This window comes from Blautia sp. OM07-19 (assembly GCF_003481595.1).
GTDB classification, from domain to species: domain Bacteria; phylum Bacillota; class Clostridia; order Lachnospirales; family Lachnospiraceae; genus Blautia_A; species Blautia_A intestinihominis.
This window is the reverse complement of sequence record NZ_QULA01000015.1, coordinates 1-57671: the sequence shown is the minus strand read 5'-3', so window position 1 is coordinate 57671 and position 57671 is coordinate 1. Positions and strand designations below refer to the sequence as shown.

Here is a 57671-nt window from a genome sequence, read left to right as displayed (position 1 = left end):
TTACAGAAGAAGGTAGTGTAACTGCTGCAGATTATGGGGATTATCTTCTCCAAACAAAACAGATAAGTAAAGAAGAATACGATAAAAAACAGAACGAAGCAAAAGAACTACTAAAAGGATTGAAGTAATGAACGAGTTAGTTTCAATAATAATGCCCTCATATAATACTGCGAAATTTATTAGTAAGACAATAGAATCTGTATTAGAGCAAACATACAAAAATTGGGAACTGTTGATAGTTGATGATTGTTCAACTGATAATACAGATGAGATTGTATCGAAGTATGATGATGACCGAATTATTTATTTAAAAAACAAAAAAAATTCTGGTGCTGCTGTATCAAGAAATAAAGCATTAAAAAATGCAAAGGGTAAGTGGATTGCATTTTTGGACAGTGATGATTTATGGTATCCGACTAAGCTGGAAGAACAAATAAAGTATATGAAAAAAAATAAATACTCTTTTTCATATACTAGTTATGAAGAAATTGATGAAAATAATGTGACGAATGGAGTGAAAGTAACCGGACCTAAGAAGATTACGAAAATGGGAATGTATCGTTATTGTTGGCCGGGGTGTTTGACCGTAATGTATGATGCGGAGAAGATTGGCAAAATACAGATTGCAGATATTAAAAAGAATAACGATTATGCCATGTGGCTGAAAGTAATCAAAAAGGCAAACTGTTATCATTATGATAAAGTGCTGGCACAGTATAGAAAACGGTCAGGATCAATATCTAATCATGGCTATTTAAAATTAGTAAAGTGGCACTATAAGTTATTCAAGGAAGCAGATAATAAGAATAGTATTGCATCGTTATTTTTGACTTTACAAAATTTAATTTATGGATGCTGGAAAAAGGTGCGGTACGTTAAAAAGGTGAGTTAATTATGGGTTTGAATGATATGCTGCGTAAAATGGCTGTTCTTTTGGAAAGAAGGCAAGACGCATTATTCTCATATGATGTCAGTAAACAAAAAAAATACATTGCTAAATTAGGAAATCCACGAGATGAGATTGAAAGATCGTATTTTCAGTATAAGTGTCAGATGCAGTTTAATGGAAAAGGAATCACTTTTTTGTTAAATCTGGTTTCATTTCCAGTGGCGATTCTCTACTGGTTCAAATATGGAAAAAAGGTTCAGGTGAATCGGCTAGAGCATAAAAACTTGGTATTTTTTAGAGATGGTAAACCGGAAAACATTTTGCCAAAGTCTTTGAAAAAAAGGTATAAAGCAATTGAAAGTAATCCGGTAGAAGGAACTTTATTAACTGCAAAAGATAAAAAGTTTATAAAAGGAATAATATGTAGATATCCATTTTCTTGGCAGTTTATTTTAAAATGTTTGATTAAAATTGGAAGATATAGTTTTGCCATTGAAGAATATTCACCTGAAGCAATAGCGGTTTGTGCGGAATACTCTTTTACGTCTTCAGTACTGACAGCTTACTGTAAACAAAGAAATATCAAGCATATAGATGTCATGCATGGAGAAAAAATGTACTATATGAGAGATTCGTTCTTTAAATTTGATGAATGCTATATTTGGGATGAATACTATGGAAAAATATTAGCTTCTATGAAGGCAGATAAAAATCAGTTTGTTGTTGAAGTTCCGGCTTCTTTGAAATTCGATGGAGAGCTGATCAGAACACAGAAATATGATTATACATATTATTTAGGTGCAGAATCGGAAGAGGTATTAAAGGAAATATCAAAAATATTGGAACAGTTATATAAGAGTGGAAATAAAATTTCAATACGTCCACATCCGAGATATTCTAATATGGATATTGTTAAAAAGATATTTACTTTTGCAGATGTAGAGGATACAACCCAAACTTCGATAGAGCAATCTTTATTACAATCTGGTGCTGCAATTTCGCTTTATTCAACGGTATTGAATCAGGCATTATGCAATTCAATTCCAATAATAATAGATAATATGAGTAATCCTGAAAATTTTAACAAATTGAAAGAATTGGGATATGTTTGTCTTTATAAGGAACATAGACTTTTATCAGAAGTATTGGAGAAAAGCGTATGATAGGAAAAATTATAAAAAAAATACGAACAGGTTTTTATACAAATCTATGTAAAAAAACAGCCAAGCAATATGGAAAGGGATTACATATAAACCATTGGAGTAAATTTACATCTAAGACTTATATCGGAGATAATTGTCATTTTAATGGGATGAAAGTTACAGGAAATGGAAATGTTACTATTGGAAATAATTTTCATTCAGGAGGAGGAATATTGATATTAACCTCTAATCATAACTATGAGGGAAAATCTATTCCTTATGACGAAACGACTATAGACGGTGATGTCGTGATAGAAGATAATGTTTGGCTTGGGCAAAATGTTACAATTTTACAAGGGGTTAAAATTGGTGAAGGGGCTATTATTCAAGCTGGAAGCGTTGTTGTATCGGATATTCCATCATGTTCAATTGCAGGAGGACATCCGGCGAAAGTATTTAAAATGAGAAACGAACAACATTATTATGAATTGAAATCAGAAAACAAATTTTTTTAGGTGACGATATAAATGAAAGTAATGATTATTGCTCCGTATATATATGATGACAATATAATTGAATTTACTAAAAATAAGACTGGATTTGGAATAATGGTTCAAAATATAGTAAGTTCAGTGGCTGAATTAGAAAATGTTGTTTTATTAACACGAGTTATTACAAAGGGAAAAAATGAAAAGAATTTTAAAATCCTTTCTCATACATGGGGACAGTTCTTTTCTAATGCAAAATTAAAGGATTGGTTAATAGGAATAAAAGCATTTTTTGCGAATGGTGTTACAGTAAAAGATAAAGCCAGACATGTTTTTTATGAAGTGGATGGCGGATATGTTAGAAAACAAATTCAAAAGGAAAAACCGGACATAGTTCATATACATGGTATAGGAACTATTACAGAAAGCTATATTAGAATTTGTGAGGAAATGAAAGTAAGGTATACAGTTACTTTACATGGTTTAATTGGTTTGAATGATTCAGTTTCTGCACCGGCATACGAAAAGCAGATAGAACGTGATTTTTTAATAAAAGCAGAAAAAAATAATATACCAATTAGTGTGATTAGTAGTGGTATGAAAGCCAGAATAGAAGAAAAGTATTTAGGAAAAAAAGCAAATAATATCACTGTTATCACGAATGGAACGAAAAAAAGCGACGAAAATGATACAAAGTTTATTCGAGAAGAAGGCACTTTAACGCAAGAAAAGTTTCAAGAATATTATAGCGATTGTTTGAAGCAGAATGATTTATATCCAAAGTTGAGTGATACATATGCTTATTTGCAGTATAGCAAAAAAAATGGTAAGAAAATTCTCTTTTTCGTGGGAAATATAACCAAAAACAAAAATCAAATGCAAGCAGTAGAAATATTAAAAAATACAAAAGTATTTGAAAATATCCTGTTGGTGCTTTGGGGAAGAGAAGTAGATAATGGAGAAGTCCGAAAAAAAATTGCGGAATATCAATTACATAAAAATGTTATTTTAGGCGGATTTAATGATCGAATGGATATTTTTTGGAAATTCTGTGATGTAAATTTATTTTTGAGTTTAAATGATGGATTTGGCTTGCCTATTGTTGAGGGATATATGCATGGAGTACCATGCGTTACCTTTGAGGATTTAGATGCAACACAGGATTTATATTATCCGGAGGCAATGTTAAAAGTAAAGGATAGAAGTAATGAATCAGTTACAGATACATTAAAGATAGCATTGGATAAAAATTGGAAATATGAAGAGATTATTGAAATCGGTAATATGTTTTCGATTGATATTATGTCTGAAAAATATGTGAATTGGTACAAAGAGGTCATGGCGTAGTCAAAGCCTTAGAAAGATTATTGATGTGAGGGAAAATAATGAATGAAGGAATAAATAATAGACGAAAAAAGAAGATAAGTTTGATGGAAATTTTTATCCCATTGTTTTGCCTGATCAATCAGTATGAAATTGCAGGTCTTCATTTAGGGTTAATTTGTGTAATTGCTGTTGTAGCTATTTATTTTATAAAGTATAGAGAATTTTATTTATATAAACCTTTATTTATCTTCTTCTTATTTATGATAGTGCATGATTTTTTCAGGATGTTTATAACTGGATTTAATACAGGACTCTGGGTAGAGAGAGTTTTATACTTATTAATATTATCGTGTATATATAAAAAAGTTGATGAGGAAAATTTATTTAGGGTCTGGGAAATTATAGGAATCATTGTTATGGCTGGAATTTTTTACCAATCTTTCCAGGTATATATATTGGGACAATCAGTGTCTACAATTAATATATTTCCATTTTTGCAGTCAAATAGCGAAAATTATTTATTGGGTTATGATAGACCACATTCTTTCTTTTTAGAACCGGCAGCATACTGTACATGGATATTACCGCTTTTATGTATGTGTATGAAAAGAAAAAAGCATATTTGGATGGTATTTATTTCGATAAGCATTTTATTATCGACATCTTCAACGGGAATATTAATGACCGGAGTAATATGGCTGTTTTATTCGTTTGTAAGTGCCAGAAGCGAAGGGAAATATTTTAATTCGTTAATGATAGTAGGTGTTTTGATAATAGGTATAGGAGCATTTTCAAACTTGAGTATTTTTTCAACGGCATTAAATAAGTTGATGAATATTTCGGTTACAAATACATCTAATTCAGTTAGGCTTGTGTTGGGATTTCAATTGTTTTGGGCTGCGCCTTTGATCTATAAAGTATTAGGAATACCATATATGAATGTAGAGAATTATATGCGTTCTGGAGAAGTGGCATTAAGTAAATATAAATTAAGTCTTAATCTTTCATATTTGGGCTTTGTTAATGCTATTGGAAATTGTATGTTAATTTACGGTGTATTTGGATTGCTTTTATATTTGAAACTTTTTTGGAATATATGGAAAGAATCAGATTTATATAGTAAATGTTATGTTTTAACATGTATCATTTCAATATTTGGTCAATCGGTATTTTGGAATAGTCTTTTCGTAACGCAATTTGCGGTGATGTTATGCTCAGTAGAAAGGACATCATTTATTAGAGTGACGTTGGGTCAAGGAGTAACGAGCAATTCATATGAATAAGAAATATAAATATTTATCGAAAAATTTTATTTTATTTGGGATAAGTAGTTTTGGTCCTAAGATAATAGCATTCCTTATGGTTCCTTTATATACTAATTGTTTATCTACAGCAGACTATGGAATCGGGGACATAGTAAGTACTTCTGCCAATTTGGTATTACCAATCGTTATCCTTTGCATCGAAAGTGCAATATTAAGATTTTGCTTTGATAAAGAGTATGAATCCGATGAAGTAATATCAAGCGGGTTATTTGTTTGCCTGAAAGGAATGGTATTATGTGCTATTTGTACAATTATAATAGGAATACTTCCTTTCTTTAAAATTAATACATCATATTTAGTCGCATTTTATTTAATGGTATTGTCTACAGGGCTGTATAATGTACTGACTAATTATGCCAGAGGTATTGATAAAGTACAATATATGGTTGAAATGAGTTTGATTACCACAATAGCATCATGTGTATTAAATGTTGTTTTGTTGGTTGTGCTGAAGTGTGGGTTAAATGGATATTTAATAGCTAATTACCTGGGAACCTTTATGGCTGTAGCTTGGGGATCTGTACGACTGAAAATACATAAACACATTAAGTTTAATAAAGTAAATAAAACTACAGTTAAGGAATTGCAAAAATTTGGGTTTCCGTTAATTTTTAATAAAATTGGTTGGTGGATTAATAGTTCATCGGATAGATATATTGTTACATGGATTTTAGGTGCAACTGCGAATGGAATTTATACGGTATCATATAAAATACCGACTATGCTGACTGCATGTAGTGATATATTTACGCAGGCATGGCAGTTATCAGCCATAAAAGATTTTGATCCAGAAGATAGTGATCATTTTGTTGCTGATATGTATGAGGCATATAATGGTTTTTTAGTTTTGTGTTGTTCAATGTTAATTATATTAACTATTCCATTTGCACATATTTTATATGCAAAGAGCTTTTTTGTAGCATGGAAATATGTTCCTCCATTGATGATTTCTTTCGTCTTTGGTGGTTTGGCTGGCTTTTTAGGGAGCATTTTTACAGCAGTAAAAGATACTAAAATATTCTCATATTCAACTATGATAGGTGCAGTCGTAAATACCATATTAAATTTTGTATTAGTGTCTTATATTGGTGTAATGGGTGCTGCAGTTGCAACACTTGTGTCTAACATTGTTATTTGGCTAGTTAGATTACAAAGAAGTAAAAGGTATATACATATACGAGTGAATTTTCTAAAACATACAATAATGTATATCTTGTTAGTTGTACAATTCATAGTCTGTTTAGGTGGATTTACTATAGTGCCTGTAATAATACAATTAATCATTCTTGTTGCTTTGATTGCTGCTAATAGAAAATTGATAATTAATATAATGAGAAAAGGAAAAATAATGTTAGCAAAATATTTACATCGTTAGGAGAAATAAATTATGAAAACAATAGGAATAATTACATATCATCATTATTATAATTACGGTACAATGCTGCAGGCTCTTGCCTTGCAGGAAAAGGTAGAACAACTAGGCTATCAGGCAGAGTTAATAGATTTTAAACAAGATAATTCTCTATCAAGATATGAAATGCTTAAATTAAGAATAAAAAGAATGCCAGTGTATATTAAAGAAAGAAAAAAATATCGAGCGTTGGCTGATTCGAGAGAAAAAATAAAGGAAAAGAATGAATTATTTGAACAGTTTTATAAAACATATTTGCATGTAGGAAAAAAGAAATATACAACTACACAGCAGTTAATGGAAAATCCACCAGTATATGATGGATATGTAGTAGGTAGTGACCAGACTTGGAATCCTTTTGTTGCGAACTCGCCGGAAGCATTTTTTTTGCCATTTGTTGAAAACAAATCGAAAAAAGGCAGTTATGGTCCGAGCTTAGCGGTAAAATCATTATCTGACGAGAAAGAAAAGGAATATAGAAAAAAATTATCTAATTTTTCCTTTTTATCATGCAGAGAGCAGGATGGAGCGCAATTGTTAAGCCGTATTACACAAAAAGAAGTTAAATGTGTATTAGATCCAACATTGTTATTATCTGCTAAAGAGTGGGGAAAATATTGCGAGTTTGAGATACCTAAAGAGCCATATATTTTGGTTTATTTTTTGGGAGAAAAATCAGAACATAGAAGGGCTGTAGAAAAGATACAAAAATTAACAAATTGGAAAATAATAAGTCTTCCGGCAGCATATTTAGAAATGGAAAATAATGATTATAAAAAAGTATGGGGAGGTCCTAAAGAATTTTTATCATTGATAAGAGGGGCTGCTTTAATTTGTACAGATTCATTTCATGGAACTATGTTTTCGATAAATTTCCAAAGAAATTTTTTCTCTTTTTGTAAAAGCAGTGATTCAGAGGAATCATCTGAAAATTCCAGATTATATAGTGCTTTAAATATCTTTGGATTATCAAATAGAATAATTCATAATATGGATAATTTGACTGCAGAAGATATTTCTATAGATTACAAAAATGTGATTCCGATTTTGGAGGAACAGAGAAGGGATTCGATTGAGTATTTAGAAAACATGTTATTCGAGATGACGAAAGGATAAAAAATGAAAGTTGCTATTCGGGATGATGATACATCATATTTTACAAAACCTAAAGATTTACAAAGAGCATATGATTTTTTAAATGAGGATGATTGTGTATCTCTTTCAGTTGTGCCGTATACGGTTCCAGTTCATAGAGATGATGTGTTTCCATATGGAAAAGAAATTGGAATGGGATATTATGATATAGCTGAAAATACAGAATTATTAGAATATTTAAAGGAAAAATATAAACAGGGAAAAGTTGATATATTGTTACATGGCTATTCACATGAATATCAGCTAAGTGAAAACAAATGGCTTGCTGAAATGAAATGGAAAAGTAGTAGTCAATTAAAAGAGGAAATACCGAAAGGAAAAAAACATTTAGAGAAATTGTTAGGTATGAATATATCAGTATTTGTTGCACCTAATAATAGTATTGATAAAAAAGCTATTTCAGTATTAGAAGATCTTCAAATGAATTACTCTGGCATTATTGGGGTGAGAGATAGAAAAGTAAATTTAAGATATATATATAATTTTATAATTCGTTGGGGATTTAGGATAGTAAAAAAAGTACAGTATCCAGGTATTATGAACTATGGAAAGCATAAAGAACTGAATGCATACACAATAGATAATTATGAACGGCTGATTTATGAGTACCATATTTGCAAAGCAAGAAAAGTGCCATTTGTTATATATACTCATTATTGGCAATTAAATACAGATGAAAAAGCGAAAAAGTTAATTAAACAAATATATAATTATGTAATTAAAGATGGTGCAGAAATAGTTCCTTTAAGTGAGTGTTTTAAATAATATGATAAATTTTGATTTTAAAGAAAAATGTTACTCTTGTTCAGCATGTGCAGAAGCTTGTCCAACCAAAGCAATATCATTTGATGAAAACATACATCCAGAAATTGATTTGCAAAAGTGTATTAATTGCAATAGATGTGAAAGAGTATGTATTGAATTGAATAAACCTGAAGATATAGAAGAACTGAATTGTATTGAGGGATATATAGTTAAAAACAAAAACAATGAAATCAGAAAAGTAAGTTCGTCAGGCGGTGTTTTTTTTCAAATAGCACAAAAAGTATTAGAAATGGACGGATATGTTTGTGGTTGTATATATGATGACGAGTTTATGCCCAAACATATTGTTTCTAATGAGATAGAAATTTGCAAAAAAATGATGGGATCAAAATATGTGAAAAGTGATTTAAATGATTGCATAGTGAAAATCAAGCAGATTGTAGAAAAGGGAAAAATAGTACTTTTTTCAGGAGTCCCATGTCAAGTTGCAGCAGTAAAAAAGTGTGTTAAAAGTGATAAATTAATTACGCTGGCAGTTGTATGTCATGGATCTATAGAACGTAAAATATGGAAAAAATATTTAGCTGAAGAAGAAAGAATGAGTGAAAGTTCAATTATTAAAGTGTCTATGAGAGATAAAACAAAAGGATGCTTAAATTATGGATTGAAGTTTCAATTTAAGAATGGAACTGAACATATAACGTTTAGAAAAAATGATGGTTACTTTTTGAAATGCTTTACAGATGGTTTGTTTGAAAGAAATAGATGTTTGAGTTGCGAATATAAGGGACAGAATATTATGAGTGATCTATTGATAGGAGATGCGTGGGGAATGGAAAAAGTATGTCCCGAATTTACAGATAGTCTTGGGTGTTCGGCAGTATTAGTGTTGACTGAAAAAGGAAAAAAAATTTTTAATGAAGTAGAAAAATACTTTTTAATTAGAAATGTAGATAGCCAAGAAATAATTCGTAATAATCCAAGAATTATATTACCAGCGCCACGAAATACTTTTCAGAAGAGTTTTGAAAAGAAGTTAGAAAAGTCAAATGCGAATATTCATTTCTGGACAGAAAAGTATGCAAAACCAACTATTTTGAATCGTATAAAATGGAAAGTATTGGGAGGAGAAAATTAAAATGTTTAGTATAAAAAAGATGTTGGTAGATTTATATGATAGTAGAACGGCTCAGTCATGTAGTGCTTCTATTGGAGATATAATGAATTTAAGAAGAAATGTAGAACATAATCAGTTTCTAGCTACTACGAGGTATTTGGATATAAAGGATTATGTAGAATATAATAAACAAACATTTGTATGGCAAAATACGGTTAGTAGGGCAGCATATGGTAATAAACATCGGGAGGAAGATGGGAACATGGCTTTCTCAAAATTAATTACATCATATCAAAGCAAAGGATATGATCCGAATTCTTTATTTATAGTAGATAAGGATATGAGGCTTCTCGATGGTAATCATAGAATGGGGATGAATTTATATACAGATCAACATAAAATAAATGTTCGAGTTTTGAAGAGAAAAAGCAAAAATCCAGGTAATTTGGATTGGTATTTACAAAAGAAAATATCGGCAGATTTTTTGAAAAAAGTCTATAATGCATATTTACAAATACAAGAATGGTTAATTGAAACGGGAGATACTTTTTGTTGTATTGTGCCTGAAATTGAAAAATTATCCGAATTGGATTTAATGGTTAATATAAAAAGTGTACACAGATATAGATTACAGAGTCCATTATTCGTGGGGGGGGGCATAAAGCTTAATCAAGCAGGAAAACTTATACAGTTTACGTTAGATGAACCAGAATACATGATTGAGGATAGTAAAGCTGTATCAAAAAGGATAAGAGATATAAAAAATATTTTGGAAATGAGATATGGTATGGAATTTGTTTCACAAATTTATTTTTCACAATCTTGTCTTGAGGGTAAGGAAATTTTTGATAAAATAAAGAACGATTTTATAGAATAAAAGTGAGTGGATTAAATGGAAAAGTTTATATTGATAGCCACATGTACATATGTAAAAAATGAATAAAAGAATAGTGTCATCATTTGTTAAAATAGGTATAAAAAATTGGAATAAACTGAGAGAGTATCTTAGAAAATAGATTTGAGGTGATTTTAGATGAAAAAACTGATTTTAATAGGAGCTGGTGGACATGCAAAGTCAGTTGCAGATTCAATTAATAAATCAGAATATGAATTATGTGGATTCATAGATAGCAACAAAAAAGGTATGCATATGGGATTACCAATCTTGGGTACGGGACTTGAAGATATTCCAAATTGTGAAAAATATAGTTATTTTGTTTCTATTGGAGATGTTGGATACCGTAAGTTATGGTTTGACAGAATTAGAGAACGAAGATTGAACATAATCAATATTATTGATTCTTCAGCAATTATATCGGCCAGTGCAAAAATGGGAATAGGGAATTTTGTAGGTAAAATGGCAGTAATAAATGCTGATGCAGAGATAGGAAATAATAATGTTATAAATACAAAGGCTTTGATTGAACACGAATGTAAAGTGGGTGATCACAATCATTTATCAACAAATTCTGTCATAAATGGAAATGTAATTGTAGGAAATAGTGTTTTTTTGGGCAGTTCATCTGTGTGTAACGGTCAATTGAAAATCGGTTCCAATGCAATTATTGGTTCAGGTAGTGTGATTATTAAAGATATACCGGAGAAAGTAACTGTAGTAGGTGTACCTGCTAGAGTTATAAAGAGGAGAGATTAGAAATGAGTGATATTCAAATTGTTGCAGAGATTGGCTGCAATCATAATGGAAGTGTTGAATTGGCAAAAAAAATGATGAAAAAAGCGAAAGAAGCTGGAGCAGATGCAGTTAAATTCCAAAGTTTTGTGCCAGAAAATCTTGTTTCAAGATATGCCCCTAAAGCCGAATATCAGAAAAAAAATGATGGAAATGGTTCACAGCTAGATATGTTAAAAAAATTGGCATTAACGGAAACTGAATACTTGGAATTGGTACAGTATGCTTCTACTTTAGATATTCAGATTTTTTCTACGCCATTTGATTTTGAATCTTTTTCATTTTTGCAAAAAATCGGTCAGAATATATGGAAAGTACCATCAGGAGAGATTACAAATCTTCCTTATTTACAGAGGGTAGCAGCAATTGAATGTCAAAATAAACAAGTAATTCTATCGACAGGAATGTCTACAATTGATGAAGTTAAATATGCAATAAATGTTTTGCAACAAAGTAAAGACACAAGTTTTACGGTATTACATTGTAATACACAATATCCAACAGAGCCGGAAGATATGAATTTGCTTGCCATGAATAAGCTTCAAGAATTAGCACCAGATTGGAAAATCGGACTTTCAGATCATTCAGAAGGAATTGTTGCTTCTCTTGTGGCTGTTGGATTGGGAGCTAAATTTATCGAAAAACATTTTACTTTAGATAAAGCTATGCCAGGACCTGATCATAAAGCGTCTATTACACCAGAAGAACTAAAAGAATTGTGTGTAGGTGTGCATAAAGCTGAAATTATGCTTGGAAATGAAACGAAAGAAGTGACTGAATCTGAACGAAGCAATATATTCGTTGCAAGAAAATCTATTGTAGCAAAAAGAAAAATCATGAGAGGCGAAATGTTTTCCGAAGAGAATATCACTTGTAAAAGACCAGGAAATGGAATTTCTCCGATTCATTGGTATGAGGTGTTGGGGAAAGAAGCTGAAAAAGATTTTGAAATAGATGAATTGATTTCTTGTAAAGGAGTGAATAGAGAAGATGAATAATTTAGCAATAATACCTGCAAGAAGCGGTTCGAAAGGCTTGAAAGATAAAAATATAAAATTATTAAATGGAAAACCGTTAATTGCATATAGCATAGAAGCAGCGAAGAAATCAGAGATTTATTCACACATATTGGTTTCTACGGATTCTGAAAGATATGGCGAGATTGCAATACAATATGGAGCAGAAGTACCTTTTTACCGATCAGAAGAAAATGCATCAGATGTAGCGTCATCATGGGATGTTGTAAAAGAAGTATTGAAAAAATATCAGGAGATGGGAATTGTATTTGATACATTTACGCTTTTACAGCCAACATCTCCATTGCGAAAGTACGAAGATATAAAAAAAGCTTATGAATTATTTAAAGAGAAAGATGCAATAGCGGTTGTATCAGTTTGTGAAATGGAGCATTCGCCATTGTGGAGTAATACTTTACCAGAAAATAATTCGTTATCCGGATTTTTGCGGGCAGACAGTAATAAACAAAGACAGAAATTAGAAACGTTTTATAGGATAAATGGGGCAATTTATATGGCAGATGTGAAGGCTTTTTTGGAAAATACAAATCTGTATAGAGAAGATTGTTACGCATATAAAATGCCGGCAGAGCGCAGTATAGATATAGATACAGAACTTGATTTTAAAATTGCCGAAACTATTATAAATCAGTAAAAGAAGGTTAGTATGGGAAAGTATAGAGTAGCGTATGCGACTGGTTCAAGAGCAGATTATGGAATAGTAAAAAATTTTTTAAGATTATTAGATAATGACAAAGATATTGAGTTTTCAGTATTGGTTACAGGCTCACATTTAGAAGATAAGTTTGGTCACTCTGTAGATATAATACGACAGGATGGATTTAAAATCGATTTGGAGATTCCGCTAAATATAGAGAATGACAGTAATGCGAATGTGATGCATTGCATGGCAACAGCTTTAGATTGTTTTGGAAATTATTTTGAAAATAATAAATTTGATTTATTAATTATACTTGGAGATAGATATGAAATGATGGCGGTTGCGATTGCAGCAGCTATGCAAAGAATCCCAATTTTGCATTTACATGGTGGGGAAGTTACATATGGCAATTATGATGAATTTATACGTCATTCTATTACCAAAATGAGTCAGTATCATTTTACCAGTACAGAAGAATATAGAAAACGTGTAATACAGTTGGGAGAAGATCCTAAAAGAGTATTTTATCTTGGGGCATTAGGGGCAGAAAATTGTTGCAAGATAGATGAAGAGAAAGTAATTGAAAAAGTAAAAGAACTTATTCCACAAAAATATTGGGTTGTAGCTTTTCATCCCGAAACACTAACTGATGTGAAAATGGAAGATCAGGTGAAAGAAGTATTGACTGCATTGCAGGAAAATATGAATGGAATGAGTGTTATTTTTATGGGGACGAATGCAGATACAAAATCTGATATCATACGTTCTTCATGGCTCAATTATGTGGATGAACATGAAAATGCGTATTATTATGAAAACTTGAATGTAGATTCGTTTTTATATTTAGTAAAAAATTCTGTGGCATTAATAGGAAATTCGTCATCTGGAATTATTGAAACACCGTCATTAGGAAGGTATACAATTAATATTGGAGATAGACAAAGAGGACGAGTACATGGTAACAGTGTTATTGATGTCACTTGCGACAGTAGTATGATCGGTCAGGCAATGAAAGAGATTACCGGGAAAAATGAAAAAATAATTAATCCGTATTATGTAGAAAATACTGCAGAAAATTATTATAAAAAGACAAAAGAAATTTTAGAAAATGGAACGTCCATTTTAAAGGAATTTTATGATATAGTCTAAAATTCAGTAGAAACAGAAGTGTAAAGCAGGAGGTATGCGAATATGAAAATTGCAGTTGCAGGAACTGGATATGTGGGATTATCCATAGCTACTTTGTTATCGCAACACCATGAAGTGATGGCAGTAGATATTATTCCAGAAAAAGTAGAATTAATAAACCAAAAAAAATCTCCAATTCAGGATGAATATATTGAAAAATATCTGTCAGAGAAGAAATTGCATCTAACGGCAACATTAGATGCAAAATCAGCGTATAAAGATGCGGACTTTGTAGTTATTGCTGCTCCCACAAATTATGACAGTAAGAAAAATTTCTTTGATACATCAGCAGTAGAAGCTGTGATCAAGTTGGTTATTGAATATAATCCAGATGCGATTATGGTTATAAAATCGACAATTCCAGTAGGATATACAGCAAGTATTAGAGAAAAATTTCATTGTGACAATATTATTTTTAGCCCTGAGTTTTTGCGTGAATCTAAGGCATTGTACGATAATCTATATCCGTCAAGAATTATTGTGGGAACGGATATTCAAAATGCTAGACTTGTAAAGGCTGCGAATACATTTGCCGGATTATTACAGGAAGGTGCTATTAAAGAGAATATTGATACTTTGATTATGGGATTTACAGAAGCGGAAGCAGTGAAGTTATTTGCTAATACATATCTGGCTCTCAGAGTATCATATTTTAATGAGCTTGACACATATGCCGAAATGAAAGGGTTGAACACACAGCAGATCATTAACGGTGTGTGTCTTGATCCAAGAATTGGATCACATTATAATAATCCGTCATTTGGATATGGTGGTTATTGCTTACCAAAGGATACTAAACAGCTTTTGGCTAATTATGAAGATGTTCCACAGAATATGATGTCTGCTATTGTTGAATCAAATAGAACCAGGAAAGATTTCATAGCAGATCGTGTTTTACAGAAAGCAGGGTATTATGCTTATGATGATGAAAATACTTATGATGCTTCTATGGAAAAAGAGGTTGTGATTGGTGTATATCGTCTTACTATGAAATCAAATTCAGATAATTTCCGCCAGTCTTCTATACAGGGAGTTATGAAGAGAATCAAGGCTAAAGGAGCATCTGTTATTATTTATGAGCCAACATTGGAAGATGGAAGCACTTTCTTTGGAAGTAAGGTTGTGAATGATTTGGATAAATTTAAGGAGCAGAGTCAGGCAATCATTGCAAATAGATATAATGACTGTTTAGATGATGTGAAAGATAAAGTATATACAAGGGATTTATATAGACGGGATTGATACTATTTTGCATGGAGGAAGTAAATAATGAACATAGAAATGAATGAAACATACGCAAGAGATACTTCAACCGTATGGGAACATGAGATAATTAGTTCTGCATCGGATTTGAAAGAATGGATTAAATATGAAGGTGCGAAATATCCAAAGAGAACATTAGTGGGGGGGGGTATTTCCGCTAACGGAAAACGATGCTATTTTTAAGTATCAAAAAAGACTTAGAAAAACGGAATATTACCTTAATACTGGAAAAAAATGGATGTACTATTTGAGCTTGGTCAAATTAAATAGATTAAGATTTAAATATGGTATGAAAGTTAGATTGAACAGTTGTGGAAAGGGGTTATGTATAGTCCACTTAGGCTCTATTATAACTAATGGAGATGTTGGTGAAGATGCAAGGCTATTTGTAAATTCTGCAATTGTATCAAATGGTGGTGGCGAAAGAGAACCAAGACTTGGAAATCATGTTACATTATTTACAAATGCAGTAGTATGTGGAGATGTCAAAATAGGAAACAACAATATTATAGGGGCTAATTCTGTTGTGACAAAAAATTTTGAAGAGTCCAATATTATTATTGCAGGAACACCTGCAAAAAAAATAAAGAATAGATTGTTAGAATAATAGAGAATACAATGATAAGAATGGGGAGATTGAAATGTGTGGAATAGTTGGTTTTACTGGAACACAGCAGGCAGCACCTATTTTATTAAATGGTCTGTCTAAATTAGAGTACCGAGGGTACGATTCGGCTGGAATCGCTGTGCGAGATGGGGAGCGTTTGGCACAGGTGGTTAAAGCCAAGGGAAGATTAGGCAATCTGATTGAAAAAACAGATGAAGGAAAAGCACTGATAGGAACATGTGGAATCGGACATACACGTTGGGCAACACATGGAGAGCCAAGTCAGATTAATGCACATCCGCATGTATCTGGAAATTGTACAAGATCAGGTTCTGGAGAAGTAGAATCAGAAGTAGTTGGCGTACACAATGGTATTATTGAAAATTATACAGAACTTAAAGAAAAATTATTAAAGCATGGTTATACTTTTTACAGTCAGACTGACACAGAGGTAGTAATTAAATTAGTGGACTATTATTATAAGAAGTATAATCTCGGACCGATTGATGCGATTGCTAAAACGATGGTTCGTGTGCGTGGTTCATATGCCCTGGAACTTATGTTCAAAGATTATCCGGGAGAAATTTGGGTAGCAAGAAAAGACAGTCCAATGATTATTGGAGTGACAGACGGCGAAACCTATGTAGCTTCTGATGTTCCGGCTATTCTGAAATATACAAGAAATGTTTATTATATTGGTAATCTGGAGTTTGCCAGATTGACACCTGGAGAAGCTCATTTCTTTAATCTTGATGGGGATGAGATTGAAAAGCAGACAACAGAAATTAAGTGGGATGCTGAGGCAGCAGAAAAAGCAGGATTTGAACATTTTATGATGAAAGAGATCCATGAACAGCCGAAGGCCGTCAAGGATACTTTAGGATCTGTAATAAAAGATAATGCTATTGATTTATCTTCTGTTGAACTTACAGAAGATGAAATTCGGGGATTTGATCAGATTTATATTGTTGCATGTGGTTCTGCATGGCATGTTGGAATGGCTGCACAATATGTAATAGAAGATTTGTCAGATATTCCGGTAAGAGTGGAACTTGCTTCGGAGTTCAGATATAGAAGAATGTCATTAAATAAAAACTCTCTGGTTATAGTGATCAGTCAGTCCGGGGAGACTGCAGATACGTTGGCGGCGTTACGTCTGGCAAAGGAAAAAGGAATCACAACGTTGGCAGTCGTAAATGTTGTTGGCAGCAGTATTGCACGTGAAGCAGATAAAGTATTCTATACACTTGCCGGGCCGGAAATATCGGTAGCAACAACAAAAGCTTATAGTGCTCAGCTTGCGGCAATGTACTGTCTGGCTGTTCAGTTTGCAAAAGTCAGAAATATGATTACAGAAGAACAGTACAACAATTATCTTTCTGAGCTATTGACAATTCCGGAGAAGATCCAGAAGATATTGCAGGATAAGGAAAGACTTCAATGGTTTGCTGCAAAATATGCAAATGCACATGATGTATTCTTTGTTGGCAGAGGAATTGATTATGCGATTTCTCTGGAAGGAAGTTTGAAATTAAAGGAAATTTCATACATTCATTCGGAAGCATATGCAGCAGGAGAGTTAAAACATGGTACGATCAGCCTGGTAGAACCAGGAACTTTGGTAATTGGTGTATTAACGCAAAGTGACCTTTATGAGAAAACGATTAGTAACATGTTGGAATGCAAAAGTCGTGGAGCATACTTGATGGGATTAACAACATATGGAAAATATGAGATAGAAGATCAGGTAAACTTTGCAGTATACGTTCCAAAGATTGATGAGCATTTCGTAGGAAGTCTTGCAGTGATTCCGTTACAGTTAATGGGATATTATGTTAGTGTAGCCAAAGGTCTGGATGTAGACAAGCCAAGAAATCTGGCAAAGAGTGTGACTGTGGAATAAAAATATTTGAAATTAGTACTCTGGGTTGGCATAGAGATGGATGTCAGCCTAGAGTATTGGCACAATTTGATTGAAGTGACCATTGGTGTCAGATACCAATGTGGTCAACCTAATGTCAACTTAAGACAAGTGCCTGCTCAGGGTAATGAATAACGGTGCGAAATCGAGAAAAGCGGAAGGTAGATTTGAAAAGAAGACACACTTTAATAGAGCTTCACAGAAAAAGCCCTATTAACAGCTATTGATTTTAGAATGCAACTTTTTTATTGTTAAAATGTGTTCTGCCTATTGCTTTGTTCTTCTTCCGCCGGAATGTTCTTCCAGGCATAATCTGAGATCTGCATCGGAGAGATTCCTTATATAGTCTATCAATTGCAGATAAATCGAAAAGATTACACAGGATTTTGGGAACTATTGTTTTGATACGTCCGATAATAAATGCTCGGTTTGCTTGGTATCGATATTTATTCGTACTTTTAGCGGTAATCTGAATTTCTTCATCAACTTGATTTTTAATAAGAGATGACAGGTTTGAAAGAAGTACGTTGATATAAAATTCTTGAAGCACTGAAGTAGTTGTTGCACCGGAAAATTCTTCAATAGCAAGGCGGCTTTTCAATTCCTTATATTTTGTTTCGACTGGCCAGCGATAGAAGTAAAGTTCGCGGAACATCTGTTGAGAAATATGTGAATCAAAAAGATTGGTGGCAAGATACTCTTTCGTTCCATCATTGAGAATGACTTCGATGACTCTTATATTGGTATCCTCAGTCCCGTCTTTTTCGTTGCCGGGAAGAACCGTGATTATGTCTCCAGAGCATTTCTTAGCAATGTTATAATTCTGTTTTAAGCGCATAAGACAAAGGTGCTGATGCTTGACACAGTAACGAAACATATCTTCAGAATAATAGCCACGATCAAAGATTACAACGCTGTTTTGATAGATATTTAAATCTTCTAAATTATGCAAATGCTCTAAAGCAGCAGAACGTTCAGAAGCAAGATACCGTTGAAAAGAAGCATGGACAATATAATCATCAAGAACATCATAAACAATGGAACCAAGTCCCATAGTAAAACGGCGGTTTGGATCAGGATATCCAAACATTTCACCAAAGAACTCGAAATTCGATTTCGAATTAGGCAATTCTATTTTGGAACCATCAATGGCAAATAAATGATATCCATTCCAAAGCTTACGAGATGGGAGCTGCTTATAGAATAAATTAACTGATAAATAGTAGAGCTCTTTAAATAAGGCAGGGTTAATAAATTGGCGAGCCTTTGACAGAGCCTGTTTTGAAATGTCAGGGAAATTAAGGTTTTCAAGATCTTCCCGAATACGGGAAAGGTTTTGAAACATGGAGGCTTTTGAAGTGTAAAGCAGATACATAATTACTTGAAAAAGAGAAAGTTTTCGTTTACGAACAAAATGATTTTTCGCACGATGAGGTTCCAGTTTTTCTGGGGTTGTGATATACTCCTTAATGGATTGGATGATATTTTTGCAGATGTCAATTCGATTCATATGACATACCTCCTAAAGTGTAATTAAGGTTCGTGGCGAGACGAACAATTCCTTAATTAATAGGTCGCGAAGCGACCTCACTTTTAGGAGGTTTTGTCAAGTGCTTTTTTGTAAAAGAAGAAAAGAATTCCTTCAAATGCCGATGAAATCAGGGCTGAAGGAATTCTGAAATTTTTCTAAAATACTTAAGTTGACCACAGTGGTGTCAGATACTATTAAATTTTTATGAGGTGAGTAATGGCTTGCGTAATATCACCAATAATTAAAGTAACGGAAATGTGCAATTTTGACTGTGTTTTCTGCAGATATTCGAATCATAAACAAAATACTGGAATCATGAATGTTGACATAGTAAAAAAAATATTAGAAGAATCAGCGGAAATTAATGCGGAAACAAACCAAAAAGTAAAAGTGCTTTTTCATGGTGGCGAACCGCTGTTATGGGGAATTGAGCGTTTTTATGAGATTTATGAATATGAGAAAGAACTTTCAGATAAGACAGGTGTTAAGTTTACTAACAGTATCCAGACAAATGCATCACTGATAGATGATGAATGGATCAGATTTTTTAAAACGTCCCATATTGGCATTGGGATAAGTTTGGATGGACCGATTGGTGTAAACGCACATTTTTCTCAGGATGAAAGTCTGTCGTTTAAAAGAACGATTTCTATATTGGATAAACTGAAAAATCAAAAAGTGTCATTTGGAATATTAAGTGTTATTACAAATAAGCATATTGTGAATGGGGCTGAAAGTTTTTATGATTTTCTAGTGGAAAATAGTATTAAAAACTGTGGACTATGTTACTGTTATAACCCAGATGACAAATGTTCTGTAGATTCAGAAAAACTTGGTTATTACTTATCTGATCTTTTTGATTTATATTTTGATGGCGAAGCAAGAGTGAATATCAGGGAATTTAATAATGCTATTTCAGCAATATTGACAGGAAAACACAGATGTTGTAGCCATCATCAAAGGGAACGGTGTGGATATTATCTAACATTTTTGCCTTCAGGAGATGCTTTCTTTTGTGACCCATATAATTTGCGAAAAGAAAATTGTTTAGGTAATATCTCGGAACGTAGTATTTCAGACATGGTATCATGCAGTAAACATCAGGAGCTGTTTAATATGATACAAAAACAGGTTAGGGATTATTGCAACAAGTGTTCTGTAAAAGATATTTGCGGATATGGGTGTCCGAGGACAGACAGGGATAATGAAATAAACTATTTCTGTTCGGCAAATCAAATATTATATTCACATATTATAAATACAATAAAAGACAGGAGGAAATCTATATGAGTAACGGGATGAAAATCATTGCAGAAATTCTGGATGAATATCCACATGATCACAGCCATGACAGGTCAGGGGATTCTTACAATGATTGTGATTGGAATGATGACTGGAATGATGACTGGAACGATGACTGGAATGATGATTGGAACGATTACTAATTGTTGATGTAAAAATAAGGTGCCTGACACTGTGAAATTCGAGGAATGTCTATTATATTGTTAATCTGGAATTTGCCAGATTAACAATGGGAGAAGCTCATTTCTATAATCTTGACGGAGATGAAATCGAAAAACAGACGACAGAAATTAAGTGGAATGCCGAAGCTGCTGAAAAAGCAGGATTTGAACATTTTATGATGAAAGAAATCCATGAACAGCCGAAAGCAGTCAAGGACACTTTAGGTTCTGTAATAAAAGATAATTGTATTGATTTATCTTCGGTTGAGCTTACAGAAGATGAAATCCTAGGATTTGATCAGATTTATATTGTTGCCTTGCAGTGATTCCGTTACAGTTAATGGGATATTATGTCAGTGTGGCGAAAGGACTGGATGTAGACAAGCCAAGAAATCTGGCAAAGAGTGTGACTGTGGAATAAAAATACTTGAAATTGTACTCTGGGTTGGCATAGAGCCGAGAGGGATGTCCGCCCAGAGTATTAGTACAATTTGATTGGATTGACACGAAAATGGGAAGACCAAAAAAGAAACCAGGATATGATTCGGAAAAGATAATGGAGCAGTTTACGAACTGTATTGTTGAAGCATATATGTCTGGAGCAGGCGGTGGATCAGTAAATTCATTACGGCAAATATCAGAACAGTTCGGCATTACCTTAATGAAAACACGCAAAATATTAATTACGGTGGGGGTGTATCATACTGAGATTAGTGAGCAGGTTATTTCGTTATGGGAAAATGGAAAAAATATTTCAGAGATTATGCAGGAGACTGGCTTGAGCAGATCTTCGGTTCATTCCTATTTGCCGTATACAAAAATGATATACAATGCAGATGAATTAAGCCTGTATGCAGAGAGGTGTAGATTGTACCGGAAAAGAAAGCAGGAAATTGAAAAATTGCATTGCTGCATGGATAAATCATTGGAATTACTGGAAAATCATTTGTGGGAGACGTTAAAATTGTTTTCAGGATATTCTTTTACGACTGTAAAGGGATTAAGATTTCATTATACGGTCAATGGAAATGAAATTCTGATTGACCGGAAAAAGAAATCAATAACCAGAAGCAGTGTAAATATTGCTCTGAAAGAAACGATGGAGATGAAGGGAAATGTAAACGGACCGAAGAAATTAAAGGTATTTGGAGCGAGCTATCTATATGCGATATTTTGTCGGTTTGGTCTGATTAAAACAGAAGGGTAGTAGAATGGATATTTACCAGATATGGACAACGTATAATAAAAAGTGGTCTAAATATGAGATATTGGCATTTAGTGTATTGCTGCTTTTGACAGTTATTGTGGTAGCAGGATGTGTATGTAGAAAAAAGATTAATATAATACAGGCAATGGCTATTGTGACGATGGTAATATTTCTTGGAATTGTGTTTGGCTCTACGGTATTTACCAGAACAAGTACTATTCGCCAGTATGAATTGATACCATTCTGGTCATGGAAGGCAATTTTTAAATACAAAGACTGGGAATTGCTAAAAGAAAATTTATTGAATTGTATATTGCTGCTTCCGGCCGGAGCATTATTACCGATAATTGCAAACCATAAAGTGAAATGGTATCGGACATTATTGTTTGGAGTTCTGGTATCAGCAGTAATAGAAACCAGTCAGTTGGTATTTATGCGTGGATTATTCGAATGGGATGATATGATTCATAATGGGCTTGGTTGTATGATCGGAAGCATGATAATCAATTTGTTTATGAAAAATAAAATTAGGGATTGACGAACGTATGTTCTGATAGTATAATCATAAATGTCAGAAGGAAACAGGAGGTCAGCACTGATCCTTTGGATAGAATCTATATGGTAAGCAACAGTCAAGCACTGTTTCGGGATGGCTTATCAGAAACTCATCAGCGGTTTTCTTTCCCTTATCCGTTTGAGTGATATTATATTGCTTGGAGGACTGGAGATGAGATCAGATTTGAAAAAGATTGGCGAACAAAAGAGTACATATTTAGTGGGACAGACAGAGAGAGCATTATACTTGCTGGATGTAATCAGTACGATTACAGACCGGGGAAATAATGCAGAAGTGAGACGCAAGAAAGACGGAACTTTAACTGTATATGAAGTAAAAAAGAATATTGTGACCGTTTGATAAATTGGTATTAAGCGAAGGACTAATAGGAGTCAGAAACATTTACACAGAGAAGTGAATGTTCCTGGCTCCTTTTTTGTTATTCTGTTTCTGAAGGAGTCGCTGGTGTAGTTGGTGTTGCAAGGCAACCCTTTAAAATACATGACAGTTCCCGGTCATCTTCGTTTAAGATATGGAAGGTCTTTTCCAAATTTGATTCATTACATAATTTGGCAAGTTCCTTTACTGAGGTAGAAAGAGGAATGTCTTCCTTTAATGTATTTTTTGGCAGTGCATAGTACTCAGTAGCAATATTTAAGTAATTTTCAAGATTTCGTCGAAAGTCTGGATCAAAATTATCGTGCAGAAGAAGCTCTTTTAAAGTTTCCTTTTTTATCCAGATATGTTTTTCTTGGATTCGAAGAAGCCCCTCGATGAGTGTACGAGTATTGGAATCAATTTCTGGATATTGCTGCATATTACACAAACAGAAGCGGTGTATCGCAGGATGACGATAACGACCAGATGAGGCAGTTGCAGCACAGCCAATAACGCAGGCAAGTTCTTTGTTATTGAGATTGCCATGGTTAAAAACCATGAACCACATATCGCCATATTTGCTACAAACAAGTCGGCAGAACATTTGGCTATTAGATGAGTAAACTAAAGTTCCTTCATAGTGCTTGGAAAATGGGGTACCTTCATTTGTAAAATCACCAGAATCAATGTCAAGTATAGCGGAGCATTCATGCATAGAATTGAAATCTCCCAGACGAAGTGTTCCATGAACCAAGGTTTGACCCGAATGATCTTCTGGATAAACAGAGGTTGGAAGAAAGAATACATGGTAATTTCCGGTGTAGCCATTGTAAGCTGGATGATCGATGTCGAAGATGAAACGCTGCTGTCCATTTTCTGCTGATGTTTTTGCAATTTCAATGGAATGGAATACAGCATTAAGGTTTAAATCTAATCCATCACAGACCTTTAACAAAGTAGATAAAGTTGTAGAGGAAGGGGTTCTAAACATGTTGTCGATAGTTCTTGGAGACATTTTCCCGGTTTTCTTGGCACAAATATCGGCCAGATCACGAGAGGTTAAAGATTTTTCTTTCATAACATTCTCAATGTAATTGACGATTTTGCGGAGAATTTCTTGATTGTTCATAAGGCAGGACTCCTTTCTGAGAAAACGACATTTACTGGTTAAATATATGATACCATATGTGTCTGGAAAAGAAAATAATAAAATCGCAAAATATTGCACAAAAAAATAATGTAAAAGAAATGATATGCTCTGTTAATAAATAAACATGTAAAATAATGCAATTTGCACAAAAAAAGACACTATAACGCATTAGTTATAGTGCATATTGACAATAAATGGTAGCAATGCTATAATGTAAAAGACCTACTCCCTTGGCACGAGAGTAGATCTAAAAAACGCTTAGACAGACAAAATCGACATCATCCTACTGGTCTATATCCAATTGGCACTTGGAAATAACAGGATTGGTGTCGGCTTTTATCAGTACTATATCATGTTGTATATAACATTAGTTGTGGCTCACATACGAATGCCCTTCTAATAAGTAACTTTAGATCTGAACCTTCAACCCAGATTTTCTTTTCCTTTTTTAGAGGAACATATAGAAAAAGTTGTTAAATACAACATGCATTAGTATATCATACGTAGAAAAACCGGTCAAGGTTTTTTTGCAATAGATATATTAAATTTGTATGAAAAATATGTAAAATAAGAACAATTTCCAGTGAGTATAGTGGCTGGAGAGACGAAAAGAATGCGAGAAATTACTATGGATAAAAATACGATAAGAGAAACGGTGCGTATGATAGCAAGTGACCAGAGTGTTATCAGCGTTGTAGGAGTAACTGTTTCAAGAAAAGATACACTTGAAAATTATATAGCGGTAAACAACGAAATGATAACGGTAGTTGGGGGAAAAGTCTCTGCTGATAGAGTACTTGGCAGGAGGCTGTTACGTGTTGACGATAAACGCAGGAAAATTATTTTGCGAAGGTATTACAGGATAAAAGTCTGAAAACGTAAGCACTACTTTTTTCTGGAACGGATTTTATGTATGAGATAGCCGGAATAGAAATGTCAATCATTTCGTCCGGCTATAATTGTCTTCATTTATATGGCGGTAATACAAAAAACGGTTCAGAAAGGAGGTAGCTCGTCTTGGGGTCGGCAGGGAAAAAACTAAGAACACGTATGGATATTGGAAAAGATATACAAAACTGTTTGGATGGTTTGAATAATATGACACATGCCAAACTTGCAGAGCTACTCAACCTTTCTGAAAAAACAGTTGACAGAATGGTTGCTGGAAAGGGGCCTATTACTAAATATGCTTCTGATTTAGCTAAAATTACAGGTAAGCCAGAGTCATGGTTTAAGGAAAATATTACATGGGAAGAGTGCGGAAAAGAAGAGGTTACGTCTGTTCATTTTGAAGCTAAAAATGTGACAGAAGAAGATAAGGAATTTGTGGAAAAAGCGTTGGCATTTTTTGAAAGACTTTATAATATTCCGGACAAGAATCTTAGAAATAAACTGATGGAAAATGCTGAAAAGAATTTTGAGGGTAGTATGGAATTAATAGAATTGATGAATGGAAAAGTAAGTTGGTGACGATCATTACAGGATAATCTGGATGGTCGTTTTTTTACGCTCAAAATTCGGACAGTTTTGTCCGTTGTTTCAGCTTAATTCGGACAGTACTGGGCTGGTTGTTTGAGGGGAGAATTGATACCATTAATACATCGAACAGAGAGGAGGCAAACAGAAATGAGTAAGGATGAATATTTAGAATTTATCACACATCAGCCCTATGACGCAATGGGAGATTTTAGTTTCCTTTTAGATGAAAAGTCTGATAAGGCTGAAAACACTACAATAGAAAATGACAATATGAACACTGATTAATCTGCGTGCAGGGAGTGCCCTGTATAGCTGATTGATACATAAAGCAGCAAGGAGAGGCTTCGCAAGTCGCTCGGTATAAAAAAAACCGGGCAGATCGGAGTCTTTTTTTGCTGCTTTTTTTGTCTGCTGACAGCCCGGAGCCGAAAGGCAGAAAGGTGGTTGTCATGCTGACACTTAGAAAACTGAAAGAAATGGTGGAATCTCCAAAGAAAGGCGAAAAGAAACCGAGCTGTAAAAGTTTACGGGAGGGGAAATACCCGGTTGTTGCTCAGAAGATTATTAAGAACGAGGTAGGCGTAGTCACGATCACTGTTTATAAGAACGGATATGTGGTCTATCAGGCACAGAATCGAGTAACAGTATTTCCTATCGAAGATATTTCCGGTTATCGCTACTCTTCTGTGGCTGGAAATGGATATGGATGTAATCTGACGGAATCTTACTTTGAAGAGGCTGAGTGGTATCTGCGTTTTGTTCTTCGAGGAGAAGATCGCCTGAGCATCAATCTGGATAGCTGCAATCAGAAACGCTGTATTTCCTTATCTTCTGCTATGGAAGAAATGCAGCTTGGAGAGAGTGTGGCACCGGACATGGAGGAAATGATTGTTCAGCAGATGGTGACAGAAAACATGATGGATATGCTGACGGATAAGCAGAAAGAACTTATTTATGCTCTTTATTTTGAGAAACAGACTTATCAGGAATATGCCGATATTCATGGAATCAGTTCAGCAGCAGTCAACAACATGAGAAATAAGGCAGTTGCCAAGCTGAGAGCCAGTTTAGAAGAACTCGCAGAGAGTAATGAGAAAAAGAAACTGAGAAAAAAATAAAAAAGTTTGCAAAAGGGGTTGGTAAACACCCTCTGCCGAGCTTTATAGGTGAAGGGTTAATTCTTCAAAAAGAAAAAGCCCGGACTTGTACCTTGACAATTTCATATAGATAGCAAGAGGGGATACCCGAAAACTCAGCTACGCATAATAACCAGCGGCCAGGATTCGGAGAGAACGTGAAAGGGAAACGGATGAAAGGCACTTTTACAAGGAACGGCCTCTTGCGGCTTAAATGCTTGATCCTTATTAAAACTGTTATTTCCATTTGATGGAGATGACAGCAGATACCATGTGGCGGTGCTTCGCTTCGTGCAGGTGCCGCTATATGCATGTGCTGTTATCTTTTCAGAAATGTACAGGTATCAGTAACAAAAACATCGGGAGGTGGTTCCAATGATTGAATAGTGCAGGTATAGACCTGCTGAAAAGAAAAACGATGATAAGTGAAGAAAGAGAGGATTAAGTCAAAATGAAAATGAAGTTCAAAAGATTCTTATCAGGAGTCATGGCAGTTGCCACATTAGCGTCTGTAATCGTTCAGCCAGTAGCTGTTTCTGCATCGGAATTAGAACCGGAAGAAATACCGTTTGAGCAGCAGTATCCGGAATTAAAAGAGGTACAGGATTCGCTTGATCCAGATGAAATTGTAACAACAAATGACATTGAACTTGTCTATGGACAGGAATTTGAAGTGGAAGTAGATCTGTCCGGTATTGACGGAGTGGATGAGAGTAAAATAAAAATCATGTTCCATGAAGCAAAAAATGAATCCGGAGCTGATTTCGATACACATACACCGGACACCTACAAGGCAGTATATGCGGTAGAGCCGGTAAGTGGTCATCCATCTTACAGAATCAGCAGAAATATCACTGTAAAAGAACCTGAAACAGAAATGCAGTCAGAGAGTTCTTCTGAAATTACAGTGGACGATGATAGTGGCACTGGAGATACAGAGCAGAGTGATGACGATTCAGAGTCGCACCAGGAAAACACAGTTGATACGGAAACTGAACTTACGGTGCCTGAAGTGCTGGAACAGGCAGAAACAAATGGAATTGATCTGTATGCAATGGATGCAGGAGAAACCGTAACCTTTATGGCTTCTGCAGGAAATGTAAGAAGTTCACAGCAGGTTTCTGTTACAAGGGGAACCATGTATCGTTACGCAGATTATGGATATGGTAGTTACCTTACTTATCAGTATACTGTGAAATTTGGTAATGTATCTGCCACAGCATACTGTGTACAGCCATCTAAGCCGGGACCAGGAAGTGGAACTTATACAATCAATAAGGTGGGAGATGGAAAAGCACTTGCTAAGGTATGTTATTATGGCATAAAAGCTTCTGGAGATGATGGATTTTTCACAGAAGAGAATGGATACGGCAATTTAAGTGCTGGAGCCAGATTTATTCTGGTACACCTTGCAGCATCTTATGCAAATGGTAGTGGGGACGCTTTTTCAGGTGCAAACAGCACTGCACAGAATCTTGCAAAGAAACTTTATAATTATTGCGTTTCTCAACCGGATATTCCATCAGTGGCAATGTCTTTTTCAGATGCAAACGTAAAAGCCTATGTAGAGGGTAACAGTCAGAGAACAAAGGATATAACATTTAAGGCAGATGCATTACAGACAATTACTATGAAACTCCCTGCAGGTGTAAAACTTCATAACCTGTCAACAGGAAAAACAAGCAAAGCTGGAGCAAATGTTGAAATCTGCGGTGGTACGAAGTTTTATCTATCAGCACCACTGACACAGGTAAGTGATGTGGCAGAGAGTTGGTCTACAACAATGAAAGGAAGCATTACTAAAGATTATTCAGCTTATAAGATTTCTACAGGATCTGGAAATCAGGATCTGGCATTGGTGTTTGGTGAAGGCGTGGATGATGAAAAATACGTGGATTTTAAAGTATCCTGGATTGAACTTGCAACTGTAGAAGTTATGAAGAAAGATTCAGCAGCAGATGTAAACCTTGCAGGAGCCGTATTTGGTATTTACAGTGATGCAGATTGCAAAAATCTGATTACTACAATGCCGGAAACAGACAGCAATGGCAAATCTTCTGCAACGATTGTAAAAACACAGGATACGGTATATCTGAAAGAAATCACAGCACCGAAAGGTTATGTGGTAAATACAACCGCTTACAATGTGAAGCTGGTAGCAAGTAAGACCACGACAACAACGGTACCGGATAAAGAGCAGCTTGGCGAACTGACTGTATATAAAGAAGGACAGGTTCTTGCAGGGGCAGATGTCAGCGAGAATGGTACAGTATTCCAGTATGAAAACAGACGTCAGAAAGGTGCTGTTTATAATGTATATGCAGGAGAAGATATTATCTCTGCCTATGGTGCGAAGATTTACAGCAAAGGCGATCTTGTGAAAGAAAACCTTTCGACAGACGAAAACGGTGCTTGTATCCTGAAAAATCTGCATCTTGGAACTTATGTTGTCAAAGAAATGCAGGCACCGGAGAACTTTTATAATGCTGGAGAGGAAAAGACAGTTACACTTTCCTATGCTGGACAGAATGTGGAAGTAGTCTTTTCTGATGTGATATTCACAAATGACAGACAGAAGGCAGATGTGAGTGTTGTAAAGAAAGACAAGGATACCGAAAATCCGTTATCTGGAGGTGTGTTTGCCCTGTATGCTGGCAGTGATATTGCCAACGCAGACGGAAATGTAGTAGTGAAGAAAGGCACATTGATTGAAAAATTAACGACAGGAGCAGATGGAAAAGCGGCATTTAACGCAGATCTTCCGATTGGATTTTCTTATGTAGTCAAAGAGGAACAGGCACCACAGGGATATTTGAGAAATTCTAAAGATGTTTATACATTTAAGTTCTCATATACCAGTGACAGTGAGCCGAAAGTTTCATTCACTCATACATTTGTAAATGAGAGAGTCAAAGCAAAGATTTCTCTGGAAAAGAGAGATGCGGAAACAAAACAGGCGGTTGCACAGGGAGATGCGACACTGGAAAAAGCAGTTTATGGACTGTACGCTCGTAATGATATTGTTCATCCGGACGGTATTACCGGTGTGATCTATAAAGCCGGGGAGCAGGTTGCTACTCTTACAACAGATAAGAATGGACAGGCTTCTGTAGATGGCTTGTATCTTGGAGATTACTATGTGAAAGAGATTAGTCCGTCAGTGGGTTATCTGGCAGACGAAACAGAACATGATCTGGTCTGCAATTATGAAGGCGATCTGGTAGCAGAGGTTAAACGTGACTGCACTTCACTGGAGCAGGTAATGAAACAGCCGTTCCAGATCATCAAAGCAGCCAATAATGGAAAAACAGACGCTGATCTGCTGAAAGGTGCCGGATTTACGGCATATCTGGAATCTTCCCTGACAAAGAAAGCAGACGGAAACTATGAGTTTGCTTCTGCAACACCAGTTGTGATCGGGGAAAATGGTGCAACAGAAATGTTCACAGACGAAAAGGGTTATGCTTGCAGTATCGCACTTCCATATGGAACTTATATTGTGCGTGAAACTACAACTCCTCACAATTATACTCCGGTAGATGATTTTACAGTGCGTATCACAGAGAATAATCCGAACCAGCCACAGACGTGGAGAGTACTTCTGGATGATGAGTTTGAAGCAAAGCTGAAAATCATCAAACAGGATGATGAAACTAAGAAACCAGTATTACAGAAAAATACAGAGTTTAAGATTTATGACCTGGATCATAAGAAGTATGTGGAGCAGGTTACAACCTATCCGACAACGGTTAAGCACAAATCTTATTTTACAGATGAGCAGGGATATTTGATTCTTCCGCAGAATCTGAAAATCGGAAATTACCGTATTGAGGAAGTGAATGCCCCGTTCGGTTACACATTGAATAAAAATTATTATGAGGTAACAGTTGATTCTAATACTGCATATCAGATGGATGGAACTTCCGGGGATGTGATCATTGAAGCAATTTATGAGAACCATCCAGTTAAGGGAGAACTGACTATCGTGAAAAAGGGCGAAGTTCTGGACGGATTCAAGGATGATTTTACATATCAGACAGAAAATCTGGAAGGAGCAGAGTTTGCCATTTATGCTGCGGAGGATATTTATACCGCTGATTTCCAGAAAGATGACAATGGAAACCGTATTCTGGAATATGCAGCCGGAACACTTGTAAAAACTGTTACAACCGATAAAGAGGGAAAAGCGGTCCTGAAGAATCTTCCACTTGGAAGTTATAAGATTGTGGAAACGTCTGCGCCAACAGGATTTGTTTTAAACAGCGAAGCACAGACAGTCACTTTTACTTACAAAGATCAGGAAACACCTGTCATTGAGCAGACAGCTACTTTTGAGAATGAACGCCAGAAGGTAGAAATTTCGGTGGAAAAACAGGATGCTGATACAGAAAAAGCAGTTGCAGGGGCAGAATTTGGACTTTATGCGAAGAATGACATAGAAGCTCATGGAACTGTGATTGTGAAAGCAGGCTCACTTCTTGGAAAAGCTGTTTCCGGAGAAGATGGAAAGGCTGTATTTACACAGGATCTGCCATTTGGAGAGTATTATATCAAAGAACTGGCAGCACCGAATGGCTATGTATTTTCAGATGAAGTTCTGGAAGTAAAGGCAGAGTACCAGGGACAGGAGGTTAAGGTCGTGCAGTTATCTTCTGTACTTAAAAATCAGCCTACAAAAGTTGTGGTTTCCAAGTCTGACCTGACTACTGGCGTGGAATTATCTGGTGCGACTCTTACGGTACTGGACAAAGATGGAAATGTAGTTGATACATGGAAGTCTGTAAAAGGTGAGCAGCATATGATTGAACGGCTTACTGTAGGGGAAACCTATACTCTCAGGGAAGAAATAGCTCCTTATGGATACCTCAAGGCAGAAGAGGTCACTTTTACGATTGAGGATACTGGGGAAATCCAGAAAGTGGAAATGAAAGATGATGTGCCGACAGGAACGATCATCATCAATAAAAATGGAGAGTTTCTGGATAAAGTAACGGCATTGGATTCTGTTGGAGGATGGATCAGCCATTTATTCCAGTATGTAACAGGCAGTCTGAAAGATGTTACCTTTGAAGTATTTGCTTTAGAGGACGTGAAATCTGCTGACGGGGAAAGTGAAGATTATTATAAAAAAGATGAACTGGTAGCAACCATTACAACGGATGATACCGGCATTGCAAAGTTATCCGGACTTCCTCTTGGCAAATATTATGTCAAAGAAAAAGCTACAGTGGATGGTTTTGTACTGGATAATGAGGCAAGAGAGATTGACCTGACATATCGTGATCAGGATACTGCAGAAGTCACTTACTCTGCTGACTGGCAGAACAATCGCCAGAAAGCGGAAGTGGAAGTTGTGAAAAAAGAGAAAGATTCGGATCGTGTACTGGAAGGTGCAGTATTTGCCCTTTGTGCCAAGAATGATATTACAGGAGCAGACGGAAAAGTTATTCTGGAAGCGGATACTGTGATTGAAGAACTGGCAACGGATAAAGAAGGAAAACTGACTTTTACAGCAGATTTACCGATTGGTTTTGAGTATTATATCAAGGAAACTTCCCCGGCACCTGGATTTGCAACGACAGATGAAACACAGGAGTTTACATTTGAGTACGAAGGTGCGGAAAAGGAAAAAGTATTTTATTCATTTACTTTTGAGGATGAACCGACAGTAATTGAGATTACCAAGACTTCCCTGACAGATGGAAAAGAGCTGGAAGGTGCCAAGTTACAGGTAACTGATGAAAGTGGTAAGGTTGTAGATTCCTGGATTTCCGGTAAAGAAGCTCATATCATCAAAGAACTGGTAGTCGGACAGAAGTATACCCTGACAGAAACAAAACCAGCAGATGGTTTTGTGACAGCGGAAAGCATTACATTTACCGTTGAAGATACCGTAGAAGCACAGAAAATCGAGATGAAAGACGATGTTACCAAGGTAGAGATCTCCAAGACGGATATTTCCGGTAAGGAACTGCCGGGCGCAAAACTGACAATTCTCGACAAAGACGGTAAAACGGTAGAGAGTTGGACTTCTGAGGAGAAACCGCATTACATTGAAATGCTTCCGATTGGGGAGTATACACTTCGGGAAGAATCTGCCCCTAATGGTTATCTGATAGCTGAGGACGTGAAGTTCACAGTGGAAGATACCGGGGAGATTCAGAAAGTTGTGATGAAAGATGAGGTAAAACCGGAAGAAACATCAACACCGGAAACACCATCTACACAGGTAACAGATACACCGAAAACCGGAGATGATACACATATGCTGCTTTGGATTCTGCTTGCAGTAGCAGGTATGGCAGGTGTAGTGTCAGCGGTATGGGTGGCAAGAAAGAAGAAATAAAAATCAGTTAGTTAAGAGGGCATTTATGGACGAAAAAGATTCATAAATGCTCTCTTTCTGGTTAATACTAGGAAAAATGAAGGGAGAATGTATTATGAAACAGGTATTAATTATAGCGGTTGTAGCAATTATTGCAGCAGTTAATTTTGTGATGTATTGCTGTCTGAGAGTAGCATCACAGGAAGATCAGATGTTGGAAAAACTGAGCAGGAGAAAGGAGTCAGAAAGCGATGGCGATTAGATATGCAGAGGACAAGCCGAAATCCTGTGAATATTGTTATTTCTGGAATGAAAAGAAAAAGGAATGCAGGCAGATGAGATGCTTTTATCAGCTCCCTGAAAAGCCACCTGATCCAGATCCGGCACACAGGTTTTGGGTTCCATGCAAAGGCTGTCCGTATGGAAGAAATCCCTGTATTGGCTATTGCATGGCTAAAATTCTAAAAGAGCAGAGGAAAAAACAATCTGGATAAGGATACATACATATTCCCGTATCACTACGGGGAGGAAGCAGAACAGTATACGTTCTATCGGATTCCCAAGATTCTCTTTACCAGTCCGGTATTTGGAAAACTGACCTGTGAAGCTAAGTTGTTGTATGGTCTATTGCTAGACCGGATGCAGTTATCTGTGAAGAATCAGTGGATGGATTCGGAGGGAAAAGTGTATATATATTTTTCGCAGGAGCAGATAGCAGGGCTTATGGGATGTGGAGTAAAAAAAGTCCGGTGCTTGTTAAAGGAACTGGATGACCGGAAAGGAATCGGATTGATTACGAGAGTCAGACAGGGATTGGGAAATCCCGATAGAATCTATGTAAAAAAATGCGTATCACCAGAACGGTTCAAAGAGAACTTCCAGACAGGTCAAAATGACTTCTCAGGAAAGGTACAAATGACCGATGCAGACAGGTGTAAACTGCCAGGTAATGATATAGAGGATAGTAATACTGAGAATAACGATACAGAGTATCTTTCTTTCTATTCAGATGCCAGTGAAGTGAAAAGGAAAGAAGCTGAAAGGAATGCTTATCAGCAGATTATCCTTGAACACATTGGATATGACTATATCGTAGATGATTTCAACCGGCATATGTTGGATGAGATTGTGGGGTTAATGGTAGATGTGGTGTGTTCGGAACAGGAGTTTATACGGATTGGAGGGGACAGAAAACCTTTATCCGTAGTAAAAAGCCAGTTTTTAAAACTGGATGCAGAGCATATTCGGTTCGTATTGCATTGCATGAAAGAAAATACCAGTAAAGTAGTAAATATGCGTCAGTATTTGTTGGCAGTATTATATAATGCACCGCTGACCATCAGCAATTATTACTCATCTTTGGTGCAGCATGATATGTACGAAGGGAATATATGAATTTTAGATTTTCAGGAAGGGAGTGATTCTATTGCAGGAAGAAGTAAATGAGAAAACCGTATCGTTATGTATCACTGGTGGAAAAGTGACAGTCCGTTTATTGAAACAGGCAATGATGCGTTTTCTGGCGGCAGTGGAGAAAGAAAAAGCAGAGAAAGCAAGAAAACAGCAGACAAAGGCACCTCCGGATAAAGAATATCATGGAAAGCAGAGTTTAAAGAAGCTGACACAGCAGAATATTCAACTTTCCAACATTGAGATTACAGATAATAACATTAAGGCTTTTGAAAAGGTTGCAAAAAAATATGGTATTGATTTCAGCCTAAAACGTGATAAGTCTGTAGATCCACCAAGATATTTTGTTTTCTTTAAGGCGAGAGATGTGGAGGTGATGACAGCAGCATTTCGGGAGTTTACCGGAAAGACACTGAATAAAACCAAGAAACCATCTGTCCGTAAGAAATTACAGCAGGCAATCACAGCCCGTAACCAGGACAAACAGAGAGAACGGGAGAAATCAAAAGAGAAGCAGAAGGAGCCAACATTATGAGTGGGATAAAAAATATAAAGAAAAAACTGAAAGGTTTTCAGGTGCGTCCCCCGAATGTGGAAGTAATAAAAAAGGTTCTGCTACATATACCGTATGTGGTTGTGTTTTATGTGGTAAATAAATGTACCTGGCTTTATCAGTATTGCAGGGGCAGTACAGTAGTAGACAGGCTGATGATTCTTCTTATGAATTATCCATTAGCTTTTAAGAAGCTGTTGCCAAGCATGAAGCTGAAAAGTCTGGTTGCGGGAACAATCGCAGCAGTTGGCATATGGGCAGTGGTATATTTCAAGGGAAAGAATGGAAAGAAGTTTCGCCAGGGGGAGGAATATGGTTCTGCCAGGTGGGGAAATGAAAAGGATATAGCACCTTTTATTGATCCGGTTTTTGAGAATAATATTCTGCTGACACAAACGGAACGTCTGACCATGAACAGTAGACCAAAGAAACCGAAGTACGCCAGAAACAAGAATATTATAGTGATAGGTGGATCTGGAAGCGGTAAGACTCGATTTTATGTAAAACCGCAGCTTATGCAGATGCCGGACAATGTAAGTTTTGTGGTCACCGATCCAAAGGGAACGATTATCGTGGAATGTGGTAAAATGTTAGCAAGAGGGACACCGAAGAAAGATAAAAACGGAAAAATTTTGCGTGATAAAAATGGCAGGGTGGTAATGGCTCCTTACAAAATCAAGGTGCTGAATACCATCAATTTTTCCAAGAGTATGCATTATAATCCATTTCATTACATTCGTTCTGAAAAAGATATTCTGAAACTGGTAAATACAATCATGGTAAATACCAAGGGCGAGGGAGAAAAATCTTCCGAGGATTTCTGGACGAAAGCGGAACGTCTGCTGTATTGTGCTTTGATTGGTTATATCTATTATGAAGCACCAGAAGAAGAACAGAATTTCTCAACCCTGCTGGAATTTATCAATGCCAGTGAAACCAGGGAAGAAGATGAAGAGTTTAAAAATGCTGTGGATCTGTTATTTGAGGAGTTGGAAAGGGACGAGCCGAACCACTTTGCAGTAAGGCAGTATAAAAAATACAAACTGGCTGCAGGAAAAACGGCAAAGTCGATTTTGATCAGCTGTGGTGCCAGACTTGCTCCGTTTGATATTGCGGAACTTAGGGAACTGACTTCTTATGATGAAATGGAACTGGATATGATTGGAGATCAGAGAACGGCACTGTTTATTGTAATTTCGGATACAGACGATACTTTTAACTTTGTGGTTGCTATGATGTACAGTCAGCTTTTCAATCTGTTATGCGACAGAGCCGATGATGTTCATCATGGAAGACTGCCTTATCATGTGAGAATCCTTTGTGACGAGTTCGCAAATATTGGTCAGATTCCGAAGTTTGACAAGCTGATTGCAACGATCCGAAGCAGGGAAATTTCTGCTTCCATTATACTCCAGTCCCAGTCGCAGCTCAAGACAATTTACAAGGATGCAGCCGAAACCATTACGGGAAATTGTGACACAATGTTGTTCCTGGGAGGTAAGGAAAGTACCACTCTGAAAGAAATTTCAGAAACACTGGGTAAGGAAACCATTGACTTATATAACACTTCTGATACAAGAGGACAGAGCAGATCTTACGGTTTGAACTATCAGAAAACAGGAAAAGAATTGATGAGTCGGGATGAACTGGCAGTCATGGACGGTAACAAGTGTATTTTACAGCTTCGTGGTGTCCGTCCGTTTTACAGTGATAAATTTGACATTACAAAACATAAACGGTATAAGCAGTTATCCGATTATGATAAAAAGAATGAGTTCCATGTGGAAGAATACATGAAACATCAGATGGAAGTCCGGTTAGATCCGGAAGAACAGTTTGACCTTTATATGTATGAAGGCAGTGAACTGGAAGAACAATCAAATAATGAAAATGAAGGCACAGGGCATGTAACGTAAAACATACATAGCTCTTTTTTTATGCCCTTTTGGGAGGTAGCGATATGCATAAGCATGAAAGACCGCCCATCAGGGCGGAACCCTCCGAGTAGTAACCAGTAAAAAATCACAATGAAAAACAGGAGTTACGAAAGGAGAACATAGATTATGGCGTTTTTTACATCAGCAATTAATATTTTACAGACACTCGTTGTCGCAATCGGAGCAGGACTTGCAGTTTGGGGAGTTATCAATCTTCTGGAAGGTTATGGTAATGATAATCCGGGTGCGAAGTCACAGGGAATCAAGCAGCTTATGGCAGGTGGAGGTGTCGTTCTGATCGGTACACAGCTTGTACCATTACTGGCGAATTTGTTTTAGCCGGGGCAGTAGGAAAGGAGAACACGCATGGATAAGATTTTTGAGTCCATAGAAGAATGGATGCGTAACCTCCTTACAGGCATGGTCAGCTCAAACCTGACGAACATGTTTACCGATGTAAATGAAAAAACCGGTGATATTGCAAGTCAGGTTGGGCAAACGCCCCAGGGATGGAATGGCAGTATATTTAGTCTGATTCAGAATCTGTCAGATTCTGTGATCGTGCCGATTGCCGGGATGATTATAACCTTTGTGTTGTGTTATGAGCTGATTTCCATGCTCACAGAGAAGAACAACATGCATGACATTGATACATGGATGTTCTTCAAATATTTTTTTAAAATGTGGGTTGCAGTCTGGTTCGTAAGTAATGCATTCACAATTACTATGGCGATTTTTGATGTGGGACAGAATGTAGTGAACCGGGCATCAGGAGTGATCAATCATCAGACAGCAATTAATATTGATTCGGTGGTCACTTCAATGGAAACGGCAATGGAATCAATGGAAGTAGGGGAACTGGTTATACTGGCACTGGAAACATTTCTGGCAAGCCTGTGTTTAAAGGTTATTTCCGTTTTTATAACGGTCATTTTATATGGACGTATGATTGAAATTTACTTATATTCGTCAATCGGTGCAATTCCGTTCGCAACGATGAGCAACCGGGAATGGGGACAGATTGGCAGTAACTATTTAAGAGGATTGTTCGCATTGGCATTCCAAGGATTTTTTATCATGGTGTGTGTGGGAATCTATTCTGTATTGGTTGCTAATATACAGATATCAGATAACGTGCATACAGCATTGCTCAGTGTGATGGCATATACGGTTGTACTGTGCTTCAGTCTTATGAAAACGGCTAATTTCTCAAAGAGTGTGTTTAACACACATTAAATATAAAAAAGGAGATGATAGAAAATGGCTTTTGTATCAGTACCCAAAGATCTGACGAAAGTTAAAAATAAGATTATTCTGAACCTCACAAAACGTCAGCTTATTTGTCTTGGCATTGCAACTGCAGTAGGGCTTCCGTTTTATTTCCTGGCAAGAGGATTGATTGGTTCAAGTAATGCGGCAACCGGAATGTGTTTGTTGATGCTTCCGGCTTTTTTGTTTGCCATGTATGAGAAAGACGGACTTCCTTTAGAAAAAGTCCTGAAAAATATGATTACAGTAAAATTTATCCGTCCTCCGTTGCGGAAGTATGAGGTGGAAAATATGTATGAGAAAAGAAAAATTATAACAAAATCGAAGGGAGGTACAGTTCGTGGAAAGAAGAGAAAATGATAAATTGCTGCCCGAACATGCCAAAGATGCTTCTTATCCAGAGGACTGGTGGTTAGATGAAGCAGATTCTGCTGATGGTTTACCAGTGTTTGCCATGGATGAAGCAGAAGATTTTGTCAAGGACAGACAGCGTTTGAAGGGAGTACCTATGGTTACAGGGTATGAAGCACTGGAGCGACATCGGGGTATCCGCAGACCAAGACGTAAATTAAGCAGACGAGAGCAGCGAGCCTGGGAAAAAGCACAGAAGTATGAAGCGAAACTTCATAAGGCACAGGAAAAGGAAGATAAAAAACGTGCAAAACAGGAAGCAAAGCTGGCTGCTCGTGAAGAAAAAGCAGCACAGAAGCAGGCGAAAAAAGAGAAAAAGTATAAAAAGAAAACGAAACCGACAGCTTCCTCTTACGCAAAATCCAGTGGGAAAAAGTGTGCTGCAAAAAAAGTGAGCAGCAATAAGAAGGGTGGAAATAAGGAAAAGAAGATTACCGCACAGCAGTCTATCCCATACAGAGAAATGGGAAAAGATGGTATCTGTCGTGTGGAAGATGGTTACTATTCCAAAACAATCCGTTTTTATGATATTAACTACCAGTTAGCACAGAATGAGGATAAAAATGCGATTTTTGAAAACTGGTGTGATTTTCTGAACTATTTTGACAGTACGATTCATTTCCAGTTGTCCTTTATCAATCATCACAGCAATATGGCAGAATATGAAGATGTGATTCGCATTAAGAAGCAGAATGACAGTTTTGATGATCTGCGTATGGAGTTTGCTCAGATGCTCAGAAACCAGTTGGCAAAGGGAAATAATGGTCTTGTCAGAACAAAGTATCTTACATTTGGAATCGAAGCAGACAATATCCGGGAAGCAAAACCGAAACTGGAGCGTATCGAAACGGATATTCTCAATAACTTTAAGGTATTAGGGGTGTCTGCTTATCCGTTGAATGGCGTGGAGCGTTTGCAGATTATGTATGAAACGTTCAACCAGGATAATAAAGTTCCGTTCCGGTTCAACTATGAAGATGTGTTGCGTACCGGACTGAATACCAAGGACTATATTGCACCATCCAGTTTTGTATTTAAAAATGGAAAAGATTTTCAGATGGGAGATACTATCGGGGCAGTATCCTACCTGCAGATTCTGGCACCGGAGCTGACTGATAAAATGCTTGCGGAATTTCTGGAAATGGACTGCAATCTGCTTGTGAATCTTCATATCCAGTCCATCGACCAGATGAAAGCGATTAAGCTGGTAAAAGCAAAGGTTACAGATATTAACAGGATGAAAATCGAGGAGCAGAAAAAAGCAGTTCGTTCCGGATATGATATGGATATTATCCCGTCTGATTTGAATACTTACGGAGGGGAAGCAAAGAGGCTTCTGGAAGATTTGCAATCCAGGAATGAGAGAATGTTTCTTGTGACGGTGGTGTTTTTAAATACTGCAAAAAATAAACAGGAACTGGAAAATGTGGTATTTCAGACCGCAGGTATTGCACAGAAATATAATTGTGCATTAAAGAGGCTTGATTATCAGCAGGAACCGGGACTTATGAGCAGTCTGCCACTTGGAAAAAACTGGATTCCTATTAAAAGAGCATTAACGACAACTTCAACAGCGATTTTTGTTCCGTTCACGACACAGGAATTATTTATGGGTGGAGAATCCATTTACTACGGTCTGAATGCCTTGTCTAACAACCTGATTATGGCTGACAGGAAGAAACTGAAAAACCCGAATGGCTTGATCGTGGGTACTCCGGGAGCTGGTAAGTCCTTTGCGGCAAAACGTGAAATTACCAATGTTTTTATCGTGACAAAGGACGATATTATTATCTGTGATCCAGAAGGCGAGTATTTTCCCATAGTCCGGGCATTCAATGGACAGGTTGTTCGTATTTCGCCAACTAGTCATGATTATATCAATCCGATGGATATTAACACCAATTATGCGGATGATGACGATCCGTTATCTTTGAAATCAGATTTTATTCTTTCACTTTGTGAACTGGTAGTAGGTGGGAAGAATGGCTTGGAGCCAGTAGAAAAGACGATTATTGACCGTTGTGTCCGCTTGGTATATCAGGACTATCTTGCAGATCCGGTTCCAGAGAAGATGCCGATACTGGAGGATTTATACAATCTGCTTCGCAAGCAGGAAGAACCAGAGGCACAGCGTCTGGCAACGGCACTGGAAATCTATGTTAATGGTTCTCTTAAAGTATTCAACCATCGCACGAATGTTGAGTTGAATAACCGTCTGGTATGTTTCGACATTAAAGACCTTGGTAAGCAACTTAAAAAACTTGGTATGCTGATTGTTCAGGATCAGGTCTGGAACAGGGTAACAGTCAATCGTGCTGCACATAAATCTACCAGATATTACATTGATGAGTTTCACTTGCTGCTGAAAGAAGAACAGACAGCAGCATATAGCGTGGAAATCTGGAAGAGGTTCCGTAAGTGGGGCGGTATTCCGACTGGTATCACACAGAATGTAAAAGACCTGCTTGCTTCAAGAGAAATCGAGAACATCTTTGAAAACTCTGATTTTATTCTGATGCTTAACCAGGCATCCGGGGACAGACAGATTCTTGCCAAACAGCTTAACATCTCTCCGCATCAGCTTTCCTATGTGACAAACAGTGGAGCAGGAGAAGGCTTGATTTTTTATGGAAATACAATTATTCCGTTTAAGGACAGATTTGATAATTCTCTTATGCTGTATGCGTTAATGTCATCGAAACCGGAAGATGTGGAAAAACGTGAAAAACTTGGCATCAAAGACAGGGACGATTAACAGGAGGAGTGGCAGAGTGAGGCGGTTTATAGCAGGAATATTGATGATTGTTTCGATTATTTTGCTTACTATCAGTATTTACTTTCTGATGGGAATGTTCATACAGGAAAGACAGGACAATCAGTTACAGCAAGAGTTGCAGGAACTTATGCAGGAGAAAGAGGACGAGCCGGGAGAAAATTCTTCCGGCGATTCTTTTATAGAAGTAGATGCTGGAATACTGGCATTGCATGAGGAAAATCCAGATTGTATTGGGTGGCTTACGATTGAGGGAACAAAGATAGACTACCCAGTTATGTACAGGCCCGGAGATAAGAATTATTATCTGCATCGGGATTTTAATGGGGACTACTCAGCAAATGGCTGTCTGTTTCTTGCTGAGGAATGTGTGCCGGGAGATTCAGACAACCTGATTATCTATGGGCATCATATGAACAGTGGGAAGATGTTTGCTGATCTTGAAAAATATAAAGACAAGGGATTTTATGAGGAGCATCCAACAATCCTGTTCCGTACCATATGGGGAAATGAACAGTATCAGATATTATCAGCATTTACAACACCGGTTTATACCGGAAATGACTTTAACTATTACAGTTTTATAAAAGCACAGAAAGGGGCAGATTATGAGTACTTTATTAGAGAAATTAAGCGAAAAGCAATCTATGAAACCGGAATCACAGCAGAATATGGGGACAAGCTGCTTACATTGTCCACATGCGAATATTCACAGCGGAATGGGCGTATGGTCGTGGTTGCAAAAAAAATTCAGCAAAATGAAAGCTGAGAAAGAACCGGAAGAATTTGAATTTGGCTGCGAAGATCTGACGAAGGACTGGTTTGATGAGATAAGTGATATGGAAGAACCGGAAGAGAAAATTAAGTGCGATGAAAATGATTTTTTTGATAATGAGCAGGACAGTGTAGAGCCGGATTCTAAACCAGATAAAGCAAGAACAGGAGGTATCTGGGACTGGGACAGCGAAGACTACTGGGCTTATGGGGAATCTGAAAGATCACTTTTAGAAATGGCGCATAAGGATATGCTTTGCATTGCTGGTCTGTTAGAAGTAATGGATTCATTGGCTCTGCTTGCAGATACGCAGGGGCGAGAGTTACAGAGTGGTCTTTCTGATGTTTCAGTGAAATTAAAGGATAAGGCGATTGCCATTGAAAACAGATGGAACACGTTTCTGAACAAAAATTATGAAATCAGGAGATGATGACCATGCAGGAGCATGAATATAAAGCAAGGGATAAAACTGTCCAGAAGATGAGCCGGGATGGACTTCGGGAAGAAAATCTTCGCAGTAAAAAGGAGAAGCGAATTACCAGACGTGAGGCAGATGAGAAGAAAACAGCCGGACACAGGGAACAGGAGCTGGATTTTGGAAAGGCAAGAAAAGCTCATACTGCAGAAGAACCAGTAGAGGAAGGAACAGAGGGAAAACACAGGTTACAGTCAAGACACGCTTTTCTGGAACAGGAAAAAATTGCGGAAGCGGATGAAATGGAAAACTCAGAAATGAGTGAGGATAAGGCAGACGGGGAGAAATCTCCGTCTGTTTCACGTTCCAGACTTCGTAAAGAAAGTATCCGGGGACATCCGGGACAGGATGCCGAACGTGATTCTGAAACACCGGAACCAGACAGGCAGAGCCGAAAGAAAAAGATGGTCACAGCCTATGCAGCAAAAGAGCAGAAACGCTACCATGAAAAGTCAGAAGTTGATGAAAAATCAATGGAAGATTTTCGGGAAGAGATCAAAGGCAAGACGAAAAGGGAACAGACGCTAAAAGAACAGAAGAAATCAAAATCCCGTCTTTCCTTTGAAGATGAAGGCAAAGGTATGATTCCAGGCAGTGGAATGGCAAGAAAGGGTGCAACCGTTGTTTCTGAAACGGCATCTGCCTATGGTCAGAAAAAGATCAGAGAGGATACCGACGATAATGCGGCTCTTGATGCAGCAGAGCAAATGGAACTTGCGGGAGAAAGTCTTGCAAGAAAGTCAATTTACGTCCGGGAACGGTTAAAAGAGAACCGGCAGAGAAATAACCGGTTAAGGGAATCTGTGCTGGAAGAAATGGAAAAATCCCGCTTGCAGTTTGGAACTAGTGCTTCCAATGAGGCAAAAAAGGCGGTTCAGAAAGAAGCAGAGCAGAAAAAACAGTCTGCCTTAAAGAAATTACTGCAGAAAAAGCGTTACCAGAAACAGTATCAGGCTGCGAAACAGGGAAAGGCTGCGAAAGATGCAGTGTTTGTAAATGCACAGCGATTTACGGAGAAAGCCAAGGCAGCAGTCAAGGAGATTGTGGCGCAGAACCGGAATATCCTTCTGACGATAGGAGTTATGGTTTTGCTTTTTGCATTGATGGCAACGAGTCTGTCAAGTTGCGCTGCGTTATTCCAGGGAGGTTCCAATGCCATTATTTCTACCAGTTATTCCAGTGAGGATGAAGATATTTATGCTGCGGAAAATGCTTATGTAGCATTGGAAAATGCACTGAATGAGCAGATCAATCAGATGAAGGCAAACCATTCCGACTATGATGAGTTCCAGTTCCAGATTGATGAGATTGGACACAACCCGTATCAGCTTATTTCTTACTTGACAGTCAAGTATGGCGGTTTTACCTATGCAGAGGTTGCGGATGAGATCCAGGAGATTTTTAAGGAACAGTATGGGTTGTATACGGACTCGACACGAGAAACTGTAACAGAAAAGAAAAAGGTCAGGGTTGGGGAATCACTGGGACAGGTGGTGACCAGCGGATATTGTAACTGTTCAATCTGTTGCGGGCAGTGGAGCGGTGGTCCGACTGCAAGTGGCGCATATCCACAGGCTAATCATACGATTGCAGTAGATGCTTCCAATCCATTTGTGCCAATGGGAACCCATGTCATTATGAACGGAGTGGAATATGTAGTAGAAGATACGGGAGCATTTGCAAAATATGGTGTTCAGTTTGATGTATATTATGGTGATCATGTTTCTGCATCAGCACATGGGCATCAGACCTGGGAAGCGTACATAGCAGACAGCAACGGAAGTCAGGAAGTAGAAGTAACAACGACAAGAGAAGTGAACCGTTTGGATGTAACACTCACGAACCATAATCTGGATGCAGTTTTAAGAAACCGTATGACAGATAAGGAACAGGAGCAGTATGACGCTTACAACAAATACTATGGAAATCGTGATTATCTGTTTGACCTTAACACAATTCCGACAGGTGGGGCAGGCTTTGGATATGATATTCCGGCAGAAGCACTTTCTGATCCGCAGTTTGCCAAGATGATTCGGGAAGCAGAAAAATATCTGGGTTATCCGTATGTGTGGGGCGGTGCATCTCCATCTACCAGTTTTGATTGTTCCGGTTTCGTATGTTGGGTAATCAATAACTGCGGAAATGGCTGGAATGTAGGAAGAACAACGGCAGATGGGCTTCGGTCTTATTGCTCCTATGTATCTCCATCTGATGCAAAGCCGGGAGATCTGATCTTTTTCCAGGGAACTTATGATACGCCGGGAGCGAGCCATGTTGGAATTTATGTAGGAAATAATATGATGATCCATTGTGGAAACCCGATTCAGTATACGAGCATTGCAAGCTCTTACTGGCAGCAACACTTTATGGCATTTGGAAGGCTTCATTAGAAGGGAGTGATGGAATATGAACATGCGATTAAAAAAGGTTCTGGATGATATTCAGAAAACTGAAGATAAGATTCTGGAATTACAGGAATATGTAAAGAAACTAAAAATCCAGAAAAAGCAGATGGAGGATGCAGAAATTATCAAGGCGATTCGTTCCATGAAAATGGATAGTCGAGAGATGTTGACTTTTCTGGATGGGATTCAGAACGGAACAGTTACCATGCAGTTTGATGAGGAGGGCAATCTCTCTATGGATAGTTCCGAAACAGATGCAAAGAAAGAAGAGAGTCTGGAGAGAAATGTGGCAACCGGACAGGTAGAAGAAAGTGAGGATTTGGAAGATGAAGAATAAGGTAATGAAAAAAATTTTGATGGTCATGCTGTCAGCTACGATGCTGATTGGTTCTGCCAGTGTGACTGCTTTTGCACAGGCAAATGAAAATGCAGAGCAGACCGAAGCAACAGAGCAGGTCATAGAAGAACAGCCTGCAGAGCAGCCTGCCACAGAAGGAACACCGTTTTCTACACCGGGAAACGGACAGCTTGTGGATGATAAGGAGAATGACAGTACCAAGCAGTTTCTGACTGTACAGACAAAGAATGGAAATACCTTTTATATGGTCATTGACCGTTCCGGTACTTCTGAAAATGTGTACATGATGTCACTTGTGGATGAAAATGACCTGGCAGAGTTCTTAGATGAAACCAAAGAAACGGAAAAGAAAGAGGAATCTGCGGTTGTTCTTCCAGAAACGACTACAACACCAGAACCGGAAACTACAGCACAGCCGGAAACAGAGGCAAAGCAGGAATCTGGCATTAACAAGATGATTGGATGGATTGCTTTGGGAGCAGTTGCAACGCTGGCATTGGGTGGTCTTGGCATGTTCGCTTTTGGAAAATTGAGAAAGAAAAAAGAGGACGGCATTGTAGAGGAAGGTCTGGAATTTGCTGATGACAGTTACATCAATGAAGATGAAGAAAATGCAGAGAATCAGCAGAAATAACAAAAAATCATAAAGTATGGAGAAAGGGCAGTTCTTTTGGGACTGCCTTTTTGACAGGAACAGGAGAAAAATATGGCGAAATTTTTAGTGATTGCAGAGAAACCAAGCGTGGCACAGAGTCTTGCAAAGAATTTATCTGCATATCAGAGAGAGGACGGCTATCTGGAGGGGAACAGTTGTATTGTCAGTTGGTGCTTGGGACATCTCGCAGAATATGCACCACCAGAAATTTATGATGAAAAATATGAAAAATGGCAGTTTGAGGATTTACCGATCATCCCGGAAGTATGGAAAGTGCAGGTATCAGAGGATAAAAAGAAGCAGTTTGAAGTATTGTGCAGCTTAATGAATCGGGAAGATGTGGCGTATCTGGTCAATGGCTGTGACGCCGGGCGAGAGGGAGAACTGATTTTTAAAAGAGTTTATGATCTGGCAGGCTGTCAAAAACCAGTGAAGCGTCTGTGGATCAGTTCAATGGAAGATGAAGCAATTCAGAAAGGCTTCCAGACCTTAAAGGACGGGAAAGAATACGCAGGTCTTTGTAATGCTGCGGTGTGCAGAGCGCAGGCAGACTGGCTGATCGGAATGAATGCAACGAGAGCCTATACAACCAGATATTTTAAACGCCTGGTGGTCGGCAGGGTACAGACACCAACGCTTTCCATGCTGACAGAAAGAAAAGAGAAAATCGAGCATTTCAAGAAAGAAGCCTATTATAAGGTTTCTCTGTCAGATGGGAAACTTACAGTAACATCAGAAAATATCCAGTTTGAAGCAGAAGCAGACGAATTAAGAAAACTTTGTGATGGGGAAGAAGCAATGGTTACAAAAGTAAAAAAGGCGCAGAAACGAATTTCACCGCCGAAACTTTATGATCTGACCAGTCTGCAGAGAGAGGCGAACCGTTATTTTGGATACACCGCTCAGAAAACACTGGATATGCTGCAGGAACTGTATGAGGAAAAGATGGTTACATATCCGAGAACGGATAGCCAGTATGTAACGGAAGATATGAAAGAAACGGTAGAAACACTTGCAGATGAAATGACAGATTTTCTCCCATTTTTGAAATCTGAACAGTCTGGAGGAAATGCAGAGCGTGTAATCAATAATACAAAAGTATCAGACCACCATGCAATCCTGCTGACAAAAGAGGCAGTAGAAAAAGGTATGGGAGGACTTTCAGATGGAAAGAAAAATCTTATGATGCTGATCGGACAGCAGCTTGTACAGGCAACCGGAGAAGATTACCTTTATGAGCAGACTGAAATTTCTGTACAGTGCAAAGAACATGAATTTGCTACGAAAGGAAAGCTGCCTGTGCAGATGGGATTTAAAGAAGTGGAAGAAGCCTTTCGGAAATATTGTGTGAAGGATAAGAGATCTGATGAACCAGATAATAAGACAGGACTTCCAGAAGGGTATGAGGAGGGAATGATTCTTGTTTCTGTGAAAGCAGAGAAGAGTACCCATTACACTTCCCCACCGAAGATGTTTACCGAAGATACTCTGCTTGCTGCGATGGAAACAGCGGGAAATAAGGAATTTGATTCTGAAACAGAGAAAAAGGGACTTGGGACACCGGCAACCAGAGCTAATATTATTGAGAAACTGGTATCTTCCGGATATGCAGAACGTAAAGGAAAACAGATTCTTCCTACGGCGGCAGGTTGTGAGCTGATTCATGTAATGCCGGAGAATCTGAAATCTGCAAGCCTGACAGCAGAATGGGAGAATCAGCTTCTGATGATGGAAAAGGGAAAAATTCGGGATGATGAATTTATGGATGGGATTGTATCTATGATTACTGAGATCCTTTCTGTATGCAGGGCGATTCCGGAAGAAGAACGAAGTCGTTTTCAGACTGCAAGGGAAGTAATCGGGAAATGTCCAATATGCGGTTCCGATGTATATGAGGGTAAGAGCAATTATTACTGTTCTGACAGAAGCTGTCCGTTTGCTTTATGGAAGTCAAATAGGTTTCTGGAAAGTATGAAAAAATCAATGGATAAAAAGATGGCTGTGGAGCTTCTGAAAAGGGGACGTACTCATGTAAAAGGACTGTATTCCAAGAAAAAAGACAGCAAATTTGATGCTGACCTTGTACTTGGGGTGGAAGATGGAAAAGCCAGATTCAGTCTGGAATTTCCTAAAAAGAAAACAAACAGCAACAAACAAAAATAATAAAGAACTGACGGAAGGAGGAATAAGGTTATGGCTCGATTGGAAGATATAAGAGATCTTGCAGAAGCACATGCATCCAGTATCAGCAGTTCGTCCAGGGACTGGATGAACTATCTGGATACCTCAGCCAGATTATACCGATACCCATTTATGGATCAGCTTCTGATTCATGCACAGCGTCCACAGGCAACTGCCTGTGCGTCGCTGGAATTATGGAATCAAAAAATGTTCCGGTGGGTAAACAGAGGGGCAAAAGGAATTGCCCTTATAGATGAAACCACGCAGAAAACAAGACTTCGATATGTATTCGATGTTCAGGATACCCATATGGTAAATGGTGGAAGAACACCGTATCTGTGGAAACTACAGGAAGAACAGCAGGAAGAGGTATTGCTTCACCTGGAAGAAGTTTATGGATTGGAAGCGAAAGATACGAAAAATCTTTCTGACGCTTTGATGGCAACCGCTAGGTATATGGTGGAGGAAAATCTGGAGGAGTATCTGGATGGTCTGTTGTATGTGACAGAGGGAACCTATCTGGAAGAACTGGAGGAAGATACCATCCGCAGTGAGTTCCGAAGTCTGTTGACGGACAGCATTTATTATACACTTGCTTCCAGATGCGGACTTGATCCAATGGAACGGCAGGAGGAAATGGATTTTGTACATATTACAGATTACAATCGCCTCTCTGTGCTGACATTCATTGGAAATGCCACAAGCAGAGCGAGTGAATCAGTTCTGGTGGATATTGGAAGATATGTACATCGCATTTTATTAGAAGAAATGAAAAAAGGTATTGAAAATTCAGAAGAAAGGAATTATAATAACTTCAACACGTTAATTCGTGAAAGTAAAGAAAACAACGATACTATTACAGAAAAAGAATATTCACAGGAAAATGAAGGAGGAAATGAGAATGGCACTGACATATTATCGAAAAGGGGATTATCTGTTTCCAAACCTGACAATTCAGGAAACAGAAGCACAGATCGGGAAATACGGAATGCTGCGGAGGACATTTCTGAAGGAGTACAAGAACAGCCTGTACCAGAGCCTGTTGCTGACCGGGAAATTGAACAGCCATCTGGAGGAGATCGAGAAAGCGGCACAGGAGAGATTGGAAGTACTGATGGAGAAACTGTTGGAGAAGAATCCGGCACCGTCGAAAGAGGAGAACCCGATGGCGTGGACAGCACATATGAACAGTCTGACGGCAACAGCGGAAGAGAGCATCTTGACGGAATTGGTATACAGTTAATTGAAGATACAAGTGAAGATCAGTTAAGTAAAGCAGAGGAAGAAATTGCCTCTGCTTTATCTTTGCCAGAACTTCCGTCTGTAAATGAACAGAAACGAGAAATTGAAAACAGAGTAGCGGCCCTTTATGCAGGAGAGATTGCCATTCCAAGTGAAGTGGTCGATGAGGTTTTAAGAACCGGAGGAAACCGAAGCAAGAGCCAGCTTCGTATTATCTATAATTTTATGAGCGAACAGACACCGGAGGAATATACGGAGTTTGTGAAGCGGGAGTATGGGACTGGTGGAAAAGGCTTTGAAATCAATGGTATGGAGTATTCGGTCTGGTTTGATGAAACCGGATTGCAGATTGCAGTAGGACATACGGTTACGGATCAGATTCTGGATAAGGCGTTTTTATCCTGGGAAGATGTGAGTGGACGTATCCATCAGCTTTTGAAACAGGGTGAATATGCACCGCAGTCTGTACTCGATGTTGCAAGGGAGAACGCAGTAAAGGAACATGCCCAGGCACTTGCCTATATGAAAGCGGATATGGCAGAGGGTGTAGCGGAACTTGTTTTTGATGAAGAGGATTTACCATATCTTCGCAGTATTTATCCGGAAATAACAGATTATCTAGAAGAAAAGTTGTCAGATTCGCAGTGGCTGTCAGATATGAATGAGCGTCTGGAAGGACTGGCAATGGCTTATGAGGAAGATAGAAGCATTATGCGGTTCCGTACCTATAACCCAGTCAGAATATCCAGTCAGTTCCAGAAATTTGCAGCAGAAGTGGTTCCATACAGTGCCAGGGAGGAATTTGCATGGCAGGAACATAAGGTGTTTATTACTCAGGATGAAATAGACGCTTTTCTTGCCGGTGGAGGTCCTTATTCTGATGGCAGGCTTTCTACCTATTCGTTTTATCTTCTGAATGAAGATGATAAAGCGAGAACAGATTTTATTAAGGAAAAATACGGTACAGGTGGTTGTAGCCACGCTTTATGTGGTGCAGATAATTCCCATGCAGATTATGACGGAAAAGGGTTGAAACTGGAGAGAGGAACCTATGGGAATCCAGATACTTCGGTGTTGCTTCCCTGGGCAAAAGTGGCGAAAAGAGTCGGTTATCTGATTGATAATCAACAGTTTTTACATTCTGCTGATTATTCCCGTATGCCAGATTATGAAAGGGAACGAATTGCAGGGAAAGTGATCAGCTTTTATGCAAGACTGCCAGAAGAAATTGAGCGTCCATTTAAACAGGATTTCTTCAATGAAGAAGCAAAAAAAGAATTACCTGCTATGCTGAATGATTCGGAACAGGCACAGAAACTGTTACAGGCGATGGACGATGCACTGGCAATGCTGCCATTGGATTTTGAATCAGTAAATGAAACTTATGAGAAGAAATTACAGCTTTTAACAGAAGTACATCAGTATGTGGAGGGCAGCTATACGATTTTCCCGGCACAGGAAGTAGCAGAGCAGACGGAAGGCTTGACAGGATACCAGATGTCTTTATTTGACATTATGAGTAATTCTGAACCAGAGGAAATTACGGAAGAACTGGAAGTAGAAGAATCGGCTGCAGAAGTGGAAGAGATACAGAATGAAGAACCAGAGGCAGATCCGCATATGTCCTTTGAAGAAGCAAAAGAATTGTGGGAAGATGGCTTTTATGAGGATGATTATGTATTAAAAAGTCGTGTAGGCGAACTGATCTATGACAGTATGGATACAGTTGGAAAATCTGTAGAGGATTTTTCCGAGGAACAGATGGCGGTTATCCGAAAGCTGGCTGAACAGGAGCGTATGTTAGAACCAGTATTGAATCCAGACTTTTCACCGGAACAGATGCAGTTGGTTTCTGACATTTCGGAAAAACTCTGGAATGATAATGGCAGATGGCAGGAGGATATGATCGAGCCATATACAGATCATGTCATGAATCCAGAAGAAATTACCAGAGTACGACAAGAACTGGATTTACAAGAATCAGAGTCTGAGCCAGAAGATGTAGTTGTACAGGAACAGTGGGACGAGAATGTATTTGAATATCAGGGGTATCATTTTGAACCAGTGGGGATTCTTCCGCAAGGTCTGGAAGGGAAAGAACTGGTAAACCAGACAAGAGGAAATACAGAATTACATTTGACTACCTACGAGCGAGAAGATGATATTTTATATTCCTATGCAGGATTTTACGAAGCAAGTGGTTCATCAAAAGCTGATATTTTCCGGTGTATGGAAACTGGACGAAATTATATTCCGGGGGAGAACGAACTGTTTGGCTATGAGGGAGAATTTTTGCCATATCTGCAGAATGAACAGGTGCAGGAACAGGAACCTCATAACTTCCATATTACGGACGATGACCTTGGTGCTGGCGGTCCGAAGGCAAAGTTTAAAGCAAATATGGAAGCTATCCGGCTACTGAAAGAACTGGAACAGGATCAGAGATTAGCAACACCGGAAGAACAGGAAGTGTTGTCGAGGTATGTTGGATGGGGCGGTATTCCCCAGGCTTTTGAAGAAAGAAACAGTGCCTGGGCAGAGGAATATACACAGTTAAAAGGAGTCCTTACGCCAGAAGAATACAGTGCAGCAAGGGCATCAACGCTGAACGCTTTTTATACTTCTCCAACAGTCATCAAGGCAATGTATGAAGCACTTGGAAACATGGGACTGAAACAGGGAAATATCCTGGAACCGTCCTGTGGAGTAGGAAACTTTATGGGACTTTTACCGGAAAGTATGAGTACCACAAATATGTATGGTGTAGAGCTTGATCCGATTTCCGGGCAGATTGCAAAGCAGCTTTACCAGAAGAACAGGATTGCAGTACAGGGATTTGAGGAAACCAGTTACCCGGACAGCTTTTTTGACTGCGTAATCGGAAATGTACCGTTTGGGGCATACCAGGTCAGTGATCGCAAGTATGATCGATACCATTTTATGATCCATGACTATTTTATTGCAAAATCTTTAGACCTGCTACGTCCCGGAGGAGTGGTGGCAGTTGTCACATCAAGCGGTACGATGGATAAACAGAATCTGGAAGTCCGACAGTATTTTGCAAATCGGGCAGACCTGCTTGGGGCGATTCGCTTACCGAACAATGCTTTCCAGAGAAATGCCAATACCAGTGTGGTTGCGGATATTCTGTTTTTCCAGAAAAGGGACAGGGCTGCGATCACAGAGCCAGACTGGGTACAGTTAAAAACCACACCAGAAGGATATACGGTCAATTCTTATTTTGCTGACCATCCGGAAATGGTGCTTGGGGATTTTACAACAGAAAGTACCCAGTACGGAAAACAGGAAGTAACGGTAAAGGCAAAAGAGGGAGCAGATCTGGCTGAGCAGTTAAAAGAAGCGGTGAAGCATATCCAGGGAACCATCACAGAGCAGGAGATTTCGGATACGGAACTGGAAGAACAGGTGGTATCCATACCGGCAGATCCGGACATTAAGAACTTCAGCTTTGCACTTGTCGGAGAGGATATTTATTACAGGGAAAATTCTGTTATGAATAAGATGGAACTTCCCGTTGTGACAGGCGAACGTGTCAGAGGGATGGTTGCGATCCGGGATGCAACAAACAGACTTCTGGAACGGCAGTTGGAAGAATGCAGTGATGAAGAGGTTGCCAGCTTACAGGCTGAGTTGAATCAGGTTTATGACAGTTTTACTGCCAAGTATGGACTACTCAGCAGCAATGCAAATAAAAGAGCGTTCAGCATGGACAGCAGCTATTGCCTTTTGACTTCCCTTGAATTTCTGGATGAAAAGGGCGAGTTGAAGCGGAAAGCAGACATATTTACGAAAAGGACGATCCGCAGGGCAGAGCCGGTAACATCGGTAGATACTGCAAGTGAGGCACTGGCGGTATCTATCGGGGAAAAGGCGAAAGTGGATATTCCTTATATGATGGAGCTTACAGGGAAAACAGAGGAAGAGGTCACAGAGGAGCTTACAGGTGTTATCTTCAAAAATCCGCTTACAGATAAATGGGAGCCATCCGACGAGTATCTTTCCGGGAATGTCAGGGAGAAGCTGAACGTTGCAAGGCAGTTTGCAGAAAACCATCCGGAATATATGGTCAATGTGCAGGCACTGGAACGGGTACAGCCGAAAGACCTGGATGCTTCCGAGATTGAAGCAAGGCTTGGTGCAACATGGATTTCTCCGGACTATATTACAGAGTTCATGGCAGAAACATTCCATACACCACGACACCATATCAATTATGAGCGTATTAAAGTGCAGTATGCGGAAGTGACTGGACAGTGGAATGTAAAGGGAAAGAATGTGGATAGCAGCAATAATCCACTTTCCACATCAACTTATGGAACACAAAGGGCAAATGCTTATAGATTGTTGGAGGATGCGTTGAATCTGCATGATACAAAAATTTATGACACAATACATGATGCGGATGGGGAACACCGGGTACTGAACCGAAAGGAAACTACTCTGGCGCAGCAGAAGCAGGAACTGATCCGGGAGGAATTTAAAGAGTGGATCTTTAAGGATATGAGCCGACGGGAAACGCTCTGCAAGATTTATAATGAACGGTTTAACAGTGTAAGACCAAGAGAATATGATGGCAGTCATATCCAGTTTGTCGGAATGAATCCGGAAATTAAGCTGATGGAGCATCAGAAAAATGCGGTGGCACATATTCTTTATGGAAATAATACCCTGCTCGCACACTGTGTAGGTGCAGGCAAGACATTCCAGATGATCGCAGCTGGTATGGAGAGCAAGCGTCTGGGACTGGCACAAAAGAGCCTTTATGTGGTTCCAAACCATTTGCTGGAACAGTGGGGAAGCGATTTTTTACGCTTGTATCCGGGAGCAAATGTTCTGGTGGCAACAAAGAAAGATTTTGAACCGGCAAACAGAAAACGGTTCTGTTCCAGAATCGCAACAGGGGATTATGATGCGGTTATTATTGGACACAGCCAGTTCGAAAAAATCCCGCTTTCTAGGGAAAGACAGATTGCATTGCTTGAAGATCAGATTGCAGATATTACATTTTCTATTGAATCAGCAAAGACGCAGGTTGGAGAGCAGTATACCGTTAAACAGATGGAAAAGACGAAGAAAACCCTGAAAGCAAAACTGGAAAAATTAAATGACCAGACACGAAAAGATGATGTTGTGACTTTTGAGCAGTTAGGCGTGGACAGGCTGTTTGTGGACGAGTCACATTATTACAAAAATCTTTTTTTATACACTAAAATGCGGAATGTGGCAGGCATTTCACAGACCGATGCACAGAAAAGTTCAGATATGTTTATGAAATGCAGGTACATGGATGAGATTACCGGGGGAAAGGGAATTACGTTTGCAACGGGAACACCCGTATCAAACAGTATGACCGAATTATACACCATTATGAGATACCTCCAGTATGATACTTTAATGAATATGGGAATGGGGCATTTTGATTCGTGGGCAGCTACTTTTGGAGAAACTGTTACGGCAATCGAATTGTCACCGGAAGGGACGGGCTATCGTGCAAAAACACGATTTGCCCGTTTCTTTAATCTTCCGGAACTGATTTCCATATTTAAGGAAACAGCAGATATTCAGACTGCGGACATGTTGAATCTTCCTGTACCGGAAGCAGAATATATCAATGAAGTATTAAAACCGAGCGATGAGCAGAAAGAAATGGTGGAAGCATTTTCAGAACGTGCAGAGCAGGTTAGGGGAGGTGCGGTAGATCCAAGGGTAGATAACATGCTCAAAATTACCAATGATGGAAGAAAATGTGCATTAGACCAGAGGCTTTTAAATGATATGTTGCCAGACGCAGGGAAAAGCAAGGTAAATGCCTGTGTGGAGAATGCTTTCCAGGTATGGGAGGACGGAAAAGATACACAGGCTACCCAGTTAATCTTCTGTGACCTCAGTACACCGAAAACTGACGGAACGTTCAATGTTTATGATGATGTAAGAAACAAGCTGGTGGAACGGGGAATCCCGAAAGAGCAGATCGCATTTATTCATGAATACAATACGGAAGTAAAAAAAGCGGAGTTGTTTGCAAAGGTGCGGGCCGGGCAGGTAAGAATCCTGATGGGTTCCACTCCGAAACTCGGCGCTGGTACCAACGTCCAGGACAGACTACTTGCACTGCATCATCTGGACTGCCCCTGGAAACCGTCCGACTTGGAACAGCAGGAGGGACGTATTCTCAGGCAGGGAAACCAGAATGACAAGGTAAAAATCTTCCGGTATGTAACGGAAAATACGTTTGATTCGTACATGTGGCAGATTCTGGAAAACAAGCAGAAGTTTATTTCACAGATCATGACCAGTAAATCCCCGGTGCGTGCCTGTGAAGATGTAGATGATACAGCTCTGTCCTATGCAGAAATCAAAGCACTGGCAACAGGAAACGAGTACATCAAAGAAAAAATGGATCTGGATGTGCAGGTAAGTAAACTGAAACTTTTGAAAGCAAACCACACCAGTCAGATCTATCGTCTGGAATCGGATATTGCAAAGCGGTATCCGGTACAGATTACAGCATTAAAAGAGAAGATTGCCGGTATGCGTGTGGATGCAGATGTAGTAAAAGGAATAGATTTGCAGGATAATGACCACTTTGCAATGACAGTTGGTGGAAAGCTGTATACCGATAAAAAAGAAGCGGGAGTTGCACTCATTTCAGCAGCATCCGGCTTGAAGTCCGTAAAATCAGCAGGGCAGATCGGAGAATATCATGGTTTTGCACTTTCTTCAGAATACAATTTCCTGTCGAATACTTATACCCTGACGATCAAGGGAAAATGTTCTTATAAGATTGAGTTCGGAAAGGATACTCTGGGCAATATCCAGAGGATTCATAATGCACTTTCTGCAATCGAGAAAAAGCTGGCAGATACCGAGCAGAATCTGGAAACGGTACAACAGCAGTTAAAGACCGCACAGGAAGAGGTGCAGAAGCCATTCCCGAAAGAAGCGGAACTGAGTGAAAAAATGGAACGTCTGGCAGAACTAAATGCCATGCTGAACATGGATGAGAAAGGGGGAGAAAATCTTCTGGCAGATGAGGGCATTGGGGAAAATCCGGAAGTAAACGTGACAGAGGAACGACAGGACAGAATTGCTGACAGTGTTCATAAAACATCTATTCTGGAAAGACTGAAAGAACAGAAACAGCAGGAGCAGACAGGCGAAATACAGCAGAAACCAAAAAAGAAACACGAACAGGAGTTATAAAGGGTATCCCGTCAGAGTGACCATAGCTTTGGCGGGATTTTTCTATGGAGGATTTGATTATGGCAAACAGAGAAGAACAGTTAAAGCAGATTACAGAGCAGTTGGAACAGGGTGTTGCAGAAATATTCACATCAGAAAAATATACGGAATATCTGAATACAATGGCAAAGTTCCATAATTACAGTTTTAATAATACATTGTTGATCGCTATGCAGAAACCGGAAGCAACACTGGTAGCGGGGTATCAGGCATGGCAGAAGAAATTCAACCGACAGGTAAAAAGAGGGGAAAAAGGCATCCAGATTATTGCCCCGGCTCCGTTTAAAGAGAAACAGGAGATTGAAAAAACTGATCCGGAAACAGGCGAGATTGTGATTGGGAAAGATGGACAGCCGGAAACAGAAGTAGTAGAGCGTGTTATTACAAAATTCCGGGTTACGACAGTATTTGATGTCAGCCAGACCACAGGAGAACCGATTCCAGAGTTTGAGGTATCAGAACTGGATGGAGATGTTTTGATCTACCATGATTTTATGGAATCATTAAAAATGGTTGCCCCGGTTCCTATCCGTTTTATTGAGATTGATGGGGAGGCGAAAGGCTTTTATCAGCTTGTCGATAAATATATTGCTATCCAGCCTGGCATGAGTGAGGCACAAACCATGAAAACAGCGGTGCATGAAACCGCACATGCAGTATTGCATGATCGTGATCAGATGGAAGTAGAGGGCATCGTAAAAGATCAGCTTACAAGGGAAGTAGAAGCATTATACCCATGTTTTTATAATGTTGATCTTTTAAATTATTTTCCATA

Annotated in this window: 47 protein-coding genes and 1 pseudogene (1 of these 48 running past the window's edge); 46 read left to right on the top strand and 2 right to left on the bottom strand. The window is 38.2% G+C overall.

What is annotated here, in order from left to right; all coding sequences use genetic code 11:
* The 19 genes from DXC01_RS11495 to glmS form a co-directional block, all read left to right on the top strand.
* Positions 1–128, top strand: the end of a protein-coding gene (locus tag DXC01_RS11495) for a sugar transferase (protein WP_055282594.1). The gene continues 619 nt to the left of window position 1, outside the view; only the last 128 of its 747 coding nucleotides appear in the window; its start codon lies off the left edge, out of view; its stop codon occupies positions 126–128.
* A complete protein-coding gene (locus tag DXC01_RS11490) occupies positions 128–892 on the top strand; it encodes a glycosyltransferase family 2 protein (protein WP_117650456.1) in 765 nt (254 codons plus the stop codon). Before DXC01_RS11495 ends, DXC01_RS11490 begins: the two co-directional genes overlap by 1 nt.
* 2 nt (positions 893–894) lie before the next feature.
* Positions 895–2052 (top strand): hypothetical protein, encoded by a 1158-nt coding sequence (locus DXC01_RS11485; protein WP_117650455.1) that lies wholly within the window; start codon positions 895–897, stop codon positions 2050–2052.
* A complete protein-coding gene (locus DXC01_RS11480; RefSeq protein ID WP_055282588.1) occupies positions 2049–2546 on the top strand; it encodes an acyltransferase in 498 nt (165 codons plus the stop codon). The genes DXC01_RS11485 and DXC01_RS11480 overlap by 4 nt, the downstream gene beginning before the upstream one ends.
* A gap of 12 nt (positions 2547–2558) precedes the next feature.
* On the top strand, positions 2559–3866 hold the full coding sequence (locus DXC01_RS11475) for a glycosyltransferase family 4 protein (RefSeq protein WP_117650454.1): 1308 nt from the start codon (positions 2559–2561) through the stop codon (positions 3864–3866).
* Between the two features lie 38 nt (positions 3867–3904).
* Positions 3905–5128, top strand: a complete 1224-nt coding sequence (locus DXC01_RS11470) for a hypothetical protein (RefSeq protein ID WP_117650453.1) — start codon at positions 3905–3907, stop codon at positions 5126–5128.
* Entirely contained in the window at positions 5121–6545 is a 1425-nt protein-coding gene (locus tag DXC01_RS11465; protein ID WP_118698941.1) for a lipopolysaccharide biosynthesis protein, read from the top strand. Before DXC01_RS11470 ends, DXC01_RS11465 begins: the two co-directional genes overlap by 8 nt.
* A 12-nt stretch (positions 6546–6557) precedes the next feature.
* Positions 6558–7697: a polysaccharide pyruvyl transferase family protein gene (locus DXC01_RS11460; protein ID WP_055282580.1), complete on the top strand. Its 1140-nt coding sequence runs from the start codon at positions 6558–6560 to the stop codon at positions 7695–7697.
* A 3-nt stretch (positions 7698–7700) separates the two neighbouring features.
* A complete protein-coding gene (locus DXC01_RS11455; RefSeq protein ID WP_055282578.1) occupies positions 7701–8501 on the top strand; it encodes a DUF2334 domain-containing protein in 801 nt (266 codons plus the stop codon).
* Between the two features lies 1 nt (position 8502).
* The gene (locus DXC01_RS11450) at positions 8503–9639 is read left to right on the top strand and encodes a Coenzyme F420 hydrogenase/dehydrogenase, beta subunit C-terminal domain (protein WP_117650451.1); all 1137 of its coding nucleotides are present in this window, start codon (positions 8503–8505) and stop codon (positions 9637–9639) included.
* 1 nt (position 9640) lies between these two features.
* Complete coding sequence (locus tag DXC01_RS11445) at positions 9641–10495, top strand: hypothetical protein (protein ID WP_117650450.1); 855 nt, start codon at positions 9641–9643, stop codon at positions 10493–10495.
* Positions 10496–10651: 156 nt separating this feature from the next.
* Positions 10652–11272: an acetyltransferase gene (locus tag DXC01_RS11440; RefSeq protein ID WP_055282573.1), complete on the top strand. Its 621-nt coding sequence runs from the start codon at positions 10652–10654 to the stop codon at positions 11270–11272.
* Positions 11273–11274: 2 nt separating this feature from the next.
* A complete protein-coding gene (gene neuB, locus DXC01_RS11435; protein WP_055282571.1) occupies positions 11275–12306 on the top strand; it encodes an N-acetylneuraminate synthase in 1032 nt (343 codons plus the stop codon).
* Entirely contained in the window at positions 12299–12979 is a 681-nt protein-coding gene (locus tag DXC01_RS11430) for an acylneuraminate cytidylyltransferase family protein (protein WP_055282569.1), read from the top strand. The genes neuB and DXC01_RS11430 overlap by 8 nt, the downstream gene beginning before the upstream one ends.
* Before the next feature lie 12 nt (positions 12980–12991).
* Positions 12992–14134 carry a UDP-N-acetylglucosamine 2-epimerase gene (gene neuC / locus DXC01_RS11425; RefSeq protein WP_055282566.1) on the top strand — a complete coding sequence of 381 codons (1143 nt, stop codon included), beginning with the start codon at positions 12992–12994 and terminating at the stop codon, positions 14132–14134.
* Between the two features lie 42 nt (positions 14135–14176).
* The gene (locus DXC01_RS11420; protein ID WP_055282563.1) at positions 14177–15415 is read left to right on the top strand and encodes a nucleotide sugar dehydrogenase; all 1239 of its coding nucleotides are present in this window, start codon (positions 14177–14179) and stop codon (positions 15413–15415) included.
* Positions 15416–15442: 27 nt separating this feature from the next.
* Complete coding sequence (locus tag DXC01_RS20130) at positions 15443–15619, top strand: hypothetical protein (protein ID WP_155515210.1); 177 nt, start codon at positions 15443–15445, stop codon at positions 15617–15619.
* A gap of 55 nt (positions 15620–15674) precedes the next feature.
* On the top strand, positions 15675–16043 hold the full coding sequence (locus DXC01_RS11415) for a hypothetical protein (protein ID WP_055282561.1): 369 nt from the start codon (positions 15675–15677) through the stop codon (positions 16041–16043).
* Between the two features lie 34 nt (positions 16044–16077).
* Positions 16078–17946 carry a glutamine--fructose-6-phosphate transaminase (isomerizing) gene (gene glmS, locus DXC01_RS11410; protein WP_117650449.1) on the top strand — a complete coding sequence of 623 codons (1869 nt, stop codon included), beginning with the start codon at positions 16078–16080 and terminating at the stop codon, positions 17944–17946.
* Positions 17947–18193: 247 nt separating this feature from the next.
* On the opposite strand, the gene DXC01_RS11405 is transcribed toward glmS, so the two are convergent.
* Complete coding sequence (locus DXC01_RS11405; RefSeq protein WP_118698940.1) at positions 18194–19474, bottom strand: IS4 family transposase; 1281 nt, start codon at positions 19472–19474, stop codon at positions 18194–18196.
* 237 nt (positions 19475–19711) lie between these two features.
* Here DXC01_RS11405 and DXC01_RS11400 point away from each other — a divergent pair, with 237 nt between their 5' ends.
* From DXC01_RS11400 to DXC01_RS11380, 6 genes and pseudogenes are all read left to right on the top strand, one after another.
* On the top strand, positions 19712–20785 hold the full coding sequence (locus DXC01_RS11400; RefSeq protein WP_117650448.1) for a radical SAM/SPASM domain-containing protein: 1074 nt from the start codon (positions 19712–19714) through the stop codon (positions 20783–20785).
* Positions 20782–20940 carry a hypothetical protein gene (locus DXC01_RS20125; protein WP_158576592.1) on the top strand — a complete coding sequence of 53 codons (159 nt, stop codon included), beginning with the start codon at positions 20782–20784 and terminating at the stop codon, positions 20938–20940. Before DXC01_RS11400 ends, DXC01_RS20125 begins: the two co-directional genes overlap by 4 nt.
* A gap of 38 nt (positions 20941–20978) precedes the next feature.
* Positions 20979–21275, top strand: a pseudogene (locus DXC01_RS11395) (glutamine--fructose-6-phosphate transaminase (isomerizing)); the annotation flags it as partial.
* Between the two features lie 551 nt (positions 21276–21826).
* Positions 21827–22165, top strand: a complete 339-nt coding sequence (locus DXC01_RS11390; RefSeq protein WP_243111614.1) for a hypothetical protein — start codon at positions 21827–21829, stop codon at positions 22163–22165.
* Positions 22166–22169: 4 nt separating this feature from the next.
* Positions 22170–22703, top strand: a complete 534-nt coding sequence (locus tag DXC01_RS11385) for a VanZ family protein (RefSeq protein ID WP_117650447.1) — start codon at positions 22170–22172, stop codon at positions 22701–22703.
* 189 nt (positions 22704–22892) lie between these two features.
* Entirely contained in the window at positions 22893–23081 is a 189-nt protein-coding gene (locus tag DXC01_RS11380) for a hypothetical protein (RefSeq protein ID WP_118316805.1), read from the top strand.
* Positions 23082–23160: 79 nt separating this feature from the next.
* On the opposite strand, the gene DXC01_RS11375 is transcribed toward DXC01_RS11380, so the two are convergent.
* Positions 23161–24228, bottom strand: coding sequence for a helix-turn-helix domain-containing protein (locus DXC01_RS11375; RefSeq protein WP_117650445.1), 1068 nt, complete (start codon positions 24226–24228; stop codon positions 23161–23163).
* 634 nt (positions 24229–24862) lie between these two features.
* On the opposite strand from DXC01_RS11375, the gene DXC01_RS11370 reads away from it, so the two are divergent.
* From DXC01_RS11370 to DXC01_RS11275, 21 genes are all read left to right on the top strand, one after another.
* Positions 24863–25123: a hypothetical protein gene (locus DXC01_RS11370; RefSeq protein WP_118237780.1), complete on the top strand. Its 261-nt coding sequence runs from the start codon at positions 24863–24865 to the stop codon at positions 25121–25123.
* A 143-nt stretch (positions 25124–25266) separates the two neighbouring features.
* Positions 25267–25719: a hypothetical protein gene (locus tag DXC01_RS11365; RefSeq protein ID WP_117650443.1), complete on the top strand. Its 453-nt coding sequence runs from the start codon at positions 25267–25269 to the stop codon at positions 25717–25719.
* A 156-nt stretch (positions 25720–25875) separates the two neighbouring features.
* Positions 25876–26013 carry a hypothetical protein gene (locus tag DXC01_RS20310; protein WP_181975467.1) on the top strand — a complete coding sequence of 46 codons (138 nt, stop codon included), beginning with the start codon at positions 25876–25878 and terminating at the stop codon, positions 26011–26013.
* A 107-nt stretch (positions 26014–26120) separates the two neighbouring features.
* Positions 26121–26846: an RNA polymerase sigma factor gene (locus tag DXC01_RS11360; protein ID WP_117650442.1), complete on the top strand. Its 726-nt coding sequence runs from the start codon at positions 26121–26123 to the stop codon at positions 26844–26846.
* A 469-nt stretch (positions 26847–27315) separates the two neighbouring features.
* Positions 27316–33210, top strand: coding sequence for a SpaA isopeptide-forming pilin-related protein (locus tag DXC01_RS11355; RefSeq protein ID WP_118698939.1), 5895 nt, complete (start codon positions 27316–27318; stop codon positions 33208–33210).
* A 94-nt stretch (positions 33211–33304) separates the two neighbouring features.
* Positions 33305–33451, top strand: a complete 147-nt coding sequence (locus DXC01_RS20305; protein ID WP_172677208.1) for a hypothetical protein — start codon at positions 33305–33307, stop codon at positions 33449–33451.
* Between the two features lie 224 nt (positions 33452–33675).
* The gene (locus DXC01_RS11345; RefSeq protein ID WP_330427666.1) at positions 33676–34584 is read left to right on the top strand and encodes a DUF6017 domain-containing protein; all 909 of its coding nucleotides are present in this window, start codon (positions 33676–33678) and stop codon (positions 34582–34584) included.
* Between the two features lie 31 nt (positions 34585–34615).
* On the top strand, positions 34616–35134 hold the full coding sequence (locus DXC01_RS11340; protein WP_029730832.1) for a PcfB family protein: 519 nt from the start codon (positions 34616–34618) through the stop codon (positions 35132–35134).
* Positions 35131–37068, top strand: coding sequence for a VirD4-like conjugal transfer protein, CD1115 family (locus DXC01_RS11335; RefSeq protein WP_055282540.1), 1938 nt, complete (start codon positions 35131–35133; stop codon positions 37066–37068). Before DXC01_RS11340 ends, DXC01_RS11335 begins: the two co-directional genes overlap by 4 nt.
* Before the next feature lie 147 nt (positions 37069–37215).
* Positions 37216–37428: a Maff2 family mobile element protein gene (locus DXC01_RS11330; protein WP_005421639.1), complete on the top strand. Its 213-nt coding sequence runs from the start codon at positions 37216–37218 to the stop codon at positions 37426–37428.
* Positions 37429–37455: 27 nt separating this feature from the next.
* Positions 37456–38325 (top strand): VirB6/TrbL-like conjugal transfer protein, CD1112 family, encoded by an 870-nt coding sequence (locus DXC01_RS11325; RefSeq protein WP_117636425.1) that lies wholly within the window; start codon positions 37456–37458, stop codon positions 38323–38325.
* A gap of 24 nt (positions 38326–38349) precedes the next feature.
* Positions 38350–38718, top strand: a complete 369-nt coding sequence (locus DXC01_RS11320) for a PrgI family protein (RefSeq protein WP_118698938.1) — start codon at positions 38350–38352, stop codon at positions 38716–38718.
* Complete coding sequence (locus DXC01_RS11315; RefSeq protein ID WP_117636426.1) at positions 38699–41524, top strand: VirB4-like conjugal transfer ATPase, CD1110 family; 2826 nt, start codon at positions 38699–38701, stop codon at positions 41522–41524. Before DXC01_RS11320 ends, DXC01_RS11315 begins: the two co-directional genes overlap by 20 nt.
* A complete protein-coding gene (gene srtB / locus DXC01_RS11310; RefSeq protein ID WP_264472681.1) occupies positions 41478–42311 on the top strand; it encodes a class B sortase in 834 nt (277 codons plus the stop codon). Before DXC01_RS11315 ends, srtB begins: the two co-directional genes overlap by 47 nt.
* Positions 42301–42747 carry a hypothetical protein gene (locus tag DXC01_RS11305; protein WP_055282532.1) on the top strand — a complete coding sequence of 149 codons (447 nt, stop codon included), beginning with the start codon at positions 42301–42303 and terminating at the stop codon, positions 42745–42747. The genes srtB and DXC01_RS11305 overlap by 11 nt, the downstream gene beginning before the upstream one ends.
* A gap of 5 nt (positions 42748–42752) precedes the next feature.
* Complete coding sequence (locus tag DXC01_RS11300; protein WP_118698937.1) at positions 42753–45182, top strand: C40 family peptidase; 2430 nt, start codon at positions 42753–42755, stop codon at positions 45180–45182.
* Positions 45183–45198: 16 nt separating this feature from the next.
* Positions 45199–45534: a DUF4315 family protein gene (locus tag DXC01_RS11295; RefSeq protein ID WP_029730842.1), complete on the top strand. Its 336-nt coding sequence runs from the start codon at positions 45199–45201 to the stop codon at positions 45532–45534.
* Positions 45524–46189: a CD1107 family mobile element protein gene (locus tag DXC01_RS11290; RefSeq protein ID WP_117636429.1), complete on the top strand. Its 666-nt coding sequence runs from the start codon at positions 45524–45526 to the stop codon at positions 46187–46189. The genes DXC01_RS11295 and DXC01_RS11290 overlap by 11 nt, the downstream gene beginning before the upstream one ends.
* Before the next feature lie 72 nt (positions 46190–46261).
* Positions 46262–48373 (top strand): type IA DNA topoisomerase, encoded by a 2112-nt coding sequence (locus tag DXC01_RS11285; protein ID WP_118698936.1) that lies wholly within the window; start codon positions 46262–46264, stop codon positions 48371–48373.
* A gap of 30 nt (positions 48374–48403) precedes the next feature.
* Entirely contained in the window at positions 48404–56857 is an 8454-nt protein-coding gene (locus tag DXC01_RS21045) for an Eco57I restriction-modification methylase domain-containing protein (RefSeq protein WP_118698935.1), read from the top strand.
* 59 nt (positions 56858–56916) lie between these two features.
* Positions 56917–57671 (top strand): ArdC family protein (locus tag DXC01_RS11275; RefSeq protein WP_118698934.1); only part of this gene is annotated, 755 nt, incomplete at its 3' end.

What these genes read in the sequence shown, in the direction of transcription:
- DXC01_RS11465 (WP_118698941.1), top strand. Translation starts at nt 5,121, where the DNA reads ATGAATAAGAAATATAAATATTTATCGAAAAATTTTATTTTATTTGGG.
- DXC01_RS11450 (WP_117650451.1), top strand. Translation starts at nt 8,503, where the DNA reads ATGATAAATTTTGATTTTAAAGAAAAATGTTACTCTTGTTCAGCATGT.
- DXC01_RS11330 (WP_005421639.1), top strand. Translation starts at nt 37,216, where the DNA reads ATGGCGTTTTTTACATCAGCAATTAATATTTTACAGACACTCGTTGTC.
- DXC01_RS11285 (WP_118698936.1), top strand. Translation starts at nt 46,262, where the DNA reads ATGGCGAAATTTTTAGTGATTGCAGAGAAACCAAGCGTGGCACAGAGT.
- DXC01_RS11470 (WP_117650453.1), top strand. Translation starts at nt 3,905, where the DNA reads ATGAATGAAGGAATAAATAATAGACGAAAAAAGAAGATAAGTTTGATG.
- DXC01_RS11400 (WP_117650448.1), top strand. Translation starts at nt 19,712, where the DNA reads ATGGCTTGCGTAATATCACCAATAATTAAAGTAACGGAAATGTGCAAT.
- DXC01_RS11305 (WP_055282532.1), top strand. Translation starts at nt 42,301, where the DNA reads ATGAAAGCTGAGAAAGAACCGGAAGAATTTGAATTTGGCTGCGAAGAT.
- DXC01_RS11405 (WP_118698940.1), bottom strand. Translation starts at nt 19,474, where the DNA reads ATGAATCGAATTGACATCTGCAAAAATATCATCCAATCCATTAAGGAG.
- DXC01_RS11415 (WP_055282561.1), top strand. Translation starts at nt 15,675, where the DNA reads ATGTACTATTTGAGCTTGGTCAAATTAAATAGATTAAGATTTAAATAT.
- DXC01_RS11320 (WP_118698938.1), top strand. Translation starts at nt 38,350, where the DNA reads ATGGCTTTTGTATCAGTACCCAAAGATCTGACGAAAGTTAAAAATAAG.
- DXC01_RS20130 (WP_155515210.1), top strand. Translation starts at nt 15,443, where the DNA reads ATGAACATAGAAATGAATGAAACATACGCAAGAGATACTTCAACCGTA.
- DXC01_RS11430 (WP_055282569.1), top strand. Translation starts at nt 12,299, where the DNA reads ATGAATAATTTAGCAATAATACCTGCAAGAAGCGGTTCGAAAGGCTTG.
- DXC01_RS11380 (WP_118316805.1), top strand. Translation starts at nt 22,893, where the DNA reads ATGAGATCAGATTTGAAAAAGATTGGCGAACAAAAGAGTACATATTTA.
- DXC01_RS11335 (WP_055282540.1), top strand. Translation starts at nt 35,131, where the DNA reads ATGAGTGGGATAAAAAATATAAAGAAAAAACTGAAAGGTTTTCAGGTG.
- neuB (WP_055282571.1), top strand. Translation starts at nt 11,275, where the DNA reads ATGAGTGATATTCAAATTGTTGCAGAGATTGGCTGCAATCATAATGGA.
- DXC01_RS11375 (WP_117650445.1), bottom strand. Translation starts at nt 24,228, where the DNA reads ATGAACAATCAAGAAATTCTCCGCAAAATCGTCAATTACATTGAGAAT.
- neuC (WP_055282566.1), top strand. Translation starts at nt 12,992, where the DNA reads ATGGGAAAGTATAGAGTAGCGTATGCGACTGGTTCAAGAGCAGATTAT.
- DXC01_RS11485 (WP_117650455.1), top strand. Translation starts at nt 895, where the DNA reads ATGGGTTTGAATGATATGCTGCGTAAAATGGCTGTTCTTTTGGAAAGA.
- DXC01_RS11490 (WP_117650456.1), top strand. Translation starts at nt 128, where the DNA reads ATGAACGAGTTAGTTTCAATAATAATGCCCTCATATAATACTGCGAAA.
- DXC01_RS20305 (WP_172677208.1), top strand. Translation starts at nt 33,305, where the DNA reads ATGAAACAGGTATTAATTATAGCGGTTGTAGCAATTATTGCAGCAGTT.
- DXC01_RS11475 (WP_117650454.1), top strand. Translation starts at nt 2,559, where the DNA reads ATGAAAGTAATGATTATTGCTCCGTATATATATGATGACAATATAATT.
- DXC01_RS11460 (WP_055282580.1), top strand. Translation starts at nt 6,558, where the DNA reads ATGAAAACAATAGGAATAATTACATATCATCATTATTATAATTACGGT.
- DXC01_RS11385 (WP_117650447.1), top strand. Translation starts at nt 22,170, where the DNA reads ATGGATATTTACCAGATATGGACAACGTATAATAAAAAGTGGTCTAAA.
- DXC01_RS11480 (WP_055282588.1), top strand. Translation starts at nt 2,049, where the DNA reads ATGATAGGAAAAATTATAAAAAAAATACGAACAGGTTTTTATACAAAT.
- DXC01_RS11300 (WP_118698937.1), top strand. Translation starts at nt 42,753, where the DNA reads ATGCAGGAGCATGAATATAAAGCAAGGGATAAAACTGTCCAGAAGATG.
- DXC01_RS11455 (WP_055282578.1), top strand. Translation starts at nt 7,701, where the DNA reads ATGAAAGTTGCTATTCGGGATGATGATACATCATATTTTACAAAACCT.
- DXC01_RS11420 (WP_055282563.1), top strand. Translation starts at nt 14,177, where the DNA reads ATGAAAATTGCAGTTGCAGGAACTGGATATGTGGGATTATCCATAGCT.
- DXC01_RS21045 (WP_118698935.1), top strand. Translation starts at nt 48,404, where the DNA reads ATGGCTCGATTGGAAGATATAAGAGATCTTGCAGAAGCACATGCATCC.
- DXC01_RS11370 (WP_118237780.1), top strand. Translation starts at nt 24,863, where the DNA reads ATGCGAGAAATTACTATGGATAAAAATACGATAAGAGAAACGGTGCGT.
- DXC01_RS11445 (WP_117650450.1), top strand. Translation starts at nt 9,641, where the DNA reads ATGTTTAGTATAAAAAAGATGTTGGTAGATTTATATGATAGTAGAACG.
- DXC01_RS11290 (WP_117636429.1), top strand. Translation starts at nt 45,524, where the DNA reads ATGAAGAATAAGGTAATGAAAAAAATTTTGATGGTCATGCTGTCAGCT.
- srtB (WP_264472681.1), top strand. Translation starts at nt 41,478, where the DNA reads ATGTGGAAAAACGTGAAAAACTTGGCATCAAAGACAGGGACGATTAAC.
- DXC01_RS11355 (WP_118698939.1), top strand. Translation starts at nt 27,316, where the DNA reads ATGAAAATGAAGTTCAAAAGATTCTTATCAGGAGTCATGGCAGTTGCC.
- DXC01_RS11325 (WP_117636425.1), top strand. Translation starts at nt 37,456, where the DNA reads ATGGATAAGATTTTTGAGTCCATAGAAGAATGGATGCGTAACCTCCTT.
- DXC01_RS20125 (WP_158576592.1), top strand. Translation starts at nt 20,782, where the DNA reads ATGAGTAACGGGATGAAAATCATTGCAGAAATTCTGGATGAATATCCA.
- glmS (WP_117650449.1), top strand. Translation starts at nt 16,078, where the DNA reads ATGTGTGGAATAGTTGGTTTTACTGGAACACAGCAGGCAGCACCTATT.
- DXC01_RS11440 (WP_055282573.1), top strand. Translation starts at nt 10,652, where the DNA reads ATGAAAAAACTGATTTTAATAGGAGCTGGTGGACATGCAAAGTCAGTT.
- DXC01_RS11295 (WP_029730842.1), top strand. Translation starts at nt 45,199, where the DNA reads ATGAACATGCGATTAAAAAAGGTTCTGGATGATATTCAGAAAACTGAA.
- DXC01_RS20310 (WP_181975467.1), top strand. Translation starts at nt 25,876, where the DNA reads ATGAGTAAGGATGAATATTTAGAATTTATCACACATCAGCCCTATGAC.